The following is a 57,671-nucleotide window of genomic DNA, read 5'->3' as shown; positions in this document are numbered from 1 at the left end:
ATTTCGGTAGACGATCAAAAAATCACGCTTGCGGCAGAGCAATCACAAACGATTAAACTGGACGCGGGCCAGCATACGCTGACGCTTGAAAATGGCGACAAGGTGAAATTCAGCGTCTTTAGCGCGATGCCTCGCTCGGGCGTGAGCGGTCTTATCAACCCGACCCGTACCCGTTACATCTACGTGATCCAAAAATATCTGGCGGAAGGCGTAACGCCGTCCAGTGAAAACGGCGATGTTCACACCCTGACCATTGACGGGCAGACCGTGACCGGCCCGTTCGAAGATATGGGCAGCGGGCTGTTTATCGATAATTTTACGAAAGAGTGGGAGCTGAACCCGACAGAGCCTTTCCCGGAGTCGATGTCATCGACGTCTGCGGATAACTACAAAACGAAACTTTTCCGTCTCGAAGAGTTTAAGGATTATTACAACAATCAGTTTTCGCCTTCCGTGGAATACACTGAAAACATGCGTATCACGGAGTCGCGTTACCAGCCGCCTGAAATCACCGCGCAGTTTACTTCGCCTGAACTTCAGCAAAACCTGAATGAAGCCACCAAAATTTATAATGACTTTATTCATGCCGAATCGGCAGGTGACCAGAAAGATCTGCTTAAAGCGTTCGACAAACAGAACCGCGAGAAATGGCGTAACCCTAAAGCGGGCGGTGAAGAATTGACCCGTTATTATGAAATTATGACCAACCTGAATCACACCATGATGAGCTCCATTCTGGAGCTGAAGCAGTAATATCTGACCGCCGGGCATCGGCATTCAGGATGCCCGGCCTCAGAACCGTCTGTATTTCCATCTGTTATCAGTAAGTTAATCTAAAATAATAAAGTAAGTCATTAAAACACTCTGAAAGCAGGGGAGAACACCATGCGATCGAAACTACTGATTACGTCCATTTTTGCTGCCGCTACGCTGTTTACCGTGGCGGGCTGTTCATCCAACCAGGCCGTTAAGACGACCGACGGTAAAACCGTGGTCACCGACGGTAAGCCGGAAGTCGACAGCGATACCGGGCTGGTCTCTTATAAAAACGCCCAGACCGGCCAGACCGAGCAGATCAATCGCGACCAGGTAAAATCCATGAGCGAGCTGGATAACTAATTACGGCGTTTTTTATTCTCACGCCTGAAAAAACGGATGCTGATGCATCCGTTTTTGTTTTTACCGCAAGACGCGTTATGCCGACTGGTAAATCGCAGTAAACCCTTTCTGCTTCATCCCCGTCTAATACCCCTGCGGATTGCCCCTGTAAGCGCGCCCGTTAACTGGCTACACTCATTGCATTCCCACGGTGGGCAGGACACAGGCAAGATTATGATTTTAATTATTTATGCGCACCCCTATCCGCATCACTCCCACGCCAACCGGCGAATGCTGGAGCATGTGCAGGGGCTGGACGATATCGAGGTGCGCTCGCTTTATCAGCTTTATCCCGATTTCAACATCAACGTGCCCGCCGAGCAGGAGGCGCTGGCGCGCGCCGATCTCATCGTCTGGCAGCATCCGATGCAGTGGTACAGCGTGCCGCCGCTGTTCAAACTCTGGATAGACAAAGTGTTGTCGCACGGCTGGGCCTATGGCAAAGGCGGAACGGCGCTCAGGGGCAAAAGCGTACTGTGGGCCGTGACGACCGGCGGCGATAAACACCATTTTGATCTTGGCGACCATCCTGGCTTCGACGTGCTCGCGCAGCCGTTACAGGCCACCGCGCTCTATTGCGGCCTGAACTGGCTAACACCCTATGCGATGCACCGCACCTTTGTCTGCGACGACGAAACGCTCGAAGGCAAAGCGCGGGAATACCTGAAACGCTTAACCGACTGGCAGGAGCGCCATCATGGATAGTCATACGTTGATACAGGCGCTGATCTACCTCGGATCGGCCGCGCTGATTGTGCCCGTCGCGGTGCGCCTCGGGCTTGGCTCAGTGCTGGGATATCTGATTGCCGGCGGGCTGATTGGCCCGTGGGGATTACGACTGGTGACGGACGCGCAGGCGATTTTGCATTTCGCGGAAATCGGCGTGGTGCTGATGCTGTTTGTCATCGGGCTGGAGCTAGACCCACAGCGCCTGTGGAAGCTGCGCGCCTCGGTCTTTGGCGGCGGCGCGTTGCAGATGGGCGCGTGCGGCCTGCTGCTCGGCGGCTTTTGTGTGGCGCTCGGGCTGCGCTGGCAGGTGGCGCTGCTGATTGGCCTTACGCTTGCGCTTTCTTCAACGGCCATCGCCATGCAGGCGATGAACGAGCGCAACCTGACGGCATCACAAATGGGGCGCAGCGCCTTTGCCGTACTGCTGTTCCAGGATATCGCCGCGATCCCGCTGGTGGCGATGATCCCGCTGCTGGCCGCGAGCGGCGAGGCGACGACCGCCAGCGCGTTTTTCCTTTCGGCGCTGAAAGTGGTCGGCGCGCTGGCGCTGGTGGTGTTGCTCGGGCGTTTTGTCGCGCGACCGGCGCTGCGCTTTGTGGCGCGCTCCGGGCTTCGCGAGGTGTTCAGCGCCGTGGCGCTGTTTCTGGTGTTCGGCTTCGGGCTGCTGCTGGAAGAGGCCGGGCTGTCGATGGCGATGGGCGCGTTTCTCGCGGGCGTGTTGCTGGCAAGCTCGGAATACCGCCACGCGCTGGAGAGCGATATCGAGCCGTTCAAAGGGCTGCTACTGGGCCTCTTTTTTATCGGCGTCGGGATGTCGATTGATTTCGGCACGCTGGTGGCGCATCCGCTGCGCGTGCTTACACTGCTGTTCGGCTTCCTGATTATCAAAACCGTCACGCTGTGGCTTGTCGCGAAACCACTGAAGGTGCCAGGGCGTCAGCGGCGCTGGTTTGCCGTGCTGTTAGGGCAGGGAAGTGAGTTCGCGTTCGTGATTTTCGGCGCGGCGCGCAGCGCCGAAGTGCTGGATGCCGAATGGGCGAAGGCGCTGACGCTCGCGGTGGCGCTCTCCATGGCCGCGACGCCGCTGCTGCTGGTGCTGTTAACCCGCCTTGAAAAATCGGGGCAGCAGCAGGCGCGTGAAGCTGATGAGATTGATGAAGAGCAGCCGCGGGTGATTATCGCGGGCTTCGGGCGATTTGGTCAGATAGCCGGCCGTTTGTTGCTCTCCAGCGGCGTGAAGATGGTGGTTCTCGATCACGATCCGGACCATATCGAAACGCTGCGCAAATTTGGCATGAAAGTGTTTTATGGCGATGCCACCCGCGTCGACCTGCTGGAATCGGCGGGCGTGGCGAAAGCCGAAGTGCTGATTAACGCCATTGACGATCCGCAGGCGAATCTGCAACTGACGGAGCTGGTGCAGACTCACTTTCCGCAGGTGCGGATTATCGCCCGCGCCCGCGATGTCGATCATTACATTCGCCTGCGTCAGGCAGGGGTCGCGCAGCCGGAGCGTGAAACGTTCGAAGGCGCGCTGCGGGTAGGGCGCATGGCGCTGGAGGAGCTGGGCATCGGCAGTTACGAAGCGCGCGAGCGCGCCGATCTGTTTCGTTGTTATAACCAGCAAATGGTGGATGAAATGGCTGAAGGCGACAACGACACCTCGGCGCGCGCCGCCACCTTCAGGCGCACCAGCGCGATGCTGACGGAGATCATCAGCGAAGACCGCGCGCACTTGTCGTTGATTCAGCGCCACGGCTGGCAGGGGACACGGGAAGGCAAACACACCGGCAATGATGCCGACGAGCCGGAAGTGAAACCGCAGCCATAAAAAACGCCCCTGTCGGGGCGTTTTCTTTTGCGCGAAGGCAGAGCGCGGCGTTAGCTCAGCGCCACTTTAATGCCGAGCGCCAGCAGCATGCCGCCCAGCAGTTTGTCGATCACCTTCTGTGCTTTGGTCAGGCCGCGGCGCACCGGCTGGCTCTGAATCAACAGGACCAGCAGCGGCCACCAGACCAGCGTCAGCGCGACGATAATGCCCGCGTACCAGAGTTTTTCCATCAGGCCGGAGTTTACGTTCAGCACCTGAGTGAACATCGCCAGAAAGAACAGCGTGGCTTTGGGGTTCAGCAGGTTACAGAGGTAACCCTGAATAAACGCTTTTTTAAGCGAAGTGCTCTCCTGCGCCACGCCATCGAGCGCCAGACTGGTGGTGCCGCGCGCCAGCAGCGCATTCACGCCAAGCCAGACGAGATACGCTGCGCCGACATATTTCAGCGCGCCGAAAAGCCACGGCGTGGTGGTGATGACTACCGCGATGCCCGCGACACAGTAGGTCATATGCGTCACAACGCCTGCGATGACGCCTGCGGCCGTCATCATCGCGGCGCTGCGCGGATAGCGCGCGGCGTTTTTGATAACCAGAAAGAAATCGGGGCCCGGCGACAGCATGCCCAGCGCCGCAATAGTGGCAACAAAAAGGGTGGTTTCCAGCATGGTCTATCCTCACTTCAGCAAGCGCGCACTATAAAGCATTCAGTACATTTTGACATCTGCTGCCTTCAGGCAACAAAACGGGTTTACACGGGTGTAAAGTCGAAACGCGTTTGGTTTCATACGCATAACGAAGCGGCGAAAAACGCTGCATCGTGCCCTCCACAGCAGAACAAAAAAAATTCTTTATCTGGTTCGGGTCGCCAGTCGACTAAAGATTGCGCTTTCCGTATAGTGGCGGCAATTTTTTATACCTGGGAAATTATCAATGATCAGTCTGATTGCGGCTTTAGCGGTGGATCGCGTGATTGGTATGGAAAACGCCATGCCGTGGGACCTCCCGGCCGATCTCGCCTGGTTTAAACGTAACACGCTTAATAAACCGGTTATCATGGGGCGTCTGACCTGGGAATCGATCGGTCGCCCGCTGCCGGGCCGTAAAAATATTGTGCTCAGCAGCCGTCCGGGCGACGATGACCGTGTGGTGTGGGTGCGCTCCGTTGAGGAAGCGCTACAGGCCTGCGGTGATGCCGAAGAAGTGATGGTGATTGGCGGCGGTCGCGTTTACGAGCAGTTCCTGCCGCGCGCGCAGCGTCTTTATCTCACCCATATCGATGCGGAAGTGGAAGGCGATACCCATTTCCCGGATTACGAGCCGGACGAGTGGCAGTCGGTGTTCAGCGAATTCCATGACGCCGATGAGAAGAACTCACACAGCTATTGTTTCGAGATTCTGGAGCGCCGTTAAGCCGCGTCTGGGTTGACGGTTGTGTTGAAAAAGCGGATGCGCATGGCGCGTCCGCTTTTTTTATGGGGCTGCGGGTGCGGTTTACGGCGGGTGCGCGTGGCTTACCCGCCCTACGGGGAGCGGTGCATGGTTTGTAGGGTGGATAAGCGTAGCGCATCCACCTTTTGTTTTACGGCGGGTGCGCGTTGCTCACCCGCCCTACGGGGATGGTGGTGAGAAAAGGTAGGGTGGATAAGCGGAACGCATCCACCTTTTACAAAAAACGATCAGGATGCGATCGCGGCTTTGTCGTCGTCGCTGTCGGCCTGGCGATTGGAGTGCTGCGTGAACACCGCTTTATCTTCCCAGCGCAGACAGGTCAGGGTACCGCCCCAGCAGCAGCCGGTATCGAGCGCGTAGATATTCTCCGGCGTGCCTTTTCCTTCCAGCGACGCCCAGTGTCCAAAGACGATCGCGTACTCCTGCGCCACCGGCCCCGGAATGGCGAACCACGGTTTCAGCGGCGCGGGCGCGCTTTCCGGGCTCTCTTTGCAATACATATCGAGCTGGCCGTTCGGGAAGCAATAACGCATCCGCGTAAAGGCGTTGGAGATAAAGCGCAGGCGCGCAAGGCCCGTCAGCTCCGGCGACCAGTTGTTCGGCATATCGCCGTACATCGCGTCGAGGAACAGCGGATAGCTGTCGCTCGCCAGCACCGCCTCGACATCGCGCGCGCACGCCTGAGCGGTAGGGAGATCCCACTGTGGCGTAATACCCGCGTGGGCCATCACCAGCTTTTTATCTTCGTCCACCTGCAACAGCGGCTGGCGGCGCAGCCAGTTGATAAGCTCGTCGGCGTCCGGCGCTTCCAGCAACGGCGTCACGCGGTCTTTCGGTTTATTACGGCTGATACCCGCGAAAACCGCCAGCAGATGCAGATCGTGGTTGCCCAGCACCATGCGAACGGAATCGCCGAGTGAACGGACGTAGCGCAGCACCTCCAGCGAGCCGGGGCCACGGGCCACCAGATCGCCGGTCAGCCAGAGCGTATCCTGGCCTGGTGTAAATTCGACCTGCTGTAACAGCGCGACAAGTTCATCGTAGCAACCATGAACGTCGCCAATCAGATAAGTAGACATGGTATTAATGGATCAGTGTGGGAACGGCGAGGCGGAAAACCGGGATATCAAGGTGAAAACCGTTGCCCTGATCGTCCACCATTTCGTAGTGGCCCTGCATTGTGCCGAACGGCGTTTCAATGACCGCGCCGCTGGTGTACTGGTATTCGCCGCCGGGCTGGATATGGGGCTGAACCCCTACCACGCCTTCACCCTGGACTTCGGTCTCTTTACCGTTGCCGTTGGTGATAAGCCAGTAGCGGCCCAGCAGCTGAACAGGCGTTCGCCCCAGATTGCGGACGGTGACGGTATAGGCAAAGACGAAACGTTCATCCTCCGGTGAAGACTGGGCTTCGATATAAACGCTTTGTACCTGTACGCAAACGCGGGGTGAATCAGCCATGTTTAGCTCTCCTTCGAGGGCGGATTATCAGCTAAATAATTCGCCATCTGGCAATACTGCGCAACAGAAATATTCTCGGCGCGCATAGCCGGGTCGATGCCGAGCGACGTCAGAACCTCAGGGCTGAACACATTGCCAAGGCTGTTGCGAATCGTTTTACGGCGCTGGTTAAACGCTTCGGTGGTGAGACGGCTTAACAGACGCAGCTCTTTCACCGGATGCGGCGGCGTGGCGTGCGGCACAAGGCGCACCACGGCGGAATCCACTTTAGGCGGCGGCGTAAAGGCGGTGGGCGGCACTTCAAGCACAGGAATAACCTGGCAGAAATATTGCGCCATCACGCTTAAACGACCGTACGCCTTGCTGTTCGGCCCCGCCACCAGACGGTTGACCACCTCTTTTTGCAGCATGAAGTGCATGTCGGCAATCGCATCAGTATAGCTAAAGAGGTGGAACATCAGCGGGGTCGAGATATTGTACGGCAGGTTACCGAACACGCGCAGCGGCTGGCCCATCTTCTGCGACAGTTCGCCGAAATCCATGGTCATGGCGTCCTGCTGATAAATGGTCAGTTTCGGGCCAAGGAACGGATGCGTTTGCAGGCGCGCTGCCAGATCGCGGTCAAGCTCAATAACGGTAAGCTGGTCAAGGCGTTCGCCCACCGGCTCGGTTAACGCGGCAAGGCCCGGGCCGATTTCTACCATCGCCTGGCCTTTTTGTGGGTTAATTGCAGAGACGATGCTGTCTATAACGAACTGATCGTTAAGAAAGTTTTGCCCGAAGCGTTTGCGGGCTAAATGGCCCTGGTGGACTCGATTATTCATTGATTCTTACTGTTCACAATCATGCTGATGGCGAGATTAAGCGCCGTAATAAAACTGCCGACGCTGGCGTTTCCGGAACCTGCCAGTTCCAGCGCGGTGCCGTGATCGACCGATGTGCGGATAAAGGGCAGGCCGAGCGTAATGTTCACCGCGCGGCCAAATCCCTGGTATTTTAGCACGGGCAGGCCCTGATCGTGGTACATCGCCAGCACCGCATCGGCGTTTTCGAGGTATTTGGGCTGAAAAAGGGTATCAGCGGGCAGCGGGCCGGTGAGACGCATCCCTTTCGCGCGCATCGCTTCCAGCACAGGGATAATCGTATCGATCTCCTCGGTGCCCATATGACCGCCTTCGCCCGCGTGCGGGTTCAGGCCGCAGACCAGCACGTGCGGGTTCGCGATACCAAATTTGCTTTGCAGGTCGTGATGCAGCGTCGTGAGGATATGGCGCAGGAGATCCGGCGTAATGGCGTCCGCCACCGCTTTCAGCGGCAGATGTGTCGTGACCAGGGCGACGCGCAGCGCTTCGGTGGCGAGCATCATCACGACTTTTTCGCTATGACTGCGCGCTTCAAAGAACTCGGTATGGCCGGTAAACGGAATGCCCGCGTCGTTGATAATCCCTTTGTGCACCGGGCCGGTAACCAGCGCGTCGAATTCGCCGCTCAGGCAGCCATCGCAGGCGCGCGCCAGGGTTTCCACCACGTAACTGCCGTTCGCCGCATCGAGCGTACCGGGCACGACAGGCGCTTTTAGCGTAACGGGCAGGAGCGTGAGCGTACCTGCCGCCTGGGGAGCGGCGGGTTTATCAGACGAGAAGGGCAATAGCGTGAGCGGTAAACCGAGCTGCGCCGCCCGCGCGGTAAGGAGCGACGGGTCGGCGCAGACGACCAGTTGCGCAGGCCAGCTATTCTGGGCCAGCGCGACAACCAGGTCGGGGCCAATCCCGGCGGGTTCGCCGGGCGTAATGACCACGCGAGGGGTTTTTACCATCAGTTGCTCAGAATTTTCACGTAGGCGCTGGCGCGTTGTTCCTGCATCCAGGTCGCCGCTTCTTCGGAGAATTTGCGGTTAAAGAGCATGCGATAGGCGCGATCTTTCTGGGCCGCGTCGGTGCGGTCAGACTTGCGGGTATCCAGCAGTTCGATCAGATGCCAGCCGAAAGACGAGTGTACCGGCGTGCTCATCTGGCCTTTGCTGAGGCTCATCAGCGCATCGCGGAAAGCCGGATCGTAAACATCCGCTGCCGCCCAGCCGAGATCCCCGCCCTGGTTAGCAGAACCCGGATCCTGAGAGAATTCACGCGCGGCCTGAGCAAAGGTGGTTTTACCACTCTTGATATCAGCGGCGATCTCTTCAAGTTTCTGACGCGCCTGCTGATCGGTCATGATCGGCGACGGCTTGAGCAGAATGTGACGCGCATGGACTTCAGTGACCGACACGGTCTGAGACTGGCCACGCAGATCGTTCACTTTAATGATATGGAAGCCGACGCCTGAGCGGATCGGGCCAATCACGTCGCCTTTCTTCGCCGTGCTCAGCGCCTGGGCGAACACAGAAGGCAGCTCCTGAATACGGCCCCAGCCCATCTGGCCGCCTTTCAGCGCCTGCTGGTCTGCGGAATAGGTAATCGCAAGCTTACCGAAATCGCCGCCGTTACGCGCCTGATCGATAATCGAACGCGCCTGCGCTTCGGCTTCGCTCACCTGATCGGCGGTCGGGTTTTCCGGCAGCGGGATCAGAATGTGGCTCAGGTTCAGTTCGGTGCTGGCGTCGTTCTGGTTGCCGACCTGCTCGGCCAGGGTTTCCACTTCCTGCGGCAGGATAGTAACGCGACGACGCACTTCGTTATTACGCACTTCAGAGATGATCATCTCTTTGCGGATCTGGGCGCGATAGGTGTTGTAGTTCAGGCCGTCATAGGCCAGACGGCTACGCATCTGATCGAGCGTCATGTTGTTTTGTTTGGCGATATTAGCGATAGCCTGGTCAAGCTGTTCATCGCTGATTTTCACGCCCATTTTCTGGCCCATCTGCAACATAATCTGATCCATGATCAGACGTTCCAGAATCTGATGACGCAGCGTGCTGTCATCCGGGAGCTGCTGGCCTGCCTGGTTGGCGTTAAGCTTTACCGACTGCATGAGGCCATCAACGTCACTTTCCAGTACCACGCCGTTGTTCACGACGGCTGCAACTTTATCGACAACCTGCGGAGCAGCGAAGCTGGTATTCACCACCAGGGTGATACCGAGAAGCAGCGTTTTCCAGTTCTTCATACCTTTTCCATTTCGTTTAACCGCAAAGCGGAGGATGTTTCAAAATCTGAGCATTACATGGAGCGCTGATACGGCAGAATATTCGAGCGCAGCATCTGCTGAGTGCCGAGACCGTAGTTGGAGCTCAGGCCGCGCAGCTCAATGTTGAAGCCAATGACTTCATCGTATTTGCTCTTATCAATATCCCAGCCGTTGAGTTTCCGCTCATAACCGACGCGGATGGCATAACAGCAGGAGTTGTACTGCACGCCGAGCATCTGATCGGCCGCTTCGTTGGTATTGGTGTCGTAGTAATACGCGCCCACGACCGACCAGCGATCCACAACCGGCCAGCTCGCCGTCATGCCCACCTGATTAATACCGTCTTTATACTGTTCTGATCGCGCAAAAGTCGGCAGCGTCGCCTGGATATACTCCGGGCTTGCGTAACGGTAGTTCAGCTGCACCACGCGATCTTCATCACGACGGTACTCGATGACGCCGTTGCCAGTGGCAACGTTAGCAAGGCGCGCGTCATACTGCACGCCGCCGCGCAGGCCCCAGCGATCGCTGATGCGCCAGTAAGTATCACCTGCCCAGACCATCGAGCCCGTATCTTTATTCTTCTCCCAGTTGATGTTGTCATCGCCGGTACGGGACTGGGTGAAGTAGTAGATTTGACCTACAGAAACGTTAAAACGTTCAACCGCGGCGTCATCATAAATACGTGACGTCACGCCCGTTGTGACCTGATTTGCAGACGCGATACGGTCAAGGCCGCCGTAAGTACGGTCACGGAACAGGCCGGAGTAGTCGGACTGCAGCAGTGAGGAGTCGTAGTTGTTGATCGTGCTCTGATCGCGGTACGGCACGTAGAGATACTGCGCGCGCGGCTCCAGGGTCTGGGTAAAACCATCGCCGATAAGATTGGCGTCACGCTCGAAGACCACTTTACCGTCGAGCTTAAACTGCGGCAGAACGCGGTTAACGGAATCTTCAAGATTGTTAGCCGCTTCGTTATTGCCGCCAAGATAGTTCCGGTAACGTTCGAGATTGTCCTGCTGATAATGTGTCGCCAGCAGTTTTGCCTCGGCATTCAGGCTGCCCCAGTCGTTAGACATCGGCAGATTGATGGTCGGCTCAAGGTGCAGACGCGTCGCTTCCGGGTAATTCTCGTTCACGTTAGTGAAATGGACGGCCTGAGCGTAAAGATGCGTATCGAACGGCCCGACGTCGTTCTGGTAGAAATTGACGTCAAGCTGCGGCTCGGCACGATAGGAGCTCCCTCGGCTGGCATCGAACACCTGGAACTGGCGTGCGGAAACCGTCGCGTCGAAGTTCTGGACCGCATATCCCACGCTGAAGAACTGCGTCGCGTAGCCGTCGGTACTCGAGCCGTATTTCGAGTTGAAATCGTTAAAGTAATCGGTGTCGCTAACCTTGGTGTAGTTAACGTTAAAGCGCCACACCTGATCCATTACACCAACGTGCTGCCAGTAGTACAGCCAGCGGTGTTTAGAATCCATCTCCGGATGCTCATCCTGATAGACGTTATCCGACGGCAGATAGTCGAATTCCATCAGGCCCGCGCCTGCGTGCGTCAGATAGCGGAATTCATTCTGCCACTGCACGTTACCACGCTTATGCATGTAGTGCGGGGTAATGGTGGCATCGAAGTTCGGTGCGATATTCCAGTAATACGGTAAGGAGAACTCGAAATAGTTGTTCTTACTGTATTGCGCGTTCGGGATAAGGAAGCCGGAACGACGTTTATCGCCAACCGGCAGCTGCAAATAGGGGCTGTAGAACACCGGCACCGGGCCGAGTTTAAAACGGGCGTTCCAGATTTCAGCGACCTGCTCTTCGCGGTCGTGGATAACTTCACTACCGACCACGCTCCAGGTGTCGGAACCCGGCAGACAGGAAGTGAATGAACCGTTTTCCAGAATGGTATAGCGGTTTTCGCCGCGTTGTTTCATCAGATCCGCTTTACCGCGGCCCTGACGCCCTACCATCTGGTAATCGCCTTCCCAGACGTTGGTATCCTTAGTATTTAAATTTGCCCACGCTTTAGGACCTTTCAGGATGACCTGATTGTCATCATAGTGCACATTACCTAGGGCATCGACCGTGCGCACAGGCGTTGGCTGGCCTTCCACCTGCTTTTGATGAAGCTGTACTTCATCGGCCTGCAGGCGACCATTACCTTGCTGAATATCGACATTACCAGTAAATACCGCGTTGTCCGGGTAGTTACCTTTCGCATGATCGGCGTTAATGGTCACCGGCAACTGGTTAGGGTCGCCCTGTACCAGAGGACGATTATAGGTGGGTATGCCAAGCTTACATTGAGAAGCAAGATCGGCAGCCATGCCTTGTTGGCTGTAAAGGGCTGCGCCAATCATGGTGGCCAGCAAGGTGGGAATACGTTTTTTCATACGAGTTATTCGTGGTTCCATCATCAATGGCTTCGCGTCGGCAAACGGTCAGAGACTAACTTACTCATCACTACAGCGCCAGTGTTATCCTGTCTGCTTTTCTGCCTGCCGGTTAGGCACCGCTTTGAATGGCAGGTATGATAAAGGAATTTCTGGCTGACGGCATGACCATTTGGGGAGTATATGCAGTATTGGGGAAAACTGGTTGGAGGGCTCACCGGGCTGCTGGTCGGCGGTGGAGTCTGGGGCGTCATCTTAGGCCTCGTAATAGGCCATATGATAGACAAAGCGCGCAGCCGTCGTACCGTCTGGTTCACCAGCCAGCAGGAACGTCAGTCGCTCTTCTTCGCCACTACGTTTGAGGTGATGGGACACCTGACCAAATCGAAAGGTCGTGTCACGGAAGCCGATATTCAGGTGGCGACGCAGTTAATGGATCGCATGAACCTGCACGGCGCGTCGCGAGACGCGGCCCGCAACGCGTTTCGCGTGGGCAAGGAAAATGGCTATCCGTTGCGCGATAAAATGCGCCAGCTTCGCAGCGTCTGCTTTGGCCGCTTTGATCTGATTCGGATGTTTCTGGAAATTCAGATCCAGACCGCGTTTGCGGACGGCTCGCTGCACCCGAAAGAGCGCGACGTGCTGTATGTGATTGGCGAAGAGCTGGGGATTTCCCGCATGCAGTTCGATCAGTTCCTGCGCATGATGCAGGGCGGCGCGCAGTTTGGCTCCGGTCAGCAATCCTGGCACAACGGCGATGCGCAGCAGGCACCGCGCGGGCCGACGCTGGAAGACGCCTGCAACGTGCTGGGTGTCAAAACGACCGATGACGCCACGACCATCAAACGCGCGTACCGCAAGCTGATGAGCGAGCATCATCCTGACAAACTGGTCGCCAAAGGGCTGCCGCCGCAGATGATGCAAATGGCGCAGCAGAAGGCGCAGGAAATTCAGAAAGCCTACGACATGATTAAGACGGCGAAAGGGTTTCGTTAAGCAAAGCCTGAGCCAAACAAAAAGAGACGCGTCTGCGTCTCTTTTTGTTTATGGGTGACTAAGTACGGGTTAACGGGAGCGGCTCAGAAATCCGCAGGCGCCCGGAACGTCATCGGCGTGCCGTAGGCCGGATGCGTAATCGTGAGCTGCTCGGCGTGCAGCAGCAGACGCGGCGCGCGGGCGAACGCGTCGGGTGTCGCGTAAAACTTATCGCCCAGAATCGGGTGGCCAAGCGCCATCATATGCACGCGCAGCTGATGCGAACGCCCGGTAATCGGCCTGAGCAACACGCGGGCGGTGTTATCGTCCGCGTACTCCAGCACCTCATACTCGGTTTGCGCCGCTTTGCCCGTTTCATAGCAGACCTTCTGCTTTGGCCGGTTCGGCCAGTCGCAAATCAGCGGTAAATCCACCACCCCCTGCGCGTTTTCCGGGTGCCCCCAGACGCGCGCCACGTAATGCTTCTTCGGCTCGCGTTCGCGGAACTGCCGCTTAAGCTCGCGCTCCGCGGCTTTGGTGAGCGCCACCGCAATCACCCCGCTGGTGGCCATATCCAGCCGGTGCACCGATTCTGCCTTCGGGAAATCACGCTGAATGCGGGTCATCACGCTGTCTTTATGCTCCTCAAGCCGTCCAGGCACCGAGAGCAGACCGCTGGGTTTGTTGACCACCATAATATGCTCATCCTGATAAAGAATGAGCAGCCACGGGTCTTGCGGCGGGTTATAGGCATCCAGCATGTTTCGCTCCGGTTACTGATGAGTCACTACGATAAGACGCAGCGCATCCAGTCGCCAGCTCGCCTGGTTAAGATTCTCCAGCACCTGCTGACGGTTATGCTCAATCGCCGCCAGTTCGTCGTCGCGAATGTTCGGGTTCACGGCGCGCAGCGCTTCGAGACGCGACAGCTCGGCGGAGAGTTTGTCATCGGCTTCCTGACGCGCCGCGTCGATAAGCTCGCGCGCCGCTTTCTCCACCTGCGCTTCGCCGCCCTGCAGAATCGCATGCACTTCCTGCTGCACCGCGTTCACCAGCTTGCTGCCGGTATGACGGTTCACGGCGCTGAGCTGGCGGTTGAAGCTTTCAAATTCCACCTGGCCTGCCAGGTTATTGCCATTTTTATCGAGCAGCATGCGGACCGGCGTCGGCGGCAGGAAGCGGTTAAGCTGCAACTGCTTCGGCGCTTTGGCTTCGACCACGTAAATCAGTTCCAGCAGCAGCGTGCCGACCGGTAACGCTTTGTTTTTCAGCAGCGAAATGGTGCAGCTGCCGGTATCGCCGGAGAGGATCAAATCCAGACCGTTGCGGATAAGCGGGTGCTCCCAGGTGATGAACTGCGCGTCTTCGCGCGACAGCGCCACATCGCGGTTAAACGTAATGGTGCAGCCATCTTCCGGCAGGCCGGGGAAATCCGGCACCAGCATGTGATCGGATGGCGTCAGCACAATCATATGTTCGCCGCGATCGTCCTGATTGATGCCGACGATGTCGAACAGATTCATGGCGAAATTCACCAGGCCCGTATCGTCATCCTGTTCAGCGATGGCATCAGCCAGCTGCTGGGCTTTTTCGCCGCCGTTAGAGTGGATCTCCAGCAGGCGGTCGCGGCCCTGCTCAAGCTGCGCCTTCAGCTCATCGTGCTGTTTACGGCACGCCTGAATCAACGCGTCAAAGCCTTCGGTGTTCTCCGGGGCGGCCAGATAACCAATCAATTGCTCATAGACGCTGTCGTAAATCGCGCGTCCGGTAGGGCAGGTGTGCTCGAACGCGTCCAGGCCTTCGTGATACCAGCGCACCAGCACGGATTGCGCGGTTTTCTCAAGGTACGGCACATGGATCTGGATATCATGCGCCTGGCCGATACGGTCCAGACGGCCGATACGCTGTTCCAGCAGATCGGGGTTGAACGGCAGATCGAACATTACCAGCTGGCTGGCGAACTGGAAGTTGCGGCCTTCGGAGCCGATTTCCGAGCACAGCAGCACCTGCGCGCCGGTATCTTCTTCGGCAAACCAGGCTGCCGCGCGGTCGCGCTCGATAATCGACATGCCTTCATGGAACACGGCGGCGCGAATGCCTTCGCGCTCGCGCAGCACCTGCTCCAGTTGCAGCGCGGTGGCGGCTTTGGCACAAATCACCAGCACTTTCTGCGAGCGGTGGCTGGTCAGATAGCCCATCAGCCACTCCACGCGCGGGTCGAAGTTCCACCAGGTGCCACTGTCGCCTTCAAACTCCTGGTAAATCTGCTCCGGGTAGAGCATATCGCGCGCGCGCTCTTCGGCAGATTTACGCGCGCCCATGATGCCGGAGACTTTAATCGCGGTCTGGTACTGCGTCGGCAGCGGCAGCTTAATGGTGTGCAACTCGCGCTGCGGGAAGCCTTTCACGCCGTTGCGGGTATTACGGAACAGCACGCGGCTGGTGCCGTGGCGGTCCATCAGCATGGAGACCAGCTCCTGACGCGCGCTTTCGGCGCCGTCGCGGTCGCTGTTGGCGGTTTGCAGCAGCGGCTCGATATCCTGTTCGCCAATCAGTTCGCTTAAGGTGTTGAGCTGTTCATCGCTCAGATGCGTGCCCGCCAGCAGCAGCGCCACGGCGTCCGCCACCGGGCGATAATTCTGCTGTTCTTCGACAAACTGCGCGAAATCGTGGAAACGATTCGGGTCCAGCAGGCGCAGACGCGCGAAGTGGCTCTCCATACCGAGCTGTTCCGGCGTCGCGGTCAGCAGCAGTACGCCTGGCACGCGTTCGGCCAGCTGTTCAATCGCCTGATATTCACGGCTCGGGGCATCTTCGCTCCAGACCAGGTGATGGGCTTCATCCACCACCAGCAGATCCCACTCGGCGTCGCACAGATGCTCAAGGCGCTGCTTGTTGCGGCGCACGAAATCCAGCGAGCAGATCACCAGTTGTTCGGTGTCGAACGGGTTGTCGGATTCATGCTGGGCTTCGGCGTAACGCTCGTCATCAAACAGCGAGAAGCGCAGGTTGAAGCGGCGCAGCATCTCCACCAGCCACTGGTGTTGCAGCGTTTCCGGCACGACAATCAGCACGCGCTCGGCCGCGCCTGCAAGCAGCTGCTGATGAATGATCATCCCGGCCTCGATGGTTTTGCCGAGACCCACTTCATCGGCCAGCAGCACGCGCGGCGCGTGGCGGCGGCCCACGTCATTGGCGATATTGAGCTGGTGCGGGATAAGGTTCGTGCGCTGGCCGCGCAGGCCGCTCCACGGCATCCGGTACTGTTCGCTCTGGTACTTGCGGGCGCGATAGCGCAGGGCGAAGCGGTCCATTCTGTCAATCTGACCGGCGAACAGGCGGTCCTGCGGTTTGCTGAACACCAGTTTGCTGTCGAGGAACACTTCGCGCAGCGCGACATTTTCCTCAAGCGTATCCAGACGGGTGCCGATATAAATAAGTAAGCCGTTTTCTTCCTTTACTTCATCCACTTTCAACTGCCAGCCTTCGTGGCTGGTCACGGTATCGCCCGGGTTGAACATTACGCGGGTGACCGGGGAGTCATTTCGGGCATACAGACGATTTTCACCGGTAGCCGGGAAAAGCAGAGTCACCATGCGGGCATCAATCGCCACCACGGTGCCCAGTCCCAGTTCGCTTTCCGTATCGCTGATCCAGCGTTGACCAAGTGTAAAAGGCATATATATCGGCTCTATTCTCTTATCAGATTTGCAGGCAATAGTATGACTCCCGCCTGCGTGCAGGCGGGGGGTCGCAATCAGGGTGATGTGAAAAGGGCGCTATGGTACTGGATGGCAGGACGTTCGTCACGTGTCAAAAAAGCCCCATCTGCCCTGTCATGAGTGTAGCAAAGTCATCCTCCATAAAAGGCAGGATGCCGTCCGCGACGGGCTGTAACTGCTTCGTTAAATAGTGATCGTAGTCGGGCGCGCCCTGCTGATAATCCACCGGTTCCGGGCCGTTCATCGTCCAGACATATTTAATCGTGCCGCGGTTCTGGTACTGCGCCGGACGCCCGAGGCGCGCGTTATGCTCATCGGCAAGCCGTGCGGCGCGCACGTGCGGCGGCACGTTACGCTGGTATTCGCTGAGCGGGCGGCGCAGGCGTTTGCGGTAGACCAGTTGATCGTCCAGTTCGCCCGCCATCAGCCGCGCGATAGTGTCGCGAATGTAATCCTGGTACGGCTCGCGGCGAAAAATACGCAGGTAGAGATTTTGCTGGAACTGCTGCGCGAGCGGCGTCCAGTCGGTGCGCACCGTTTCCAGCCCTTTAAAGACCATGCGCTGGTGGTCGCCCTCCTGAATCAGCCCGGCGTAGCGCTTTTTGCTGCCCATCTCCGCGCCGCGAATGGTCGGCATCAGAAAACGGCTGAAGTGGGTTTCGTATTCCAGCTCCAGCGCGCTCTCAAGGCCCATACTCTCTTTAAGGTAACGCTGCCACCAGGCGTTAACGTGTGCAATCAGCCGCTGGCCTATCTCTGCGGCCTCGTCTTCTTTATGCGCCCGCTTAAGCCAGACGAACGTGGAGTCAGTATCGCCGTAAATCACCGTATAGCCCTGCGCTTCGATCAGCGCTTTGGTCTGACGCATGATCTCGTGGCCGCGCATGGTAATAGAGGAGGCGAGGCGCGGATCGTAGAACCGGCACGCGCTGGTGCCGAGCACGCCGTAAAACGCGTTCATAATGATCTTTAGCGCCTGGGAGAGCGGCTTGTTGCCGAGGCGTTTAGCCTCTTCGCGCCCCTGCCAGATCTGCGTGACGATCTCCGGCAGGCAGTGCGTCTCGCGCGAAAACCACGCGCCAATAAAGCCTTCCACGCTTGCCGCGGGTTCCGGCGCGCCCAGCCCTTCCACCAGTCCTACCGGATCGATTAAAAAGGTGCGGATGATCGACGGATAAAGGCTTTTGTAATCGAGCACCAGCACCGAATCATACAGGCCGGGCTGCGAATCCATCACATAGCCGCCGGGACTGGCCTGCGGCGGCACCGCGCCGAGATTGGGCGCGACAAAACCCGCGCGGTGCATGCGTGGAAAATAGAGGTGGCTGAACGCCGCGACCGAGCCGCCGTGGCGGTCCACCGGCAGGCCGTTCACCGTGGCGCGTTCCAGCAGAAACGGCATGATCTCCGTTTTATGGAAGATGCGCGTTACCAGCTCGCAGTCTTTCAGGTTGTAGGTGGCGAGCGCGGGTTTATCCTCCGCGAAGCGCCGGTCGATTTCATCCATGCGCTGCCACGGGTTGTCGATGGCTTTGCCTTCGCCGAGCAGCTCCTGAGACACCGCCTCCAGCGAAAACGATGAAAAATTCCAGAAGGCGGATTTCAGCGCTTCAATGCCGTCGATGATTAACCGCCCCGCGGCCTGCGCGAAAAAGACGCCGTTTTTAAAGCCGTGCTCACGCCACTCCAGCTCGCTGTTGCCGCGCCCAAGCCGTAAGGGCACGCCGTAGCGCTCAGCATGTTTTTGCAGCATCCGCAGATCGAACTGGATAACGTTCCAGCCGATCAGCACATCCGGGTCATGCCGTGCAAACCAGGCGTTGAGTTTTTCAATCAGCTGCGGGCGGCTTGCGACATATTCCAGTTCGAAATCAAGGCCGCGAGCGTCGCCGTTTTCCGGCCCGAGCATGTAGACCACGCGTGAGCCGCAGCCTTCAAGACCAATGCAGTACAGCTCGCCGTGGCGGTTGGTTTCGATATCCAGCGACACCCATTTGAGCGGCGGGCGATAGTGCGGGCTCGGCTTCAGGCGTGCGTTAATCAGCCGCTCGCCCTGACGCTCGCCGCTGACCCACACGGGTGCCGTGATAAACCGCTCCATCAGAAAGCGCTCCGGCGGGCGAATATCCGCCTCATAGACCGTGACGCCGTTTTCGCGCAGCAGCTTTTCAAGCCGCATCAGCTGGCGGTGCGAGCGGCAATAAAGGCCGCACACAGGCTGACGCTGAAAATCTTTCAGTGAAAGTGCCGCGAAGCGCGCGTCGTTCTCCTGCGCAAGCAGGCTTTCGGCGCGCGCGCGTTCGGCTTCGGGAATAAACGCGACGGACTCCTGCGGCGGCAGGCAGACGCGCAGCGGCCCGGCATCTGTCGCAAGCCAGAATTCGATCTCCGTTCCCTGCGGTGTATCCCGCCAGTGACGGCTTAAAATAAACCCCTGATGCGCTTCAGACACGCGGCGTACTCACATAAAAAACCAGGCGTGATTATAGCCTGGTTGCGTCTGTTTTGCTGGGGTTTTATACAGGTGTGCGATAGCAATGCACCTTGCCCGCAAGCCCGGTAAGCGTCGCGCCACCGGGCGCGGTTTACTGCCCGTAATACGCTTTCGCGCCGTGTTTGCGCAGATAATGTTTATCCAGCAGCGTCTGCTGCATTGGCGGCAGTTCCGGGGCGAGCTGGCGGCAGAAGATCCCCATATAGGCGATCTCTTCCAGCACGATCGCGTTATGCACCGCGTCGACCGCATCTTTACCCCAGGAGAACGGGCCGTGGGAGTGCACCAGCACGCCGGGCATCTGAGCCGGATCGATATCGCGCTGGCGGAAGGTTTCGGCGATCACCACGCCGGTTTCCCACTCATACGCGCCGTTGATCTCGTCATCCGTCATTTTACGGGTGCAGGGGATCTCCCCGTAGAAGTAATCGGCATGCGTGGTGCCGGTCGCCGGGATCGGCAGTCCCGCCTGCGCCCAGATCGTCGCGTGGCGCGAATGGGTATGCACAATGCCGCCGATCGTCGGAAACTGCTGATAGAGCAGGCGATGGGTGGGCGTATCGGACGACGGCTTTTTCGTGCCTTCGACGACTTCGCCGGTCTCGATGCTGACCACCACCATATCTTCTGCGGTCATCACGCTGTAATCGACGCCCGAGGGCTTGATAACAAACAGGCCGCGCTCGCGGTCAACGGCGCTCACGTTGCCCCACGTGAGCGTCACCAGATTATGCTTTGGCAGCGCCAGATTGGCTTCCAGCACCTGACGCTTGAGTTCTTCTAACATACCTCTCTCCACGCCGGATGACGTGTCGCGAGCGAGCCTGCGAAGTCACAGGCCCGGCGCACGACGCGTCACCGGGCACTGGGGGTTAACGTTTGAAGCCGTAATAGACTTCGTTCCAGCGCAGCGCGTCTTTAAACGCGGGCAGGCGGGTCTCGTTGTCGATCACGGCGAGTTCAAGGTCATGCATCTCCGCGAACAGGCGCATATCGTCGAGCGTCAGCGCCTGGCTGAAGACGGTGTGGTGCGCGCCACCGGCGAGGATCCAGGCTTCAGACGCGGTCGGCAGATCCGGCTGCGCTTTCCACAGCGCGTTGGCCACCGGCAACTTCGGCAGGTCGTGCGGGGTTTTTACCGCGTCGACGCAGTTCACCAGCAGGCGGAAACGATCGCCCAGATCGATAAGGCTGGCGTTGACGGCAGGACCGGTGGAGGTGGAGAAGATCAGGCGCGCCGGATCGGCTTTACCACCAATGCCGAGGTATTGCACGTCGAGGATCGGTTTTTCCGGCGTGGCGATGGTCGGGCAGACTTCCAGCATGTGGGAGCCGAGCACCATGTCGTTGCCGTTCTCGAAGTTATAGGTGTAGTCCTCCATAAAGGAGGTGCCGCCTTCAAGGCCAGTCGACATCACTTTCATGATGCGCAGCAGCGCGGCGGTTTTCCAGTCGCCTTCGCCCGCAAAGCCGTAGCCCTGCTGCATCAGACGCTGTACCGCGAGGCCCGGCAGCTGTTTCAGCCCGTGCAAGTCTTCAAACGTCGTGGTGAAGGCGTGGAAACCGCCGTCCTCCAGGAAGCGCTTCATGCCAAGCTCAATGCGCGCCGCATCAAGAACGTTCTGGCGTTTATCGCCGTTAATTTGCGCGGCAGGGGTCAGGCGGTAGCTGCTTTCATATTCATCCACCAGCGCGTTGATATCGCCTTCGCTGACGTCGTTAACCACGGCTACCAGATCGCCCACGCCCCAGGTGTTCACCGAGAAGCCGAACTTGATCTGCGCGGCGACTTTATCCCCTTCGGTCACGGCGACTTCACGCATGTTGTCGCCAAAGCGCGCCACTTTCAGGTGACGGGTATCCTGTTTCGATACCGCCTGGCGCATCCACGCGCCGAGACGCCCCTGAGACTGTTTGTCCTGCCAGTGGCCGGTTACTACGCTGTGTTGCAGACGCATGCGCGCGCCGATGAAGCCGAACTCGCGGCCGCCGTGTGCGGTCTGGTTCAGGTTCATAAAGTCCATGTCGATGCTGCCCCACGGGATCTGCGCATTGAACTGGGTATGGAATTGCAGCAGCGGTTTGTTAAGGATGGCAAGGCCGTTGATCCACATCTTCGCCGGCGAGAACGTATGCAGCCAGACCACCAGACCCGCGCATTTGTCGTCATAGTTGGCGTCGCGGCAAATGGCGGTGATCTCGTCCGGTGTGGTGCCGAGCGGCTTCAACACCAGTTTGCACGGCAGCTTCGCTTCAGCGTTCAGCGCGTTCACCACCTGTTCGGCGTGCTGGTTGACCTGACGCAGCGTTTCAGGGCCGTAAAGGTGCTGGCTGCCAATCACAAACCACACTTCATACTGATCGAAAATTGTCATCATCGTGTCCTTAATGTGTCAGGGCCGCCTGGCCTGCGCGCTCGGCAGACTGCGGGGTGGCGGCTGAAGGGAGATAGTGTTGTTCCGCGCTTTGCGACCATTGCTGGAAGCGGCGGTAGAGTTGTTCGAAGCGCGCGGCGCTCTCAGGCTGCGGCTGAAGCGTGCTTTCAATCTGGCTTGCCATCGCCTGCTGCGCCTGCAGGATATCGGCATGGGCGCCTGCGGCGACGGCGGCGAAAATGGCCGCGCCCAGCGCACAGCACTGATCGGAGGCGACGATTTGCAGCGGGCGGTTCAGCACGTCGCAACAGACCTGCATAATCACCGGGTTTTTACGGGCGATGCCGCCGAGCGCCATCACGTTATTCACCGCGATGCCCTGATCGACAAAGCACTCCTGAATGGCGCGCGCGCCAAAGGCGGTGGCGGCGATAAGCCCGCCGAAGAGCAGCGGCGCGTCGGTGGCGAGGTTAAGATCGGTAATGACGCCTTTCAGGCGCTGGTTGGCGAACGGCGTGCGGCGGCCGTTAAACCAGTCGAGGATCACCGGCAGATGATCGAGCGACGGATTTTTCGCCCAGGCTTCCGTAAGCGCAGGCAGCAACTGTTTTTTGCTGGCTTCAATCTGGGGTTTCAGTTCCGGGTGCTGCTTCGCGAGCGTATCCAGCGGCCAGCCGAGCAGACGACCAAACCAGGCGTAGATATCGCCGAAGGCGGATTGCCCGGCTTCGAGGCCGATGAAATCCGGCACCACGCTGCCATCCACCTGACCACAAATACCTTTCACGGCGCGCTCGCCGACGTCTGCTTTCTCCGCCACCAGGATGTCGCAGGTGGAGGTGCCGATCACTTTCACGAGCGTGTTCGGCTGTGCGCCCGCGCCGACCGCGCCCATATGGCAGTCAAACGCGCCGCCGGAAATCACCACGCTCTCCGGCAGGCCGAGGCGCTGCGCCCAGTCGGCGCACAGGTTGCCCACCGGAATGTCGGCGGTGAAGGTGTCGGTGAACATCGGGTAATCGAGATGCTGGTTAATCAGCGGATCAAGCTCATCGAAGAAGCTTGCCGGCGGCAGGCCGCCCCAGCTTTCGTGCCACAGCGATTTATGACCGGCGCTGCAACGGCCGCGGCGAATATCCGCCGGGCGGGTGGTGCCGGAGAGCAGGGCAGGCACCCAGTCGCACAGCTCAATCCATGAGGCGGCGGCCTGCGCGACGGCGTTGTCCTGGCGCGTCACATGCAGGATCTTGGCCCAGAACCATTCGCTGGAGTAAATCCCGCCGATGTAGCGCGAATAGTCCGTTTTACCGGGCGTATGGCACAGGCGGGTGATTGCTTCCGCTTCTTCCACCGAGGTGTGATCTTTCCACAGCACGAACATCGCGTTGGGGTTGTCGGCAAACTCCGGATTAAGCGCCAGCACGTTACCGTCGGCGTCAATCGGGGCGGGCGTGGAGCCGGTGCTGTCAACGCCGATGCCAACCACGGCGGCGCGCTGCTCTGGCGAGAGCTCCGCCAGCACGGTTTTTAACGCCGCTTCCATTGATTCAATGTAATCCCGCGGATGATGGCGGAACTGGTTACGGGCCGCGTCGCAATAGCGCCCTTCCTGCCAGCGTGGATACCACTCCACGCTGGTGGCAAGCTCGGCACCGGTGGTGCAGTCCACCGCCAAAGCCCGAACCGAATCGCTGCCAAAATCGAGTCCCAGCGCAATAGCCATCTTCATACTCCATGCGATAAACAAACATGGAGAGAACATTAGTTTTACCCCGCCAAAAGGGTCAGGGTGGATCCGCTGAACTTATGGACGAAAATGCTGTGAAGCGAGAATTTGTGACGCCACGCAAATATTCGATGTGGACATTTCTGCCGCGCTTATAGACACTTCGGTTATGGATTAAAAAGCCTGACAGCGAAGGCAATACAGGTTATTTTCTGTAATAAAGCGGGCTTAAGCCGCCGCCGCTGTTGTGCCAGGCGCTCAGGTGCCTGCCGCTGCTGGCGAAAATAACGATATGGACAAATGGTTTCTTCACTCTCGCTTCGGAGCGCCGTGAAAATGGCTGAAACGCAAAACGATCCTCTGCTGCCTGGTTACTCGTTTAACGCCCATCTCGTGGCCGGACTGACGCCGATTGAGGCCGACGGCTGGCTCGATTTTTTCATTGACCGGCCGCTCGGCATGAAAGGTTATATTCTCAACCTGACGGTGCGCGGCGAAGGGGTGGTGAAAAATCAGGGTAAAGAATATCTCTGCCGCCCCGGCGATATGCTGCTGTTTCCGCCGGGCGAAGTGCACCACTATGGCCGCAACCCGGAGGCGAAAGAGTGGTATCACCAGTGGGTCTATTTCCGCCCGCGCGCCTACTGGCACGAGTGGCTGAACTGGCCCGCCATTTTCGCCAATACCGGTTTTTACCGCCCGGACGAGGCGCATCACGAACAGTTTTCTTCGCTGTTTCAGGCGATTATCGACGCCGCGCAGGGGCCGGGGCGTTATGCCGAGCTGCTGGCGATAAACTTGCTGGAGCAGTTGCTGCTGCGCCGCGTCGAGGCTATCAGCGAATCGCTGAAAGCGCCGCTCGACAGCCGCGTGCGCGACGCCTGCCAGTACATCAGCGATCACCTGGCCGACAGCCATTTTGATATTGCAAGCGTCGCTCAGCATGTCTGCCTGTCACCGTCGCGCCTGTCGCATCTCTTCCGTCAGCAGTTGGGCGTCAGCGTGCTGAGCTGGCGCGAAGATCAGCGCATCAGCCAGGCGAAGCTTCTGCTCAGCACCACACGCATGCCGATAGCGAGCGTCGGGCGCAACGTGGGCTTTGAAGATCAGCTCTATTTCTCGCGTGTGTTTAAGAAATGCACCGGGGCGAGCCCGAGTGAATTCCGCGCCGGATGCGAATAACGCAACGTGGGTTTCGTGTCATGCCCGGTAAAGTAAAGTATGGTTAAAGAAGGATGGCTTGACGCAGGGCATAGCGCTCAGGAGAATCCTCTGTTCCACACTTTACCGGATGCGTTATGGAAGCCTTTCTGGAACACTTTATCACTCAGTCAGTCGCCTATTCGCTGATTGCTATTGCGCTGGTAGCGTTCCTCGAATCCCTGGCGCTGGTCGGGTTACTGCTGCCCGGCACCGTGCTGATGGCGGCGCTGGGCGCGCTCATCGGCAGCGGCGAGGTCAATTTCTATGAGGCCTGGGCCGTGGGGATTATTGGCTGCCTGCTTGGCGACTGGATCTCGTTCTGGCTCGGCTGGCGCTTTAAAAAGCCGCTGCACCGCTGGTCCTTCCTTAAAAAACACAAGGCGCTGCTCGATAAAACCGAACACGCGCTGCATCAGCACAGCATGTTTACCATTCTCGTCGGGCGCTTTGTCGGGCCAACGCGCCCGCTGGTGCCGATGGTGGCGGGAATGCTCGATCTGCCGGTGCGTAAATTCCTTCCGCCGAATATCGTCGGCTGCCTGCTCTGGCCGCCGTTTTACTTTCTGCCAGGCATTCTCGCGGGCGCCGCTATCGACATTCCGCCGGAGATGAAAAGCGGTGCGTTTAAATGGCTGCTCGGCGGCGTGGCGCTGCTGGTCTGGCTGGCGGCGTGGCTGCTCTGGCGCTGGTGGCGCAGCGGTAAAACGCAGGATCGCCTCACGCGCTATCTGCCGCGCGCGCGTCTGCACTGGCTGGCTCCCGGCGTGGCGGCCGCGGCGGCCGTGGCGCTGTTCGCCATTCAGAGCCACCCGCTGATGCCGGTGTATCGCAGCATTCTGTGGAAAGTGGTGACCGGCGCTCAGTGAGGCGTAATGCCGAGCAGCGCCGACGCGCTGGCCTCGCCGCTCAGCAACTGCGCGGTGGGGCCGTCCCAGACGATGCGTCCTTCAACGACCACCAGACTGCGCGCGGCGATGCGCGCCGCATCCTCGACGCTGTGCGACACCATAAGCAGCGTTGTGCCTTCCTCCTCGCACAGTTTTTCCAGCAGCGTCAGCATCTCCTGACGCAGCGCCGGATCGAGCGCGGAAAAGGGCTCATCCAGCAGCAGAACGGGGCGCTTTCGCACCAGACAGCGCGCCAGCGCCGCCCGCTGACGCTGGCCGCCGGAGAGCGCGCCCGGCAGCCGCTCCAGCAGATCGCCAATCGCCATGTTGTCGGCTATCGCCTCAACCTGACGCTTCTGCTGCGCGTTCAGCCGCAGGCCGGGCGACAGCCCGAGAGCAATGTTCTGGCGCACCGTCAGATGGTTAAAGAGATTATTTTCCTGAAACAGCATCGACACCGGGCGTTTTGACGGCGGCGTGCGGGTGTGATCCGCGCCGTTGATAGTGAGCGTGCCGCTGGCGGGCGCGAGAAATCCGGCAATCAGATTGAGCAGCGTGCTTTTACCCGCGCCGCTTGGCCCCAGCACCGCCACGCGTTCGCCCTCGCGCACGTCCAGCGTAAAGCGCATCGGCAGGTGGTGATACAGCCAGGTGAGATCAGTCAGTGTCAGCATGGCGCCCCGGAAGTTTTTCAATCAAGGTGAACAGCAGGAAACAGAGTAACAGCAGCAGCAGCGCCGTGACCGCGCCGGCGTCGCTGCGATACGCGCCGATCTGCTGGTAGAGATAAAAGGGCAGCGTGCGGAAATCCTCATTGCCAAACAGCGCCACGACGCCGAAGTCGCCAATCGACAATACGCAGGCGAACGCCATCGCCTGGGCGAGCGGCACCCGCAGCGCGCGAGTTTCCACCAGTCGAAGCCGGTTCAGGCCGCGTATGTCAAGCGACGCGCAGAGCGCGCCGTAACGCGCGGCGATATCGCGCATCGGGTTATCGAGCACTTTCAGCGCGTAAGGGATAGCCATCAGCGCATTGGTGAAAATCACAATCGCATCGGCGCGCTCTGGCAGACCGAGGGTGGCGTTCAGCAGCAGGAAAAACCCGGTCGCCAGCACGATGCCCGGCATCGCGAGGATCAGCACACCGCAGAGCTCAAGGCTTTGCCCGGCAAGACGACGCTGGCGCAGGTACAGCTCGCGTGTGCTCCAGAGCAGCATCATGGTCAGGATGACGCACAGCACTCCCGCGCAGAGCGCGATACGCAGCGACGTCCAGAGCGTGCCCCACAGCGCCGGGTCGGCCAGCGCATGGCTAATGTCGCCGCGCAGGCCATCCACCAGCACCGCCAGTAGCGGCGGCAGGAGAAGCATCAGCGCGGCACCAATCAGCAGTGAATCGATGAGTTTGCTGCGCCATGAATCCTCCGGGTTGCGCCAGCCGCGTGCCAGCGTCGCGCCGACCGGAATTGCTTTGCTGAGCCGCTGGCTAAGCAGGATAAGCGACAGGCAGCAGCCCATCTGGATAAGCGCCAGGAGCGCCGCGCGGCCCGGATCGTAGTCATAGCTCAGCGCCTGGTAGATGGCGAGCTCAATGGTTGTCGCCTGCGGCCCGCCGCCGAGCGCCAGCACCGTGGCGAAACTGGCGAAGCAGAGCATAAAAATGAGCGCCGCCACCGGCGGGATCTGGCGGCGCAGCCAGGGCCACTCCACCAGCCGGAAGAAGTCCCAGCCGCGCATACCGAGCTGCGCCGCGAGCTGGCGCTGTTCGCCGGGGATCTGCGTCAGCGTCTGGTACAGCAGGCGGGTCGCCATCGGCATATTAAAAAAGAGGTGTGCCAGCAGGATGCCCTGTAATCCATAAGGCGAAAACGTCCATTCAATACCGAGCGTCGCGCAGAGCGCGGCAAGCCAGCCGCTGCGCCCGTAGACGCTAAGCAGGCCGAAAATCGCCACCAGCACCGGCAGGATAAGCGTCATGGCGCACAGTCGCAGCAGCATTCGCCGCCCTGGAAAGCGGCGGCGGTAGAGCGCGCGGGCGAGTGGGATCGCAGGCACGACGGAAAGCAGCGCGGAGAGAAACGCCTGCCAGAACGAGAAGCGCACCACGTGCCACAGATAGCTGTCGTGCAGCAGCGCGCGTGCATCGGTGTGCGGCGCGTGTGTCCAGAGTGCTGCGAACGCCGCCAGCGCCACCGCCGCCATCAGCAGGGCAGCGGTGAGGCCGGGCCAGAGCCAGCCGGGGATCAGCGGCTCACGGCGCGTTGCCATTCACTCGTCCATTGCGCGCGCTGTGCGGCCACTTCCTGTGAGGTGAATTGCAGGGTGGTCTGCGGCCGGGTCAGCGCGTTAAAGCCTTCCGGCAGCGCGACGCTGGTCACCGGGTACATCCAGTTGCCGGCAGGAATTGCATTCTGGAACGCAGGCGAAACCATGAACTTCAGGAATTTCTCCGCCAGCGCGGGCTGTTTGCTGGCGGCGGTGCGTGCGGCGACTTCCACCTGCAGGTAGTGGCCTTCGCTGAAATTCGCCGCCGCGTAGTTCTCTTTTTTCTCTTCAATAATGTGGTAGGCGGGCGAGGTGGTGTAGCTCAGCACCAGATCGCCTTCGCCTTTCAGGAACAGGCCGTAGGCTTCGCTCCAGCCTTTGGTGACGGTAACGGTTTTTGCGGCGAGCTTCTGCCAGGCGTCCGGCGCGTTATCGCCATAGACTTTCTGCATCCACAGCAGCAGGCCGAGCCCCGGCGTGCTGGTGCGCGGATCTTCATAGATGACGCGCCATTTCTGATCGCTCTCAACCAGCTCTTTGAGGCTTTTCGGTGGGTTTTTCAGTTTGTTTTTGTCATAAACGAAGGCGAACCAGCCGTAGTCGAACGGCACAAAGGTGTCGTTGTTCCAGCCGCCCGGCACGTTAACCTCACCCGCCGGAACGCCGCTTTTGGCGAACAGCCCGGTTGCGGTCGCGGCCTGGAGCAGGTTGTTATCCAGGCCCAGCACCACATCGGCTTTGCTGTTTTTGCCTTCCATGCGCAGACGGTTAAGCAGCGAGACGCCATCCTCCAGCGCCACGAATTTCAGCTCGCAGCCGCAGTCGGCTTCAAAGGCGGTTTTAATTTTCGGGCCAGGGCCCCACTCCGAGGAGAAAGAGTCGTAGGTGTAGACGGTCAGAACGGGTTTGGCGAAAGCCGGAGCGGCGGCGAGCGCCAGCAGAGGAAGCAGTTTTTTTAACACTTTGCACCTTTATCAAATGGGGGCAAAGGATTTTGAGCGGTAGCCTCAAATCCCTTCGCCGGCGTTATCCGGATCAGGTTCGACGGGTATTATCTCAGCGCACCGGTCAGCCGGCAGCACCCCGTTGAGAACGGCCCATTGTAATGATTTGCGTAATGTTGCGAAAGGGTTACGGCTCCGGCGGCGCAAACCAGGCGGATTTAAAATCAAACCAGCCGAGCGTGTTCATGCGCACGCCGCGCATACTGCGCTGGCCCTGGAGCATCAGCCAGTGATGGATCAGCGGCAGAATGTCCTGACGCTCCAGCATCGTGCGGCACCACTGCGGCAGGTTCAGCGCGCCGGTGCGCCAGCGCTGGGCGTCGCCCTGCCAGTCGAGCGGGATGCAGCGCTGAATGAGCGGCACTTCGCACAGGTGCGCGAACAGCGAGAAATCGAGCGGCAACGTAAAGTTGGCGCTGTTAAGCCACAGATCGCTGGTGATATCGCCCTGATACCACTCCTCATAGCTCACTTCCCGCAGCTCCAGCTCCACCTGCTCCTGCGCCAGAATGTCGCGCAGCAACGCGCCGATAATGCGGTTTTCATTGTGGTCGCCATAAAAGGTGAGCGTCAGACGCTCCAGCCCGGCGGGTTTCTGCGCCTCAGGAATTTGCGGCGCGTGGTGCCAGCGCGGCAGCAGGCCGTAAGCCGGAAACCAGAGGCGCTGATAGTGCGGCGCGGCGCGGTGCAGCAGGCGGGCAGGCGTAAAGCGCGAGCTTATCCAGCGGCGCACCTCCGGCATCGCGCCGACGCGCGAGCGGGAATCAAATAAGAGATAGTAGCAGCCCTCTTCGAGGCGGCTCTCCACGGCTTTTTCGTCGGCGTCGCGCGTCGGGCCTTCAAGCTGAACGGCGCAGCTCAGCTCTTCGCCTATCTCCGGCAGCACCCAGAAATTCACTTCATCAATCAGCGCGCGATAGCCAAAGTAGTCATCAAAAGCGTGGATCTTAAGCTGGTTGCTGTTATTGCGTACCACCGCGTACGGGCCGGTGCCGACGGGCTGGCTCGCGAATTTCGGCAACTCCGGCCACTCTCGCGGCAGGATCATCGCCGGCACGCTACCCATCAGCCACGGCAGCCAGTCGTCGGGCTCGCTCAGATGAATATCCAGCGTCCAGGCGGTGGGAGAGACCACTTCACGGATATGCGCGTAGAGCGGCAGGGCGCAGATGCGCTGGAGCGAGCTGATGACATCGAGCATGTCCAGCTCGCGGCCATGATGAAAATGGATGCCGGGGCGTAAGAAAAAGCGCCAGTGGAAAGGGGAAATACGCTGCCAGTGGTGCGCGATATCGGCTTCCAGTTCCCCGTTTTCCTCGTTTATGCGCGTCAGGCCGTTGAAAATCTGCCGGGCGATGTGGGTTTCTGAACGGCGCAAGGCGCTGCCGGGCAGCAGATTTTGCAGCGGGCGGTAATAGAGCACGCGCAGAATATGGCGTCCCTGACGGAAACTGCGGCCCAGGTGTGAAAGTAACATCTGACGCACCGTGGATTTGTCGCCGACGATCTGCACCAGCTGATCGATTCTGTCCTGCTCCAGCAGATCTTCCGCCCGCTGCTGTTGCAGCGCGAGCCCGGTATAGAGGAACTGGAGCCTGGAGCGTTTGCCGCGTCCGGCCTCGGCTTCCCATGTCAGCCAGCCGCGCGCCTGCATGGCGTTCAGCAGTGTGCGCATGTGGCGGCGCGAGCAACTCAGCAGCTCGGCCAGTTCGTTGAGCGTCGTTTCCTGCGGCTTGCCATCACAGCATTGCCACAAACGGATGAACTGCTGTTGCAGACGACCTGAAGGCATAAAAGGGGAACTCCCGCTCGAAACTCATCAATTTAATATTCCCTATATTACGGCAATACTTCTCTTCGATGAAAGCAGAGGGGCTTATGAAAACGTCGTCAACATGCAGGTTTTATCAGCAGTATTTCAGCGCAACGCAACGTCTTTCCGGCTCATGGCTGGCCCGCCTGAACGGTAAAACGCCGCAACGAATGCTGGATGAGATCATGCAGTGGGATGTGACATTCCCGGTGACGTTTAAGCGCCGCTAAGCGGACATCACGTGTAACTGAGTATTGGTGCTTTTCACCTGCCAGCAGTGTGCTACTGCTGGCTTTTTTCGTCTATCATGAGCACGATTTCGCCCGCCTCAACTGAAAGGATGCGCCCGATGCTGTGGTTTCTTACGTTTGTCCGACGGCTTAATGTCGTCTATCTCGCTTTTATGGTCGTCGCGTTCATGATGGGCGTAGCGGGCGCGCTGCAGGCGCCGACGCTGAGCCTGTTTTTAAGCCGCGAAGTCGGCGCGCCGCCGTTCTGGGTCGGGCTGTTTTATACGGTGAACGCGATTGCCGGGATTGCCGTCAGCCTGCTACTGGCGAAGCGCTCCGACAGCCGGGGCGACCGACGCAAGCTGATCCTTTTTTGCTGCCTGATGGCGGTCGGCAACTGTGTGTTATTTGCCTTTAACCGTCACTACCTGACGCTGATTACCGCAGGCGTGCTGCTGGCGTCGCTCGCGAATACCGCCATGCCGCAGCTTTTCGCGCTGGCGCGTGAGTATGCCGATAACTCTGCCCGCGAGGCGGTGATGTTCAGCTCGGTCATGCGCGCGCAGCTCTCGCTCGCGTGGGTTATCGGGCCGCCGCTGTCGTTTATGCTGGCGCTGAGTTTCGGCTTTACCACCATGTTTTTAATCGCCGCCGGGATTTTTATCCTGAGTCTGGTGATTATCTTTTTCGCGCTGCCCTCGGTGGCGCGTATTGAACAGCCCGCCGATGTGGCCATCACGCAGGTGAGCGGCTGGAAGGACAAGAACGTACGGATGCTGTTTATCGCCTCCGTGCTGATGTGGACCTGCAATACGATGTATATCATCGATATGCCGCTGTGGGTGAGCCAGGAGTTGGCGCTGCCGGAGAGTCTCGCGGGCGTGCTGATGGGCACCGCGGCGGGGCTTGAGATCCCGGCGATGCTGCTGGCCGGGTTTTACGTGAAGCGGTTCGGTAAAAAGCCAATGATGCTGCTGGCGGTGGCTGCGGGCGTGCTGTTCTACGCCGGGCTTAATCTCTTTCACAGTCGCGAGGCGCTGCTTGGGTTGCAGCTCTTTAACGCGCTGTTTATCGGGATTGTCGCCGGGCTTGGGATGATCTGGTTTCAGGATCTGATGCCGGGGCGCGCGGGTTCCGCTACCACGCTTTTCAGCAACAGTATTTCGACGGGTGTGATCCTGGCGGGTGTGGTGCAAGGGGCGCTGGTGGAGAGTTTCGGGCATTACGCGGTATACCCGGTGATGACCGGGGTTGCGCTGGTGGCGCTGTGGCTGACGAGTCGGGTTAAAGACGTGTAAGTCATTGTCTGATGGCGGGTGCGCTGCGCTTACCCGCCCTACGGTTAAACGGGTGAGGGAAGGGGGTGGCGGGTGCGATGCGCTTGCCCGCCCTACAAACTCTTAAACGTATTTTCGTAGGGCGGGTAAGCCACGCGCACCCGCCGTAAACACCAGGTAAACCGCAAAAACTCACCCCATAAACGCGGGCTGTTTTTTCTCATACGCCGCGATGGCGTCCTCGTGCTGCAACGTCAGGCCGATACTGTCCAGTCCGTTCAGCATGCAGTGGCGACGAAACGCGTCGATGCTGAAGCTGTAAGACTTGTCGCCCGCTTTCACCACTTGCGCTTCTAAATCCACTTCAAAGCGAATGCCGGGGTTGGCCTTCACCAGCGCAAACATCTCATCCACTTCTTCATCGCTGAGCGTCACCGGCAGCAGCTGGTTGTTAAAGCTGTTGCCGTAGAAGATATCGGCGAAACTCGGCGCAATCACCACTTTGAAACCGTAATCGGTCAGCGCCCACGGCGCGTGCTCGCGCGACGAGCCGCAGCCGAAGTTTTCACGCGCCAGCAGGATAGACGCGCCCTGATACTCCGGGAAATTCAGCACAAATTCCGGGTTCGGCTGCTCGCCTTTGTCATCCAGAAAGCGCCAGTCGTTAAACAGATGCGCGCCAAAGCCGGTACGCGTCACCTTTTGCAGGAATTGCTTCGGGATAATCGCGTCGGTATCCACGTTCGCCGCATCCAGCGGAACCACCAGACCGGTGTGTTGGGTAAATTTCTCTGCCATGGTGTTCCCCTTATTTCAGACTACGGATATCGGCGAAACGGCCGGTTACAGCGGCGGCGGCGGCCATCGCCGGGCTGACCAGGTGCGTGCGCCCGCCGCGGCCCTGACGGCCTTCAAAGTTACGGTTGCTGGTGGACGCACAGCGCTCGCCCGGGTTCAGGCGGTCGTTATTCATCGCAAGACACATCGAGCAGCCAGGCAGACGCCATTCAAAACCAGCCTCAATGAAAATCTTATCCAGCCCTTCGGCTTCCGCCTGCGCTTTCACCGGGCCTGAGCCTGGCACCACCAGCGCCTGAACGCCGGGTGCCACTTTACGACCACGGGCAATTTCAGCCGCGGCGCGCAGATCTTCAATGCGCGAGTTGGTGCAGGAGCCGATAAACACTTTATCGATAGCCACATCGGTCAGCGGCACGCCGGGCTTGAGGCCCATATAGGCCAGCGCTTTCTCGGCGGAGGCGCGCTCAACCGGATCGGCGAACGAGGCCGGATCGGGAATGGCGTCGCTTACGGCGATCACCTGGCCTGGGTTGGTGCCCCAGGTGACTTGCGGGGCGATCTCTTCGGCATTGAGCGTGACAACCGCGTCAAACTGCGCGCCGTCGTCGGTTTTCAGGGTTTTCCAGTACGCCACGGCCTCGTCGAAATCCTGGCCTTTCGGCGCATGCAGACGGCCTTTAACATAATTAAATGTGGTTTCATCCGGTGCCACCAGGCCCGCTTTGGCACCCATTTCGATCGCCATGTTGCACAGCGTCATGCGGCCTTCCATGCTGAGCGCGCGGATAGCGTCGCCGCAGAATTCCACCACATAGCCGGTGCCGCCGGCGCTGCCAGTTTTACCGATAATCGCCAGCACGATATCTTTCGCGGTGATACCCGGTGCGGCGCGGCCGTTGACCTCAATTTTCATGGTCTTTGCACGGCCCTGTTTGAGCGTCTGGGTTGCCAGCACATGCTCCACTTCCGAAGTGCCGATGCCGAACGCCAGCGCGCCAAACGCGCCGTGGGTCGCGGTGTGGGAATCGCCGCAGACGATGGTCATGCCCGGCAGGGTGATGCCCTGTTCCGGGCCCATCACGTGCACGATGCCCTGATACGGATGGTTCAAATCGTACAGCTCAACGCCGAACTCGTTGCAGTTCTTAATCAGCTCCTGCATCTGAATGCGGGCCATTTCGCCGGACGCGTTGATGTCTTTGGTCTGGGTGGAGACGTTGTGATCCATGGTGGCGAAGGTTTTACGCGGCTGGCGCACCGGGCGACCATGGGCGCGCAGGCCGTCAAACGCCTGCGGCGAGGTGACTTCATGCACCAGATGACGGTCGATGTAGAGCAGCGGCGTTTCGTTCGGGGCCTCATGAACCACGTGAGCGTCAAACAGCTTCTGATATAAGGTCTTTGCCATGGTTACACCCCTTCGGCCACATAGCGGGCAATGATATCGCCCATTTCATCGGTGCTGACAGCCTGGCCGCCGCGGGCCAGATCGCCGGTACGCACGCCTTCTGCGAGCGCGCGGTTAATCGCGTTTTCAACCGCCGTCGCCGCGTCGTCGGCTTCCAGGCTGTAGCGCAGTAGCAGCGACAGCGAGAGGATCTGAGCTATCGGGTTGGCGATGTTTTTCCCGGCGATATCCGGTGCGGAGCCGCCTGCCGGCTCGTACAGGCCGAAGCCCTGCTCGTTGAGGCTCGCGGAAGGCAGCATCCCCATAGAGCCGGTAATCATCGCGCATTCGTCAGAGAGAATATCGCCGAACAGGTTGGAGCAGAGCAGCACGTCGAACTGCGACGGATCTTTAATCAGCTGCATGGTGGCGTTGTCGATATACATGTGCGCCAGCTCGACATCCGGATACTCTTTGCCGATTTCATTGACGATTTCGCGCCACAACAGCGAGGTTTGCAGCACGTTCGCTTTATCAATCGAGGTGACTTTATTACGGCGTTTACGCGCCGACTCAAACGCGATGCGGGCGATACGTTCGATTTCAAAACGGTGGTAGACCTCGGTGTCGAACGCTTTTTCATGCATGCCGCTGCCTTCGCGGCCTTTCGGCTGGCCGAAGTAAATACCGCCGGTCAGCTCGCGCACGCAGAGGATGTCAAAACCGTTGGCGGCGATATCGGCGCGCAGCGGGCAAAATTCTTCCAGACCTGGATAGAGCTTCGCCGGGCGCAGGTTGCTGAACAGTTTAAAGTGTTTACGCAGCGGCAGCAGTGCGCCGCGCTCCGGCTGCTGCGCTGGCGGCAAGTTTTCCCACTTAGGGCCGCCGACCGAGCCAAACAGGATGGCATCGGCCTGCTCGCAGCCTTCTACGGTTGCCTGCGGCAACGGGTTGCCGTGGCGATCGATGGCGATGCCGCCAACGTCGTAATGGCTGGTGGTAATACGCATATCAAAACGACCACGAACGGCATCCAGTACTTTCAGGGCTTGCGCCATTACTTCCGGGCCAATACCGTCGCCCGGCAAAACTGCAATATGATAATTTTTAGACATCACACGGTTTCCTGATTGTGTTCTTTATTCTGTGCTTTGCGTTGCAACTCTTTCTCGACTTCGCCGGCGCGCCAGATGTTATTCAGCACGTTGATCATCGCGCGGGCGGAGGATTCGACAATATCGGTCGTCAGCCCCACGCCGTGGAAGTGACGGCCGTTGTAGCTGACCACGATATCCACCTGGCCCAGCGCGTTTTTGCCGTGGCCTTTTGCGCCTAACTGATATTTCACCAGCTCAATGTCGTAATCGGTAATGCGGTTGATGGCCTGATAGACGGCATCGACCGGGCCGTTGCCGTTGGCGGCTTCGGCTTTGATCTCCTCGCCGCAGGCGAGCTTCACAGAGGCGGTCGCCATGGCGTTTGAGCCGGACTGCACACTGAAATATTCCAGACGGAAATGCTCCGGCTCTTCCTGCTGTTTATTGATAAAGGCCAGCGCTTCCAGATCGTAATCAAACACCTGACCTTTTTTGTCGGCCAGTTTCAGGAAGGCATCGTACAGGTCATCCAGGTTGTAGTCGTTTTCGTGGTAGCCCATCTCTTCCATGCGGTGCTTCACGGCGGCGCGGCCGGAGCGTGAAGTCAGGTTCAGCTGCACCTGATTCAGGCCGATGGATTCCGGCGTCATGATTTCGTAGTTTTCGCGGTTTTTCAGGACGCCGTCCTGGTGGATGCCGGACGAGTGGGCGAAGGCGCCAGAGCCGACCACCGCTTTGTTCGCCGGGATCGGCATGTTGCAGATCTGGCTCACCGTCTGGCTGGTGCGCCAGATCTCCTGGTGATTAATGCGGGTGTGGACGTTCATCAGGTTCTGGCGCAGCTTGATAGCCATAATGACTTCTTCCAGCGCGCAGTTGCCCGCGCGTTCGCCGATACCATTTAACGTACCTTCCACCTGACGCGCGCCCGCCTGCACGGCGGCCAGGGCGTTGCCGACGGCCATGCCCAGATCGTCATGGGTATGAACGGAGATAACCGCTTTATCGATGTTCGGTACGCGCTCGTACAGGCCGCTGATGATATTGCTGAATTCGAAAGGCAGGGTGTAGCCGACGGTGTCCGGGATATTAATGGTGGTGGCACCCGCGTTGATGGCGGCTTCCACCACGCGTGCCAGATCGGCAATCGGCGTGCGGCCTGCGTCTTCGCAGGAGAATTCGACGTCATCGGTATAGTTGCGGGCGCGCTTTACCATATAAACGGCGCGCTCAATCACTTCATCCAGGGTGCTGCGCAGTTTGGTCGCGATGTGCATCGGCGAGGTGGCGATGAAAGTGTGAATACGAAACGCCTCGGCAACTTTCAGGGATTCGGCGGCCACATCGATATCTTTTTCCACGCAGCGCGCCAGGGCGCAGACGCGGCTGTTTTTTACCTGACGGGCAATGGTCTGGACCGACTCGAAATCGCCCGGCGAAGAGACCGGAAAACCGACCTCCATGACATCGACACCCATGCGCTCAAGCGCCAGCGCGATTTGCAGTTTTTCCTTTACGCTCAGGCTCGCCTGGAGCGCCTGCTCACCGTCACGCAATGTGGTATCAAAAATAATGACTTGCTGGCTCATGGTTGGTGTCCTTTTTTATCCTGGGGCGCCTTGCGTGAGCATAAAAAAACCCGCGCAGCGGCGCGGGTTTTTTATTTCTGATGACCTGACTCAAGCGTTACCGCTGAACGTCGCGCACCAGTCTACCGCGCACTGAGGATGCGTTTAGTAGTAGTAGACCAGCGAAACGAACGATGCGAATCATGAATCATGTCCCGAATAAATGCGTTAACAGGCTTTTAGTGGTACTTGATACCACAGACCATGTCAACCCCCTGTCCGTAATTCTACAGTTAACCCAAACGGGCGACGCCAGATGCGGATTTAGTGGATTATGCTGAGTAATCGCAGTTATATAAAATATATGTATACGTTAAGCGAGGCGTAAGTGTTGAAGCCCTTCGGATGCGCATTTTTAGTTCCTTTTTATCGGCTTAATTGCGTTAGATTATTTATCATATCAATGAATTAAAAGCGCGAGTGAGGATGTGATGACATTTGAGCGTGAATAATTCAAAGCACGCCGTCGCATTTATTAAAAAAGTGAAGTATTTACGAAAACTTAATTGATAATTCATTAAGTGAATTGTTGTTTATTCGTCTTTTTTATGATTTGATCGGGCTGTAAGAAAAGTACCATGATAAACAAAGTCCTAAAATATCAGGAGATTTATTTTTATTGTCTATTAATGAACTTTTAATTCAAAACAGCAACTTTTTATGAGTTTTTGAACCTCCTCTTTTGCCTGAAATTGCTACATGATAAACGGAATGTTCTGGGTAATGCATGCAAAGGGAATAATGTATCAGTGGAGTAGATTATGTCTGGTGAGCATATTGAACACTTGCCCGCGTCTGAAGGGCTGAAACCGCAATTACGCACGGTCGATCTGAATTTATTGACGGTTTTTGATGCGGTCATGCAGGAGCAAAACATCACCCGCGCCGCGCATATGCTGGGAATGTCTCAACCCGCTGTCAGTAATGCGGTCGCGCGCCTTAAAGTGATGTTTAATGACGAACTCTTTGTACGCTACGGGCGCGGTATTCAGCCCACGGTCAGGGCGTGTCAGCTGTTCGGATCGATTCGTCAGGCGCTTCAGCTGGTGCAAAATGAGCTGCCTGGCTCTGGTTTTGAACCGCTCAGCAGCGAAAGACTGTTTAATCTTTGCGTGTGCAGTCCGCTGGATAATCTTCTGACGTCTATTATTTACAACAGCGTAATGAATATCGCGCCCAATATTCATTTAGTCTTTAAATCTTCTTTAAATCAGAATATCGAACATCAACTGCGATACCAGGAGACAGAATTTGTCATTGGTTACGATGAATTCCGTCGCCCGGAGTTTACCTGCGTACCGCTATTTAAAGATGAAATGGTGCTGGTAAGCAGTAAGAGCCATCCGCGTAAAGATAATTTGTTACGTGAAAGTGAAGTATTTAAAGAGCAGCATGCGGTGGTGGCGTTAGATCGTTTTAGCTCTTTTAGTTTGCCGTGGTATGACACCGCAGAAAAACAGGCCGCCATCGCTTATCAGGGTATGGCACTGACCAGCGTATTAAATGTCGTATCGCGCACGAATCTTATTACCATCGCGCCGCGCTGGCTGGCGCAGGATTATGAGCAGTCGCTGCAACTGCAAATTATGCCGCTGCCGTTTAAATTAAACAGCCGTACCTGTTATCTCTCCTGGCATGAAGCGGCCGGGCGCGATAAGGGCCATCAGTGGATGGAAGAGCTGTTATCAAACGTCTGTCGGCGATAACCGACGCTGAAAAAAAACGGGTGGCAGTAGCCGCCCGTTTTTCTGTAGATGCTCTCTTTCGTGATATTTTATTCTGTTATTAATCCCTGCTTCGTGGCGCATTCCCTTCCCGCCGTTTTTTTTGATTTATCACTGTCAGAAATGGGCGTTGCGAAATTAACGGTCATAAGCGCCGCTTATATTCAGCATATCTCTCCGTTTAATCGCTTTTCTTCAGCGTCGCGCCGCCATTTGGCGCGCCCGGCGACGCCTGATTGTTAATTGCCTGCCTCATTTTCAGCGGTTATGTTAGGGGAAACTCATAACGATAATTAACGACAGGGCATCACACCTGTACCAGTGACCGTGCGGAAAATGACTTCTGCCGTCAGTCCGTAAACAAAAGCCTGGAGGCAAACCATGGAGATGTTGTCTGGAGCCGAGATGGTCGTCCGATCGCTTATCGATCAGGGCGTAAAGCAAGTATTCGGTTACCCCGGTGGCGCGGTGCTTGATATTTATGACGCGCTACATACCGTTGGCGGTATTGATCATGTGCTGGTGCGCCATGAGCAAGCCGCGGTGCATATGGCGGATGGTCTGGCGCGCGCGACCGGTGAGGTGGGCGTGGTGCTGGTGACTTCCGGCCCTGGCGCCACCAACGCGATTACCGGTATCGCTACGGCTTATATGGACTCCATTCCGCTGGTGGTGCTGTCAGGCCAGGTCGCAACCTCGCTGATTGGCTACGATGCATTTCAGGAGTGCGACATGGTGGGGATCTCCCGCCCGGTGGTTAAACACAGTTTCCTGGTGAAGCAAACCGAAGATATCCCGACGGTGCTGAAAAAGGCGTTCTGGCTCGCCGCCAGCGGCAGACCAGGCCCGGTGGTGGTCGATTTGCCGAAAGATATCCTCAACCCGGCGAAAAAGCTGCCGTATGTCTGGCCGGAAACCGTCAGCATGCGCTCTTACAACCCGACAACGCAGGGCCATAAAGGGCAGATCAAACGCGCCCTGCAAACGCTTATCGCCGCGAAAAAGCCGGTCATGTACGTGGGCGGCGGCGCGATTACCGCCGCCTGTGAAAATGAACTGCGCGCCGTGGCGGAAAAACTCAACGTGCCGGTGGTCTCTTCATTAATGGGGCTGGGTGCGTTTCCGGGCACGCACCGTCAGGCGCTGGGGATGCTCGGAATGCACGGCACCTTTGAAGCGAACATGACGATGCATAATGCGGACGTTATTTTCGCAGTCGGCGTGCGCTTTGACGATCGCACGACCAATAACCTCGCGAAGTACTGCCCGAACGCCACCGTGCTGCATATCGATATCGACCCGACGTCTATCTCTAAAACCGTGGCGGCGGATGTGCCGATTGTCGGCGACGCGCGCCAGGTGCTGAGTCAGATGCTGGAACTGCTGGGCCAGGAAGAGAGCCAGCAGCCGCTGGACGATATTCGCGACTGGTGGCAGCAGATTGAACAGTGGCGCGCCCGTCAGTGCCTGAATTACGACCGCGAAAGCGGCAGCATTAAACCGCAGGCGGCTATCGAAACGCTGTATCGTCTGACCAAAGGCGATGCCTACGTGACGTCCGATGTAGGCCAGCATCAGATGTTTGCGGCGCTCCATTACACCTTTGATAAACCGCGCCGCTGGATAAACTCCGGCGGGCTTGGGACGATGGGCTTCGGCTTGCCGGCGGCGCTCGGCGTGAAGCTCGCGTTACCGGAAGAGACCGTCGTGTGTGTGACCGGCGACGGCAGTATCCAGATGAATATTCAGGAGCTTTCCACCGCGCTGCAATATGAGTTGCCGGTACTGGTGCTTAACCTCAACAACCGCTATCTGGGCATGGTGAAGCAGTGGCAGGACATGATTTACTCTGGACGCCACTCGCAGTCCTATATGGAATCGCTGCCGGATTTCGTCAAACTGGCGGAGGCTTACGGCCATATCGGGATTTCCATCACTCGCCCGGAAGAGCTGGAAAGCAAACTCAGCGAGGCGCTGGAACATGTGCGCAATAACCGGCTGGTGTTTGTCGATGTCACCGTGGACGGCACCGAGCACGTTTATCCGATGCAGGTTCGCGGCGGTGGAATGGATGAAATGTGGTTAAGCAAAACGGAGAGAACCTGATTATGCGCCGGATATTATCAGTATTGCTGGAAAACGAATCGGGCTCGTTGTCTCGTGTGATTGGGCTTTTCGCACAGCGCGGCTATAACATCGAAAGCCTGACCGTAGCACCGACCGACGATCCGACACTCTCCAGGATGACCATCCAGACAGTCGGTGACGAAAAAGTCCTTGAGCAGATCGAAAAGCAGCTGCATAAGCTGGTGGACGTGCTGCGCGTCAGCGAGCTGGGGCAGGGCGCGCATGTCGAGCGCGAAATCATGCTGGTGAAAATTCAGGCGAGCGGTTACGGGCGTGAAGAAGTGAAACGCAGCGCGGAGATTTTCCGCGGGCAGATTATCGACGTCACGCCGTCGCTTTATACCGTGCAGCTGGCGGGTACCAGCGAAAAGCTCGACGCGTTTCTCGCAAGCATTCGCGATGTGGCGAAAATTGTGGAAGTGGCGCGCTCTGGCGTAGTGGGCCTCTCCCGCGGCGAAAAGATCATGCGTTAGTCTTGTTATTGCCTTGTTATGCATCCGCCCGGCACCTGCCGGGCTTTTTTTTGCAGCAGGCGCGACAGGCGCGCGCAAAAGCAGTTGCTCAGGGTACTATTCTGCGCTTAGATGTTAAGGATTTTAACTTATAACCCTTGAAAGGTTATGGAGTAACACTCTTGTTAAGGGGTAAACGTGAAACTGGATGAAATCGCGCGGCTGGCTGGCGTGTCGCGCACCACGGCGAGCTACGTCATTAATGGAAAAGCCCGGCAGTACCGTGTGAGTGATAAAACCGTTGAGAAAGTGATGGCGGTGGTGCGTGAGCATAATTACCACCCGAACGCCGTCGCCGCAGGCCTGCGCGCAGGAAGAACACGCTCGATTGGCCTTGTTATCCCCGATCTTGAAAACACCAGCTATACCCGCATCGCCAACTATCTTGAGCGCCAGGCGCGCCAGCGCGGATATCAGCTGCTTATCGCCTGTTCTGAAGATCAGCCCGATAACGAAATGCGCTGCATTGAGCATCTGCTGCAACGCCAGGTTGACGCTATCATCGTTTCTACTTCTTTACCGCCTGAACATCCGTTTTACCAGCGCTGGGCGAACGACGCATTTCCGATCGTGGCGCTGGACCGGGCGCTGGATCGCGAACACTTCACCAGCGTCGTCGGTGCCGATCAGGACGATGCGGAAATGCTGGCAAGCGAGCTGCGCACGTTCCCGGCTGAAACCGTCCTCTATCTGGGCGCGCTGCCGGAGCTCTCGGTAAGTTTTCTGCGCGAGCAAGGCTTCCGCACCGCGTGGAAAGATGACCCGCGCGAAGTGCATTTCCTTTATGCCAACAGCTACGAGCGTGAAGCCGCCGCCGCGCTGTTTGAAAAATGGCTGGAAACGCACCCGATGCCACAGGCGCTGTTCACCACCTCTTTCGCTTTATTGCAGGGCGTAATGGACGTGACGCTGAAGCGCGAAGGGCGCTTGCCGTCAGAGCTCGCTATCGCGACGTTTGGCGATAACGAACTGCTCGATTTCCTGCAATGCCCGGTTCTTGCCGTGGCGCAGCGCCATCGCGATGTCGCGGAGCGCGTGCTGGAGCTGGTGCTGGCAAGCCTCGATGAGCCACGCAAACCTCGGCCTGGTCTCACCCGTATTCGCCGTAATCTATACCGGCGTGGCAGTTTAAGCCGTCGTTAAAGCTAAGTACAAAAAGACAAAAAGGCAGCTTCGGCTGCCTTTTCTTTGGATTCAGATAATTCCGGCACCTTTTTACACATTCTGACACTCCCTCTCCTGACGATGAAGAAACGGTGCGAGCTACCGTATAAGTGGTAACCAATCATTTCTTGTGTGTAAATTTGTAACCGGGCAGATGTCTTAAGCCGCAGGCGTATGGTTTTTGTTTTCAGGCGTTTCCCGAACGGTTGAGAAAAGCGCGCTAAACCACAGCAGACGCTGTTAACTCCAGGGCTTTTCCCTTAAAATGCCGCTCGCGTCGCAAACTCAACACTTAGTCCTCTTCACCGATCGTATTAAGTGGTTTTTAACGGTCCTGTGTGTATTCGTCTTTTTTCTTACAAATATTCATAGCGTTAATTTTGCCTCGTTAGCATGGCAGGGATTTTATTTGCCGCTTTCTCTTTGTCAGCGCCGAATCTTTTGTTGAAGGCTGCCCCGGTGCTGGCTTGACAAGCTTTTCCTCCGCTCCGTAAACTCCGGTGGGTGGGATTTTGTGGGATAAAGTGGTGAAAAAGGGCAGAGCTCAGTGAGGCTTTAATGTTTCGTGGCGCAACGTTGGTGAATCTCGACAGCAAAGGGCGGTTATCCGTTCCGACGCGCTATCGCGATTTATTGAACGACGCCTCGTCCGGCCAGATGGTTTGCACCATTGATATTCACCATCCCTGCCTGTTGCTTTATACCCTGCCCGAATGGGTCATTATTGAACAAAAATTGTCGCGTCTGTCGAGCATGAACCCCGCAGAACGTCGCGTGCAGCGCCTGCTGCTGGGCCATGCCAGCGAATGCCAGATGGACAGTGCGGGCCGTCTTTTATTAGCACCCGTTTTACGGCAACACGCCGGATTGACCAAACAAGTGATGCTGGTCGGGCAGTTCAATAAGTTTGAGCTGTGGGACGAAGCGACCTGGCATCAACAGGTCAGGGAAGATATCGACGCTGAGCAGTCATCTTCTGAAGTGTTGTCGGAACGGCTGCAGGATTTGTCTTTATAAAATATGATGGAAAATTATAAACATACGACGGTGCTCCTGGACGAGGCCGTCAATGGCCTGAATATACGTCCGGACGGCATTTACATTGACGGCACTTTTGGCCGCGGCGGACACTCGCGCCTTATCCTTTCACAGCTGGGCGAACAGGGCCGATTACTGGCGATCGATCGCGATCCGCAGGCGATCGCGGCGGCCGCTGCCATTGACGATCCGCGTTTCTCCATCATTCATGGCCCTTTCTCGGCGCTCGGCGATTACGTTCGCGAACGCGAGTTACAGGGCAAAATCGACGGCATCCTTCTCGATCTCGGCGTTTCATCGCCGCAACTTGACGACCCTGAGCGCGGCTTCTCCTTTATGCGCGATGGCCCGCTCGATATGCGCATGGATCCTACCCGTGGGCAATCTGCCGCCGAATGGCTGCGCAACGCGGAAGAAGCGGATATCGCCTGGGTGCTGAAAACCTTCGGCGAAGAGCGCTTTGCTAAACGTATCGCGCGCGCCATTGTCGAGCGCAACCGCGAACTGCCCATGACCCGCACCAAAGAGCTGGCAGAAGTCGTGGCAGCCGCGACGCCGGTGAAAGATAAGTTCAAACACCCCGCCACCCGCACCTTCCAGGCGGTGCGCATCTGGGTGAACAGCGAACTTGAAGAGATTGAGCAGGCGCTGAAAGGCGCGGTCGAGGTGCTGGCGCCGGGCGGACGGCTTTCGGTTATCAGCTTCCACTCGCTGGAAGATCGCCTGGTGAAACGCTTTATGCGCGAGCAGAGCCGCGGCCCGCAGGTGCCGGCCGGTTTGCCGATGACCGAAGCGCAGCTGCAAAAGCTCGGTGGTCGCGAACTGCGCGCGCTTGGCAAGCTGATGCCGGGCGAGGCGGAAGTGGCTGAGAACCCGCGCGCGCGCAGCTCCGTACTGCGCGTCGCCGAGAGGACGGGCGCATGATAAGCCGGGTGACAGAGACCTTAAGCAAAGTAACCGGATCGCTTAGCAGCACGGAACGTCATGCGCTGCCTGCCGTGATCGGCGGCGATCTTCTGCGCTACGGGAAACTGCCGCTCTTTCTGTTTATTGCCATTATCGTGACCGCGATTTTCGTGGTCACCACCGCGCACCACACTCGCCTGCTGACCGCGCAGCGCGAGCAACTGGTGCTGGAACGCGATGCGCTGGATATCGAATGGCGCAACCTGATCCTTGAAGAAAACGCGCTCGGCGATCACAGCCGGGTAGAACGGATCGCAACGGAAAAGCTGCAAATGCAGCATGTCGATCCCTCGCAGGAAAATATTGTGGTGCAGAAATAAGGACTGACCAGGCGAATGAAAGCAGCAGCAAAGACGCTTAAACCAAAACGTCAGGAAGAACAGGCCAACTTTATCAGTTGGCGTTTTGCGTTGCTTTGCGGCTGCATTTTGCTGGCTCTGGCGTTTCTGCTGGCGCGCGTCGCCTGGTTGCAGATTATTGACCCGGATATGCTGGTGCGTCAGGGGGATATGCGCTCGCTGCGCGTGCAGGAGGTTTCTACCGCGCGAGGCATGATAACCGACCGCTCCGGCCGACCGCTCGCGGTCAGCGTGCCGGTAAAAGCTATCTGGGCTGACCCGAAAGAGCTGCACGACGCAGGCGGTATTACGCTCGACAACCGCTGGAAGGCGCTCTCCGACGCGCTGAAAATTCCGCTCGATCAACTGGCCGCGCGCGTCAATGCCAACCCGAAAGGCCGCTTTATCTATCTCGCGCGCCAGGTCAACCCGGACATTGGCGATTACATCAAAAAGCTTAAGCTCCCTGGTATTCACCTGCGCGAAGAGTCGCGCCGTTACTATCCTTCCGGCGCAGTGACCGCTCACCTCATCGGCTTTACCAACGTCGACAGCCAGGGGATTGAGGGTGTCGAAAAAAGCTTTGATAAATGGCTCACCGGCCAGCCCGGCGAGCGTATCGTGCGTAAAGACCGCTATGGCCGCGTCATTGAGGATATCTCCTCGACCGACAGCCAGGCGGCGCACAACCTGGCGCTCAGCATTGACGAACGCCTCCAGGCGCTGGTTTACCGTGAGCTTAACAACGCCGTCGCGTTCAACAAGGCGGAATCCGGCAGCGCCGTGCTGGTGGATGTGAATACCGGCGAAGTGCTGGCGATGGCCAATAGCCCCTCTTATAACCCGAACAACATCACCGGCACGCCGAAAGACGTAATGCGTAACCGCACCATTACGGACGTTTTCGAGCCAGGTTCTACGGTGAAACCGATGGTGGTCATGACGGCGCTGCAACGCGGCGTGGTTCAGGAAAATACGGTGCTCAACACCGTTCCGTACCGCATTAACGGTCACGAGATTAAAGACGTCGCCCGCTACAGCGAGCTGACCCTTACCGGGGTGTTACAGAAGTCGAGTAACGTCGGGGTTTCTAAACTGGCGTTAGCGATGCCCTCCTCAGCGTTAGTAGATACTTACTCACGCTTTGGACTTGGAAAGTCGACCAATCTGGGGCTGGTCGGAGAGCGCAGTGGCTTATTCCCACAAAAACAACGGTGGTCTGACATAGAGAGGGCCACCTTCTCATTCGGCTACGGGCTAATGGTAACGCCGTTACAGTTAGCGCGAGTCTACGCAACCATCGGCAGCTACGGCGTCTACCGCCCGCTGTCGATTACCAAAGTCGATCCGCCCGTGCCGGGCGAGCGCATTTTCCCGGAATCTATCGTGCGCACCGTGGTGCATATGATGGAAAGTGTGGCGCTGCCTGGCGGCGGCGGCGTGAAGGCGGCGATCAAAGGCTACCGCATTGCGATTAAAACCGGTACGGCGAAAAAAGTCGGGCCGGACGGGCGTTATATCAACAAATACATTGCTTACACCGCAGGCGTTGCACCTGCCAGCAATCCGCGTTTCGCGCTGGTGGTGGTGATTAACGATCCGCAGGCGGGCAAATACTACGGCGGCGCCGTTTCCGCGCCGGTCTTCGGTGCCATCATGGGCGGCGTGCTGCGCACCATGAACATCGAGCCGGATGCGCTGACAACGGGCGAAAAAAGTGAATTCGTAATTAATCGAGAAGAGGGAACAGGTGGCAGATCGTAATTTGCGCGACCTTCTCGCTCCGTGGGTAGCTGGTCTGCCTGCGCGAGCTCTGCGGGAGATGACCCTGGACAGCCGCGTGGCGGCGGCGGGGGATCTCTTTGTGGCGGTGGTCGGTCATCAGGCGGACGGGCGTCGGTATATCCCGCAGGCGATAGCGCAAGGTGTAGCTGCCATCGTCGCCGAAGCGAAAGGCGAGGCGACGGACGGCGAAGTCCGTGAGATCCACGGCGTGCCGGTTATCTATTTAAGCCAACTGAACGAGCGTCTCTCGGCGCTGGCGGGGCGTTTTTATGATGAGCCATCCGAGCGTCTGCGCCTGATTGGCGTGACGGGCACCAACGGTAAAACCACCACCACGCAGCTTATCGCGCAGTGGTGCCAGCGGCTGGGCGAAACCAGCGCCGTGATGGGCACGGTAGGCAACGGGTTACTTGGCAAAGTGATGCCGACGGAAAACACCACCGGCTCTGCGGTGGATGTTCAGCATGTGCTGTCAGGTCTTGCGGCACAGGGCGCGACCGTGGCCGCGATGGAAGTCTCTTCCCACGGTCTGGTACAGCATCGCGTGGCGGCACTGAAATTCGCCGCCACGGTATTTACCAATTTAAGCCGCGATCATCTCGACTATCACGGCGATATGGAACATTACGAAGCGGCAAAATGGCTACTGTTTTCCGCACACCATTACGGACAGGCGGTGATCAACGCCGATGATGAAGTGGGCCGCCGGTGGCTGGCGAAGCTGCCGGATGCCGTCGCGGTGTCGATGGAAAACAACATTAATCCGGGCTGTCACGGCCGCTGGCTGCGCGCGGATGCGGTGGAGTATCACGACCGCGGCGCGACGCTGCGCTTCAGCTCCTCATGGGGCGATGGCGAAATCGAAAGCCGCCTGATGGGCGCGTTTAACGTCAGCAATCTATTGCTGGCGCTCGGCACGCTGCTGGCGCTCGGTTACCCGCTCGCCGCGCTGCTCGAAAGCGCGCCGCGCCTCCAGCCGGTTAACGGGCGCATGGAAGTCTTCAGCGCGCCGGGCAAACCGACCGTGGTGGTTGATTACGCCCACACGCCGGATGCGCTCGAAAAAGCGTTGCAGGCCGCGCGTCTGCACTGTGCGGGCAAGCTGTGGTGCGTATTCGGTTGCGGCGGCGATCGCGATAAAGGCAAACGCCCGCTGATGGGCGCGATTGCCGAGCAATTCGCCGATGTCGTGGTGGTCACAGATGACAACCCGCGCACCGAAGATCCGAAGGCGATCATCGCCGATATCCTGACCGGCATGCTGGATGCGGGCCGCGCGCGGGTCGTTGAAGGCCGCGCCGAAGCCGTGACCAACGCCATTATGCAGGCGGCGGAAAACGACGTCGTGCTGCTGGCGGGCAAAGGCCATGAGGATTACCAGATTGTCGGCACCCGCCGACTTGATTATTCCGATCGCGTCACTGCGGCGCGTCTGCTGGGAGCAGTGGCATGATTCGCGTATCTCTGAGCCAGCTTGCCGCCATTCTGAATGGCGAGCTGCACGGCGCCGATGCTGATATCGACGCGGTTACGACCGACACCCGCAAACTGACGCCAGGCTGCTTGTTTGTGGCGCTGAAAGGCGAGCGTTTCGACGCGCACGATTTTGCAGGCCAGGCGCAGGCGGGCGGCGCGGGCGCGCTGCTGGTGAGCCGCAAGCTGGATATCGACCTGCCGCAGCTGGTGGTCGCCGACACGCGTCTGGCGTTTGGCGAACTGGCGGCGTGGGTCAGACAACAGGTGCCCGCGCGGGTGGTCGCGCTGACGGGTTCTTCCGGCAAAACCTCGGTGAAAGAGATGACCGCCGCCATTCTTGGCGAGTGCGGCAACACGCTCTACACCGCAGGCAACCTGAATAATGACATCGGCGTACCGATGACGCTGCTGCGTCTCACGCCAGAGCACGAGTACGCGGTAATTGAGCTTGGCGCGAACCATCAGGGCGAAATCGCCTGGACCGTGAGCCTGACGCGCCCGGAAGCCGCGCTGGTCAATAACCTGGCGGCGGCGCATCTGGAAGGCTTCGGCTCGCTCGCGGGCGTGGCAAAAGCTAAAGGTGAAATCTTCACTGGCTTGCCGGCAAACGGCATCGCGATTCTGAACGCTGATAATAACGACTGGCTGAACTGGCAGAGCGTCATTGGCGATCGCAAGGTCTGGCGCTTCTCGCCGAACCTCGATACCAGCGATTTCAGCGCCACCAATATTCATATCACCAGCCACGGCACCGAATTTACGCTGCGTACGCCAACGGGCGACGTGGACGTTCTGCTGCCGCTGCCAGGGCGTCACAACATTGCTAACGCGCTCGCCGCCTCGGCGCTGGCGATGGCCGTCGGCGCGCCGCTTCAGGCGATTAAAGCCGGTCTTGCGAAGCTCAAAGCAGTGCCAGGGCGTCTGTTCCCGGTGCATCTCGGTGAAAACCAGCTGTTGCTGGATGACAGCTACAACGCCAACGTTGGCTCTATGACCGCTGCCGCGCAGGTGCTCTCTGAAATGCCCGGCTATCGCGTGATGGTGGTGGGCGACATGGCGGAGCTTGGCGATGAAGCCGAAGCCTGCCATCAGCAGGTGGGCGAAGCGGCGAAAGCCGCAGGCATCGATAAAGTCCTGAGCGTCGGCACCCTCAGCGAAGGCATCAGCCGCGCCAGCGGCGTAGGCGAACATTTCCGCGATAAGCAGGCCGTGATTGCACGCCTGAAGACGCTTATCAACGAGCATTCCATTATTACCCTTTTAGTGAAAGGTTCACGTAGTGCTGCCATGGAAGAGGTGGTGCGCGCATTACAGGAGAACAGGACATGTTAGTGTGGCTGGCCGAGCATCTGGTCAAATATTATTCCGGCTTTAACGTCTTTTCGTATCTGACGTTTCGCGCCATCGTCAGCCTGCTGACCGCGCTGTTTATTTCGTTATGGATGGGACCGCGCCTGATCGCGCATTTACAGAAGCTTTCCTTCGGGCAGGTTGTGCGTAACGACGGCCCGGAGTCGCATTTCAGCAAACGCGGCACGCCGACCATGGGCGGCATCATGATCCTCACCTCTATTGTGGTGTCGGTGCTGCTGTGGGCTTACCCTTCCAACCCGTATGTCTGGTGCGTGCTGTTTGTGCTGGTCGGTTACGGCGCGGTGGGCTTCGTTGATGATTACCGCAAGGTGGTGCGTAAAGACACCAAGGGCCTGATCGCCCGCTGGAAATATTTCTGGATGTCGCTGATTGCCCTGACGGTGGCGTTTGCGCTTTACATCACCGGTAAAGGCACGCCTGCAACAGAACTGGTGGTGCCGTTCTTTAAAGACGTGATGCCGCAGCTCGGCATTTTCTATGTGCTGCTCGCTTATTTCGTTATTGTCGGCACCGGCAACGCGGTAAACCTGACCGACGGTCTGGACGGCCTCGCCATTATGCCTACCGTACTGGTGGCAGGCGGTTTCGCGCTGGTGGCGTGGGCGACCGGTAACATGAATTTCGCAAGCTACCTGCATATTCCGTATCTGCGTCACGCGGGTGAGCTGGTGATTGTCTGCACCGCGATTGTCGGCGCGGGTCTGGGCTTTCTGTGGTTTAACACCTATCCGGCGCAGGTCTTTATGGGCGATGTCGGCTCGCTGGCCTTGGGCGGCGCGCTCGGCATTATCGCCGTGCTGCTGCGTCAGGAGTTCCTGCTGGTGATTATGGGCGGCGTTTTCGTGGTGGAAACCCTGTCGGTCATCCTGCAGGTAGGCTCCTTTAAGCTGCGCGGACAGCGCATTTTTCGCATGGCGCCGATTCATCACCACTATGAACTGAAAGGCTGGCCGGAGCCGCGCGTGATCGTGCGCTTCTGGGTGATTTCGCTGATGCTGGTGCTGATTGGCCTGGCTACGCTTAAGGTACGTTAAACATGGCAGATTATCAGGGTAAAAAAGTCGTCATCATCGGGCTTGGGTTAACCGGCCTTTCCTGCGTGGACTTTTTCCTGGCGCGCGGCGTGACGCCGCGCGTGATGGATACCCGAATCTCCCCGCCGGGGCTGGATAAGCTGCCGGAAGAGGTGGAGCGCCATCTCGGCTCGCTCAATGAAAACTGGCTGATGAACGCCGATCTGATCGTCGCAAGCCCTGGCATCGCTCTCGCGCATCCGGCGCTGAGCGCGGCGGCAGAAGCAGGCGTTGAGATTGTTGGCGATATCGAACTGTTTTGTCGCGAAGCGCAGGCACCTGTCATCGCCATTACCGGCTCGAACGGCAAAAGCACCGTAACGACGCTGGTGGGCGAAATGGCGAAAGCGGCGGGTGTTAACGTGGGCGTGGGTGGCAATATTGGCCTGCCCGCGCTGATGCTGCTGGAAGAGGGCCGCGAGCTGTATGTACTTGAGCTTTCCAGCTTCCAGCTCGAAACCACCTTTAGCCTGAAGGCCGCCGCCGCGACCATTCTTAACGTCACCGAAGATCATATGGATCGTTATCCGCTCGGGTTGCAGCAGTATCGTGCGGCGAAGTTACGGATATATGAAAACGCGACGGTGTGCGTGGTAAACGCCGACGACGCGCTGACCATGCCGGTACGCGGCGCGGACGAGCGCTGCGTGAGCTTCGGCATTGATGTCGGGGATTATCACCTTAACCGTCAGCAGGGCGAAATCTGGCTGCGCGTGCGGGGCGAGAAAGTCCTTAACGTGAAAGAGATGAAGCTCGTTGGCCAGCACAACTACACCAACGCCCTGGCGGCGCTGGCGCTGGCGGATGCCGCAGGCCTGCCGCGTGCCAGTAGTCTGAAAGCGCTGACGACGTTTGGCGGGCTGGCGCACCGTTTCCAGCTCGCTTATGAGCATAACGGCGTGCGCTGGATTAACGATTCCAAAGCCACCAATGTCGGCAGCACCGAGGCGGCGCTCAACGGCCTGCATCTCGACGGCACGCTGCATTTACTGTTGGGTGGCGACGGCAAATCCGCCGATTTCTCACCGCTTGCGCATTACCTGACGGGCGATCGCGTGCGTCTCTACTGCTTTGGCCGTGACGGCGACGCGCTGGCGGCGCTGCGCCCTGAAATCTCCGAGCGCATGGACACCATGGAAGAGGCGATGAAAGTCATCGCCGGACGCGTTCAGCCAGGCGACATGGTCTTGCTCTCGCCCGCCTGCGCGAGCCTCGATCAGTTTAAAAACTTCGAACAGCGCGGCGACGTGTTTACGCGTCTTGCGAAGGAGCTTGGCTGATGCGCTTATCGCTCCCACGCCTTCGCCTGCCGCGGTTCCCCGGAATGGGCATTCTTGCCTGGATTTTCCGGGCGCTTCGCGGCTGGGTGATGGGCTCTCGCGAGAAAGACACCACCAGCCTTGTGATGTACGACCGTACGCTGCTCTGGCTGACGCTGGGGCTGGCGGCGATTGGCTTCATCATGGTGACGTCAGCGTCAATGCCGGTTGGTCAGCGTCTGGCGAACGATCCGTTCCTGTTCGCCAAGCGTGACGGTATCTATCTGCTGCTGGCGTTTGGCCTGGCGCTGATTACGCTGCGCCTGCCGATGGAGTTCTGGCAGCGCCACAGCGCGGCGATGCTTATCGCCTCAATTGTGATGCTGCTTATCGTGCTCGTGGTGGGCAGTTCGGTGAACGGTGCGTCGCGCTGGATTGCGCTCGGCCCGCTGCGTATTCAGCCAGCGGAATTCTCTAAGCTGTCGCTCTTTTGTTATCTGTCGAACTACCTGGTGCGTAAGGTCGATGAAGTGCGCAACAACCTGCGCGGCTTCTTAAAACCGATGGGCGTCATTCTGGTGATGGCGGTACTGCTGCTGGCGCAGCCTGACCTCGGTACGGTGGTGGTGCTGTTCGTGACAACACTTGCGATGCTCTTTCTCGCAGGCGCCAAGCTCTGGCAGTTCATCGCGATTATCGGCATGGGCATTTCGGCGGTCGTGCTGCTGATCCTCGCCGAACCTTACCGTATTCGCCGCGTCACCTCGTTCTGGAACCCGTGGGAAGATCCCTTCGGCAGCGGCTACCAGCTGACCCAGTCGCTGATGGCGTTTGGCCGCGGCGAGTTGTGGGGGCAGGGGCTTGGGAATTCGGTGCAGAAACTGGAGTATTTACCCGAAGCGCATACCGACTTCATCTTCTCCATTATTGGGGAAGAACTGGGATATATCGGTGTGGTACTGGCGCTTTTGATGGTATTCTTCGTGGCTTTTCGCGCCATGTCGATAGGGCGTCGCGCGCTGGAAACCGATCAGCGTTTCGCGGGCTTTTTGGCCTGTTCTATCGGTATCTGGTTTAGTTTCCAGGCGCTAGTTAACGTCGGCGCGGCGGCGGGTATGCTGCCGACCAAAGGCCTGACGCTGCCGCTTATCAGTTACGGCGGTTCGAGCCTGCTGATTATGTCGACGGCGATTATGTTGTTGTTACGCATAGATTATGAAACGCGTCTGGAGAAAGCGCAGGCGTTTACACGAGGTTCACGATGAGTGGTCAACCAAAGCGGCTGATGGTGATGGCGGGCGGAACGGGCGGACACGTCTTTCCAGGACTTGCCGTAGCGCACCATCTGATGGCGCAGGGATGGCAGGTTCGCTGGCTGGGGACCGCCGATCGCATGGAAGCAGACCTGGTGCCGAAACACGGCATTGAGATCGATTTTATCCGGATCTCCGGCCTGCGTGGAAAAGGCGTGAAAGCGCTGCTGCTGGCCCCGGTGCGTATTTTTAACGCCTGGCGGCAGGCGCGGGCGATCATGAAACGTTTTAAGCCCGATGTGGTGCTGGGCATGGGCGGCTATGTATCCGGCCCTGGCGGGCTGGCGGCGTGGTCGCTCGGTATTCCTGTCGTCCTGCATGAGCAGAACGGCATCGCGGGACTGACCAACAAATGGCTCGCGAAAATCGCGAGCCGCGTGATGCAGGCGTTCCCCGGCGCGTTCCCGAAGGCGGAAGTGGTGGGCAACCCGGTGCGCACCGACGTGTTGGCGCTGCCGCTGCCGCAGGCGCGTCTCGCGGGCCGTGAAGGCCCGGTGCGCGTGCTGGTGGTTGGCGGCTCGCAGGGCGCGCGCATCCTGAACCAGACGATGCCGCAGGTCGCGGCGCGTCTGGGCGATGCCGTGACTATCTGGCATCAGAGCGGTAAAGGCGCGCAGGCGGAGGTTCAGCAGGCGTATGCCGCTGCGAGCCAGCCGCAGCATAAAGTGACCGAATTTATCGATGATATGGCGGCAGCCTACGCGTGGGCGGATGTGGTGGTATGCCGCTCCGGCGCGCTGACGGTGAGCGAAATCGCTGCTGCGGGTCTGCCGGCCCTGTTTGTGCCGTTCCAGCATAAAGACCGGCAGCAATACTGGAACGCGCTGCCGCTTGAGAAAGCGGGTGCGGCGAAGATTCTGGAGCAGCCGCAGTTTACCGTCGACGCGGTAAGCGAGACGCTGAAAGGGTGGGATCGCGCTACGCTGCTTGAAATGGCTGAGCGGGCAAGAGCGGCCGCCATTCCCGACGCGACCGAAAGGGTCGCAGATGAAGTACGCGCGGTCGCCCGCGCGTGACGATTGCGGATAATGTTTGTTCCGCGTGATTGATGATGTTATGGCGTTTGCCAAAGGCTTTTAAAGAATGAATACACAACAACTGGCGAAACTGCGTTCTATCGTGCCCGAGATGCGTCGCGTCCGGCACATTCACTTCGTTGGCATCGGCGGCGCCGGTATGGGCGGTATTGCGGAAGTGCTGGCGAATGAAGGCTACCAGATCAGCGGGTCCGATCTGGCGCCGAACGCTGTCACGCAGCAGTTGACGGCGCTGGGCGCCACCATTTATTTCAACCATCGCCCGGAAAACGTGCTCGACGCGAGCGTGGTGGTGGTGTCGAGCGCTATCTCTGCGGATAACCCCGAGATCGTGGCGGCGCATGAGGCGCGTATTCCGGTTATCCGCCGCGCCGAGATGCTGGCGGAGCTGATGCGTTTTCGTCACGGTATCGCGGTTGCCGGCACTCATGGCAAAACGACGACCACTGCGATGGTATCGAGTATTTATGCCGAAGCGGGCCTCGACCCGACGTTCGTTAACGGCGGTCTGGTGAAAGCGGCGGGGACGCACGCGCGCCTCGGCAACAGCCGTTATCTGATTGCCGAAGCCGACGAGAGCGACGCGTCGTTCCTGCATTTGCAGCCGATGGTCGCGATTGTGACCAATATCGAAGCCGACCATATGGACACCTATCATGGCGACTTCGAGAACCTGAAGCAGACGTTTATTAACTTCCTGCATAACCTGCCGTTTTATGGCCGTGCGGTGATGTGTGTTGATGACCCGGTGATCCGCGAGCTGCTGCCGCGCGTCGGGCGTCAAATTACCACTTATGGTTTCAGCGAAGATGCCGATGTACGTGTGGAAAATTATCGCCAGACCGGCGCGCAGGGGCACTTCACGCTGGTGCGTCAGGACAAGCCGGAACTGCACGTAACGCTGAACGCGCCAGGCCGCCATAACGCGCTGAACGCGGCGGCGGCGGTGTCCGTAGCGACGGAAGAGGGAATTGAAGACGATGCCATTCTGCGCGCGCTGGAAAGCTTCCAGGGCACCGGACGTCGTTTTGACTTCCTGGGCGAGTTCCCGCTGGCAAACGTCAACGGTAAATCCGGCACGGCGATGCTGGTCGATGACTACGGCCATCATCCGACAGAAGTGGATGCGACCGTGCGCGCCGCCCGTGCAGGCTGGCCGGAGAAAAATCTGGTGATGATTTTCCAGCCGCACCGTTATACCCGCACGCGCGATCTCTATGACGATTTCGCTAACGTGCTGTCGCAGGTCGATGTGCTGCTGATGCTGGATGTCTATCCGGCGGGCGAAGCGCCGATTCCGGGGGCCGACAGCCGTTCGCTGTGCCGTACTATCCGCGCGCGCGGCAAAGTGGACCCGATTCTGGTCTCCGATCCGGCGCAGGTCGCCGCCATGCTGGCACCTGTGCTGTCGGGCAACGATTTGATTCTGGTTCAGGGCGCGGGCAATATCGGTAAAATCGCGCGCCAGCTGGCGGAAGCGAAGCTGCAACCCGAGGAGAACGCGCATGGCTGAAAAAATCGCTGTACTGCTGGGCGGTCACTCGGCGGAACGTGACGTCTCCCTGCAATCCGGCAGCGCGGTGCTTGCGGGCCTGAAAGAGGCGGGCGTTGACGCGTACGCTGTCGATCCGCGCGATGTGTGCGTGACGACGCTGAAAGAAGAAGGTTTCGATAAAGTCTTTATCGCGCTGCATGGTCGCGGCGGTGAAGACGGCACGCTGCAGGGGATGCTGGAGTATCTCGGCCTGCCTTATACCGGCAGCGGCGTGATGGCGTCGGCCATCACCATGGATAAATTGCGCACCAAACTGCTCTGGCAGGGCGCGGGTTTACCGGTAGCGCAGTGGGTGGCGCTGGAGCGTCAGGACATCACCGGCGGCCTTAGCGAGGCATTAAGCGCGCGTATCGCGGCGCTGGGCCTGCCGGTTATCGTGAAGCCGAGCCGCGAAGGGTCAAGCGTTGGCATGTCGAAAGTCGACAGCGCAGAAGCGTTACTGCCCGCGCTCGAACTGGCGTTTGAACACGACAGCGAAGTGCTGGTGGAGAAATGGCTGAGCGGCCCGGAATTTACGGTCGCCATCCTCGGCGATGAAATTCTGCCTTCGATCCGCATTCAGCCTGCTGGCGTGTTTTACGACTACGAGGCGAAGTATCTCTCGGACGAGACGCAATATTTTTGTCCGGCGGGCATTGATGCCGGGCGCGAGCAGGCGTTACAGGCGCTGGTGATGGACGCCTGGCGTGTGCTGGGCTGCCGGGGCTGGGGCCGCGTGGACGTGATGCAGGACAGCGACGGTGAGTTTTATCTGCTTGAGGTAAACACCGCGCCTGGCATGACCAGCCATAGTCTGGTGCCAATGGCGGCGCGTCAGGCGGGCATGAGCTTCTCGCAACTGGTGGTGCGTATTCTGGAGCTGGCGAACTGATATGTCGCAGGCTGCGCTGAACACGAAAAATCGTCCTGAAGAAAATACGGTTTCGCGCCGTAATAATGGGACCCGTCTCGCAGGTATCGTCTTTCTGCTGGCGGTCGTGTTAACCGTGATATTCGGCGGCTGGATGGTGCTGGGGTGGATGGAAGACGCCCAGCGCCTGCCGCTTTCAAAGCTGGTGGTAACGGGCGAGCGCCATTACACCCGCAATGATGATATTCGCCAGTCCATCCTGGCGCTGGGCGCGCCAGGCACGTTTATGACGCAGGACGTGAATATCATCCAGAATCAGATAGAACGTTTGCCGTGGATCAAGCAGGCAAGTGTAAGAAAGCAATGGCCGGACGAATTGAAGATTCATCTGGTTGAATATGTGCCGATAGCACGCTGGAATGACCAGCACATGATCGACACCGACGGTACGTCCTTCAGCGTGCCGTCCGATCGCGCCAGTAAGCAGACCTTACCTCTGCTCTATGGCCCTGAAGGTAGTGAGAACGAAGTGCTGCAAGGTTTTCGCGCGATGGGGCAGGTGCTGGCGAAAGATAAATTTACACTGAAGGAGGCGGCGATGACCGCGCGTCGCTCCTGGCAGGTGACGTTGAGCAATAATATCAAGCTCAATCTTGGCCGGGATGACACAATGAAACGCCTGGAACGCTTTGTAGAGCTGTACCCGGTTCTGCAACAGCAAGCGCAAACTGACCATAAGCAGATAAGCTATGTCGATTTACGCTACGACTCCGGCGCGGCGGTCGGCTGGGAGCCGGCCCCCACTGAGGAAACTAATCAGCAACAGAATCAGGCACAGGCAGAGCAACAATGATTAAGGCGACGGACAGAAAACTGGTAGTTGGACTGGAGATTGGCACTGCGAAGGTCGCCGCTTTGGTAGGGGAAGTTCTGCCCGACGGTATGATCAATATCATTGGCGTGGGAAGCTGTCCGTCCCGCGGGATGGACAAAGGCGGCGTTAACGATCTGGAATCGGTGGTGAAGTGCGTTCAGCGCGCGATAGACCA

At 58.5% G+C, this 57,671-nt stretch carries 50 protein-coding genes and 1 riboswitch (2 of these 51 cut by a window edge); of the genes, 28 read left to right on the top strand and 22 right to left on the bottom strand.

Annotated features, from left to right (window positions below):
* The 4 genes from G6041_RS14835 to kefC form a co-directional block, all read left to right on the top strand.
* Positions 1 to 753: the 3' portion of a hypothetical protein gene (locus G6041_RS14835; protein ID WP_084999173.1), read on the top strand. It extends 111 nt beyond the left edge of the window; the window shows 753 of its 864 coding nt (coding positions 112-864); the start codon falls outside the window, past its left edge; its stop codon occupies positions 751 to 753.
* 132 nt (positions 754 to 885) lie between these two features.
* Positions 886 to 1,119 (top strand): YgdI/YgdR family lipoprotein, encoded by a 234-nt coding sequence (locus tag G6041_RS14830; RefSeq protein ID WP_007701022.1) that lies wholly within the window; start codon positions 886 to 888, stop codon positions 1,117 to 1,119.
* A gap of 213 nt (positions 1,120 to 1,332) precedes the next feature.
* Positions 1,333 to 1,863 (top strand): glutathione-regulated potassium-efflux system oxidoreductase KefF, encoded by a 531-nt coding sequence (gene kefF / locus G6041_RS14825; protein WP_004386241.1) that lies wholly within the window; start codon positions 1,333 to 1,335, stop codon positions 1,861 to 1,863.
* Positions 1,856 to 3,718, top strand: a complete 1,863-nt coding sequence (gene kefC / locus G6041_RS14820) for a glutathione-regulated potassium-efflux system protein KefC (protein ID WP_012125788.1) — start codon at positions 1,856 to 1,858, stop codon at positions 3,716 to 3,718. The genes kefF and kefC overlap by 8 nt, the downstream gene beginning before the upstream one ends.
* Positions 3,719 to 3,768: 50 nt before the next feature.
* On the opposite strand, the gene G6041_RS14815 is transcribed toward kefC, so the two are convergent.
* Positions 3,769 to 4,383, bottom strand: coding sequence for a LysE family transporter (locus G6041_RS14815; protein WP_004386240.1), 615 nt, complete (start codon positions 4,381 to 4,383; stop codon positions 3,769 to 3,771).
* 265 nt (positions 4,384 to 4,648) lie between these two features.
* Between G6041_RS14815 and folA the strand changes: the two genes are divergently transcribed.
* Positions 4,649 to 5,128: a type 3 dihydrofolate reductase gene (gene folA, locus G6041_RS14810; RefSeq protein ID WP_004386239.1), complete on the top strand. Its 480-nt coding sequence runs from the start codon at positions 4,649 to 4,651 to the stop codon at positions 5,126 to 5,128.
* A gap of 266 nt (positions 5,129 to 5,394) precedes the next feature.
* Here folA and apaH read toward each other — a convergent pair whose 3' ends face one another.
* Genes apaH through lptD form a run of 6 tightly spaced genes read right to left on the bottom strand, consistent with a single transcriptional unit; the run spans position 5,395 to position 12,147 of the window.
* A complete protein-coding gene (apaH, locus tag G6041_RS14805; RefSeq protein WP_012125786.1) occupies positions 5,395 to 6,246 on the bottom strand; it encodes a bis(5'-nucleosyl)-tetraphosphatase (symmetrical) ApaH in 852 nt (283 codons plus the stop codon).
* 4 nt (positions 6,247 to 6,250) lie between these two features.
* Entirely contained in the window at positions 6,251 to 6,628 is a 378-nt protein-coding gene (apaG, locus tag G6041_RS14800; protein WP_004385583.1) for a Co2+/Mg2+ efflux protein ApaG, read from the bottom strand.
* Between the two features lie 2 nt (positions 6,629 to 6,630).
* Positions 6,631 to 7,452, bottom strand: a complete 822-nt coding sequence (gene rsmA, locus G6041_RS14795) for a 16S rRNA (adenine(1518)-N(6)/adenine(1519)-N(6))-dimethyltransferase RsmA (protein WP_004385580.1) — start codon at positions 7,450 to 7,452, stop codon at positions 6,631 to 6,633.
* On the bottom strand, positions 7,449 to 8,444 hold the full coding sequence (pdxA, locus tag G6041_RS14790; protein WP_004385578.1) for a 4-hydroxythreonine-4-phosphate dehydrogenase PdxA: 996 nt from the start codon (positions 8,442 to 8,444) through the stop codon (positions 7,449 to 7,451). Before pdxA ends, rsmA begins: the two co-directional genes overlap by 4 nt.
* A complete protein-coding gene (gene surA / locus G6041_RS14785; protein WP_004385577.1) occupies positions 8,444 to 9,730 on the bottom strand; it encodes a peptidylprolyl isomerase SurA in 1,287 nt (428 codons plus the stop codon). Before surA ends, pdxA begins: the two co-directional genes overlap by 1 nt.
* Positions 9,731 to 9,783: 53 nt before the next feature.
* Positions 9,784 to 12,147, bottom strand: a complete 2,364-nt coding sequence (lptD, locus tag G6041_RS14780; RefSeq protein WP_012125785.1) for an LPS assembly protein LptD — start codon at positions 12,145 to 12,147, stop codon at positions 9,784 to 9,786.
* Between the two features lie 183 nt (positions 12,148 to 12,330).
* Here lptD and djlA point away from each other — a divergent pair, with 183 nt between their 5' ends.
* Positions 12,331 to 13,143 (top strand): co-chaperone DjlA, encoded by an 813-nt coding sequence (gene djlA, locus G6041_RS14775; RefSeq protein WP_012125784.1) that lies wholly within the window; start codon positions 12,331 to 12,333, stop codon positions 13,141 to 13,143.
* A gap of 83 nt (positions 13,144 to 13,226) precedes the next feature.
* On the opposite strand, the gene rluA is transcribed toward djlA, so the two are convergent.
* From rluA to araB, 6 genes are all read right to left on the bottom strand, one after another.
* Positions 13,227 to 13,883, bottom strand: coding sequence for a bifunctional tRNA pseudouridine(32) synthase/23S rRNA pseudouridine(746) synthase RluA (gene rluA / locus G6041_RS14770; protein ID WP_012125783.1), 657 nt, complete (start codon positions 13,881 to 13,883; stop codon positions 13,227 to 13,229).
* A 12-nt stretch (positions 13,884 to 13,895) separates the two neighbouring features.
* A complete protein-coding gene (rapA, locus tag G6041_RS14765) occupies positions 13,896 to 16,802 on the bottom strand; it encodes an RNA polymerase-associated protein RapA (protein ID WP_012125782.1) in 2,907 nt (968 codons plus the stop codon).
* A 133-nt stretch (positions 16,803 to 16,935) separates the two neighbouring features.
* Positions 16,936 to 19,296 carry a DNA polymerase II gene (gene polB, locus G6041_RS14760; RefSeq protein WP_054628576.1) on the bottom strand — a complete coding sequence of 787 codons (2,361 nt, stop codon included), beginning with the start codon at positions 19,294 to 19,296 and terminating at the stop codon, positions 16,936 to 16,938.
* A 133-nt stretch (positions 19,297 to 19,429) separates the two neighbouring features.
* Positions 19,430 to 20,125 (bottom strand): L-ribulose-5-phosphate 4-epimerase, encoded by a 696-nt coding sequence (gene araD / locus G6041_RS14755; RefSeq protein ID WP_012125779.1) that lies wholly within the window; start codon positions 20,123 to 20,125, stop codon positions 19,430 to 19,432.
* 85 nt (positions 20,126 to 20,210) lie between these two features.
* Positions 20,211 to 21,713 (bottom strand): L-arabinose isomerase, encoded by a 1,503-nt coding sequence (gene araA / locus G6041_RS14750; RefSeq protein ID WP_041460614.1) that lies wholly within the window; start codon positions 21,711 to 21,713, stop codon positions 20,211 to 20,213.
* 10 nt (positions 21,714 to 21,723) lie between these two features.
* A complete protein-coding gene (araB, locus tag G6041_RS14745) occupies positions 21,724 to 23,436 on the bottom strand; it encodes a ribulokinase (protein WP_041460613.1) in 1,713 nt (570 codons plus the stop codon).
* Between the two features lie 339 nt (positions 23,437 to 23,775).
* On the opposite strand from araB, the gene araC reads away from it, so the two are divergent.
* Both araC and G6041_RS14735 read left to right on the top strand, forming a co-directional pair.
* A complete protein-coding gene (araC, locus tag G6041_RS14740) occupies positions 23,776 to 24,621 on the top strand; it encodes an arabinose operon transcriptional regulator AraC (protein ID WP_004386427.1) in 846 nt (281 codons plus the stop codon).
* Between the two features lie 116 nt (positions 24,622 to 24,737).
* Complete coding sequence (locus G6041_RS14735; RefSeq protein WP_012125776.1) at positions 24,738 to 25,508, top strand: DedA family protein; 771 nt, start codon at positions 24,738 to 24,740, stop codon at positions 25,506 to 25,508.
* On the opposite strand, the gene thiQ is transcribed toward G6041_RS14735, so the two are convergent.
* The 4 genes from thiQ to sgrR form a co-directional block, all read right to left on the bottom strand.
* On the bottom strand, positions 25,502 to 26,203 hold the full coding sequence (gene thiQ, locus G6041_RS14730) for a thiamine ABC transporter ATP-binding protein ThiQ (protein WP_054628577.1): 702 nt from the start codon (positions 26,201 to 26,203) through the stop codon (positions 25,502 to 25,504). The two genes, G6041_RS14735 and thiQ, sit on opposite strands and share 7 nt — an antisense overlap.
* Positions 26,187 to 27,797 (bottom strand): thiamine/thiamine pyrophosphate ABC transporter permease ThiP, encoded by a 1,611-nt coding sequence (gene thiP, locus G6041_RS14725; protein ID WP_012125774.1) that lies wholly within the window; start codon positions 27,795 to 27,797, stop codon positions 26,187 to 26,189. Before thiP ends, thiQ begins: the two co-directional genes overlap by 17 nt.
* On the bottom strand, positions 27,773 to 28,756 hold the full coding sequence (gene thiB / locus G6041_RS14720; protein ID WP_012125773.1) for a thiamine ABC transporter substrate binding subunit: 984 nt from the start codon (positions 28,754 to 28,756) through the stop codon (positions 27,773 to 27,775). Before thiB ends, thiP begins: the two co-directional genes overlap by 25 nt.
* 32 nt (positions 28,757 to 28,788) lie before the next feature.
* A riboswitch (TPP riboswitch) is annotated at positions 28,789 to 28,890 on the bottom strand.
* A gap of 35 nt (positions 28,891 to 28,925) precedes the next feature.
* Positions 28,926 to 30,590 (bottom strand): HTH-type transcriptional regulator SgrR, encoded by a 1,665-nt coding sequence (gene sgrR / locus G6041_RS14715; RefSeq protein ID WP_012125772.1) that lies wholly within the window; start codon positions 30,588 to 30,590, stop codon positions 28,926 to 28,928.
* 86 nt (positions 30,591 to 30,676) lie between these two features.
* Between sgrR and sgrT the strand changes: the two genes are divergently transcribed.
* Together sgrT and G6041_RS14705 are read left to right on the top strand one after the other, a co-directional pair.
* Positions 30,677 to 30,841, top strand: a complete 165-nt coding sequence (gene sgrT / locus G6041_RS14710) for a glucose uptake inhibitor SgrT (RefSeq protein ID WP_007847224.1) — start codon at positions 30,677 to 30,679, stop codon at positions 30,839 to 30,841.
* 119 nt (positions 30,842 to 30,960) lie between these two features.
* Complete coding sequence (locus G6041_RS14705) at positions 30,961 to 32,139, top strand: sugar efflux transporter (protein WP_007895931.1); 1,179 nt, start codon at positions 30,961 to 30,963, stop codon at positions 32,137 to 32,139.
* A 171-nt stretch (positions 32,140 to 32,310) separates the two neighbouring features.
* On the opposite strand, the gene leuD is transcribed toward G6041_RS14705, so the two are convergent.
* The 5 genes from leuD to leuL all read right to left on the bottom strand — a co-directional run bounded on the left by leuD (position 32,311) and on the right by leuL (position 37,176).
* Complete coding sequence (gene leuD, locus G6041_RS14700; RefSeq protein WP_012125770.1) at positions 32,311 to 32,916, bottom strand: 3-isopropylmalate dehydratase small subunit; 606 nt, start codon at positions 32,914 to 32,916, stop codon at positions 32,311 to 32,313.
* 10 nt (positions 32,917 to 32,926) lie between these two features.
* Positions 32,927 to 34,327, bottom strand: a complete 1,401-nt coding sequence (gene leuC, locus G6041_RS14695) for a 3-isopropylmalate dehydratase large subunit (protein ID WP_007783795.1) — start codon at positions 34,325 to 34,327, stop codon at positions 32,927 to 32,929.
* Between the two features lie 2 nt (positions 34,328 to 34,329).
* Positions 34,330 to 35,421 (bottom strand): 3-isopropylmalate dehydrogenase, encoded by a 1,092-nt coding sequence (leuB, locus tag G6041_RS14690; RefSeq protein WP_012125769.1) that lies wholly within the window; start codon positions 35,419 to 35,421, stop codon positions 34,330 to 34,332.
* Complete coding sequence (gene leuA / locus G6041_RS14685; protein WP_007847237.1) at positions 35,421 to 36,992, bottom strand: 2-isopropylmalate synthase; 1,572 nt, start codon at positions 36,990 to 36,992, stop codon at positions 35,421 to 35,423. The genes leuB and leuA overlap by 1 nt, the downstream gene beginning before the upstream one ends.
* Before the next feature lie 97 nt (positions 36,993 to 37,089).
* Complete coding sequence (leuL, locus tag G6041_RS21680; RefSeq protein WP_100207198.1) at positions 37,090 to 37,176, bottom strand: leu operon leader peptide; 87 nt, start codon at positions 37,174 to 37,176, stop codon at positions 37,090 to 37,092.
* A gap of 616 nt (positions 37,177 to 37,792) precedes the next feature.
* Between leuL and leuO the strand changes: the two genes are divergently transcribed.
* The 18 genes from leuO to ftsA form a co-directional block, all read left to right on the top strand.
* Complete coding sequence (gene leuO / locus G6041_RS14675; RefSeq protein ID WP_007864271.1) at positions 37,793 to 38,737, top strand: transcriptional regulator LeuO; 945 nt, start codon at positions 37,793 to 37,795, stop codon at positions 38,735 to 38,737.
* A 399-nt stretch (positions 38,738 to 39,136) separates the two neighbouring features.
* Entirely contained in the window at positions 39,137 to 40,861 is a 1,725-nt protein-coding gene (ilvI, locus tag G6041_RS14670; RefSeq protein WP_004386412.1) for an acetolactate synthase 3 large subunit, read from the top strand.
* 2 nt (positions 40,862 to 40,863) lie between these two features.
* Positions 40,864 to 41,355: an acetolactate synthase small subunit gene (gene ilvN, locus G6041_RS14665; RefSeq protein WP_004386411.1), complete on the top strand. Its 492-nt coding sequence runs from the start codon at positions 40,864 to 40,866 to the stop codon at positions 41,353 to 41,355.
* A gap of 177 nt (positions 41,356 to 41,532) precedes the next feature.
* Positions 41,533 to 42,537: a catabolite repressor/activator gene (cra, locus tag G6041_RS14660; protein WP_004386410.1), complete on the top strand. Its 1,005-nt coding sequence runs from the start codon at positions 41,533 to 41,535 to the stop codon at positions 42,535 to 42,537.
* A gap of 579 nt (positions 42,538 to 43,116) precedes the next feature.
* Positions 43,117 to 43,575, top strand: a complete 459-nt coding sequence (gene mraZ, locus G6041_RS14655) for a division/cell wall cluster transcriptional repressor MraZ (RefSeq protein ID WP_004386409.1) — start codon at positions 43,117 to 43,119, stop codon at positions 43,573 to 43,575.
* Between the two features lie 3 nt (positions 43,576 to 43,578).
* Positions 43,579 to 44,520 carry a 16S rRNA (cytosine(1402)-N(4))-methyltransferase RsmH gene (gene rsmH, locus G6041_RS14650; protein ID WP_007847244.1) on the top strand — a complete coding sequence of 314 codons (942 nt, stop codon included), beginning with the start codon at positions 43,579 to 43,581 and terminating at the stop codon, positions 44,518 to 44,520.
* Positions 44,517 to 44,882: a cell division protein FtsL gene (ftsL, locus tag G6041_RS14645; RefSeq protein ID WP_004386407.1), complete on the top strand. Its 366-nt coding sequence runs from the start codon at positions 44,517 to 44,519 to the stop codon at positions 44,880 to 44,882. The genes rsmH and ftsL overlap by 4 nt, the downstream gene beginning before the upstream one ends.
* 15 nt (positions 44,883 to 44,897) lie before the next feature.
* Positions 44,898 to 46,664 carry a peptidoglycan glycosyltransferase FtsI gene (locus G6041_RS14640; RefSeq protein WP_007783870.1) on the top strand — a complete coding sequence of 589 codons (1,767 nt, stop codon included), beginning with the start codon at positions 44,898 to 44,900 and terminating at the stop codon, positions 46,662 to 46,664.
* Entirely contained in the window at positions 46,651 to 48,138 is a 1,488-nt protein-coding gene (gene murE, locus G6041_RS14635; RefSeq protein WP_041460612.1) for a UDP-N-acetylmuramoyl-L-alanyl-D-glutamate--2,6-diaminopimelate ligase, read from the top strand. Before G6041_RS14640 ends, murE begins: the two co-directional genes overlap by 14 nt.
* Entirely contained in the window at positions 48,135 to 49,493 is a 1,359-nt protein-coding gene (gene murF, locus G6041_RS14630; RefSeq protein ID WP_012125765.1) for a UDP-N-acetylmuramoyl-tripeptide--D-alanyl-D-alanine ligase, read from the top strand. Before murE ends, murF begins: the two co-directional genes overlap by 4 nt.
* The gene (gene mraY / locus G6041_RS14625) at positions 49,487 to 50,569 is read left to right on the top strand and encodes a phospho-N-acetylmuramoyl-pentapeptide-transferase (RefSeq protein ID WP_004386403.1); all 1,083 of its coding nucleotides are present in this window, start codon (positions 49,487 to 49,489) and stop codon (positions 50,567 to 50,569) included. Before murF ends, mraY begins: the two co-directional genes overlap by 7 nt.
* 2 nt (positions 50,570 to 50,571) lie before the next feature.
* Entirely contained in the window at positions 50,572 to 51,888 is a 1,317-nt protein-coding gene (murD, locus tag G6041_RS14620; protein ID WP_004386401.1) for a UDP-N-acetylmuramoyl-L-alanine--D-glutamate ligase, read from the top strand.
* Entirely contained in the window at positions 51,888 to 53,132 is a 1,245-nt protein-coding gene (ftsW, locus tag G6041_RS14615; protein ID WP_004386400.1) for a cell division protein FtsW, read from the top strand. Before murD ends, ftsW begins: the two co-directional genes overlap by 1 nt.
* Positions 53,129 to 54,196: an undecaprenyldiphospho-muramoylpentapeptide beta-N-acetylglucosaminyltransferase gene (gene murG / locus G6041_RS14610; protein WP_012125764.1), complete on the top strand. Its 1,068-nt coding sequence runs from the start codon at positions 53,129 to 53,131 to the stop codon at positions 54,194 to 54,196. Before ftsW ends, murG begins: the two co-directional genes overlap by 4 nt.
* A gap of 67 nt (positions 54,197 to 54,263) precedes the next feature.
* Complete coding sequence (gene murC, locus G6041_RS14605) at positions 54,264 to 55,730, top strand: UDP-N-acetylmuramate--L-alanine ligase (RefSeq protein WP_007892894.1); 1,467 nt, start codon at positions 54,264 to 54,266, stop codon at positions 55,728 to 55,730.
* Entirely contained in the window at positions 55,723 to 56,643 is a 921-nt protein-coding gene (locus G6041_RS14600) for a D-alanine--D-alanine ligase (protein WP_012125763.1), read from the top strand. Before murC ends, G6041_RS14600 begins: the two co-directional genes overlap by 8 nt.
* A gap of 1 nt (position 56,644) precedes the next feature.
* On the top strand, positions 56,645 to 57,475 hold the full coding sequence (gene ftsQ, locus G6041_RS14595; protein WP_004388395.1) for a cell division protein FtsQ: 831 nt from the start codon (positions 56,645 to 56,647) through the stop codon (positions 57,473 to 57,475).
* Positions 57,472 to 57,671, top strand: the start of a protein-coding gene (gene ftsA / locus G6041_RS14590; protein WP_004388394.1) for a cell division protein FtsA. It continues 1,057 nt past the right edge of the window; the window shows 200 of its 1,257 coding nt (coding positions 1-200); the start codon lies at positions 57,472 to 57,474; its stop codon lies off the right edge, out of view. Before ftsQ ends, ftsA begins: the two co-directional genes overlap by 4 nt.

This window comes from Cronobacter sp. HA18003, assembly GCF_011605905.1.
Classification (GTDB): Bacteria; Pseudomonadota; Gammaproteobacteria; order Enterobacterales; family Enterobacteriaceae; genus Cronobacter; species Cronobacter sakazakii.
The sequence above is the reverse complement of the archived record's forward strand: the minus strand, read 5'-3'. Positions and strand labels throughout refer to the sequence as shown.

Excerpts from the sequence above, each read along its gene's own strand:
- ftsL (WP_004386407.1), top strand. The coding sequence starts at position 44,517 with ATGATAAGCCGGGTGACAGAGACCTTAAGCAAAGTAACCGGATCGCTT.
- kefC (WP_012125788.1), top strand. The coding sequence starts at position 1,856 with ATGGATAGTCATACGTTGATACAGGCGCTGATCTACCTCGGATCGGCC.
- mraY (WP_004386403.1), top strand. The coding sequence starts at position 49,487 with ATGTTAGTGTGGCTGGCCGAGCATCTGGTCAAATATTATTCCGGCTTT.
- leuB (WP_012125769.1), bottom strand. The coding sequence starts at position 35,421 with ATGTCTAAAAATTATCATATTGCAGTTTTGCCGGGCGACGGTATTGGC.
- ilvI (WP_004386412.1), top strand. The coding sequence starts at position 39,137 with ATGGAGATGTTGTCTGGAGCCGAGATGGTCGTCCGATCGCTTATCGAT.
- G6041_RS14640 (WP_007783870.1), top strand. The coding sequence starts at position 44,898 with ATGAAAGCAGCAGCAAAGACGCTTAAACCAAAACGTCAGGAAGAACAG.
- sgrR (WP_012125772.1), bottom strand. The coding sequence starts at position 30,590 with ATGCCTTCAGGTCGTCTGCAACAGCAGTTCATCCGTTTGTGGCAATGC.
- thiQ (WP_054628577.1), bottom strand. The coding sequence starts at position 26,203 with ATGCTGACACTGACTGATCTCACCTGGCTGTATCACCACCTGCCGATG.
- folA (WP_004386239.1), top strand. The coding sequence starts at position 4,649 with ATGATCAGTCTGATTGCGGCTTTAGCGGTGGATCGCGTGATTGGTATG.
- leuL (WP_100207198.1), bottom strand. The coding sequence starts at position 37,176 with ATGATTCGCATCGTTCGTTTCGCTGGTCTACTACTACTAAACGCATCC.
- G6041_RS14830 (WP_007701022.1), top strand. The coding sequence starts at position 886 with ATGCGATCGAAACTACTGATTACGTCCATTTTTGCTGCCGCTACGCTG.
- G6041_RS14600 (WP_012125763.1), top strand. The coding sequence starts at position 55,723 with ATGGCTGAAAAAATCGCTGTACTGCTGGGCGGTCACTCGGCGGAACGT.
- araB (WP_041460613.1), bottom strand. The coding sequence starts at position 23,436 with ATGGCTATTGCGCTGGGACTCGATTTTGGCAGCGATTCGGTTCGGGCT.
- murD (WP_004386401.1), top strand. The coding sequence starts at position 50,572 with ATGGCAGATTATCAGGGTAAAAAAGTCGTCATCATCGGGCTTGGGTTA.
- ftsQ (WP_004388395.1), top strand. The coding sequence starts at position 56,645 with ATGTCGCAGGCTGCGCTGAACACGAAAAATCGTCCTGAAGAAAATACG.
- sgrT (WP_007847224.1), top strand. The coding sequence starts at position 30,677 with ATGAAAACGTCGTCAACATGCAGGTTTTATCAGCAGTATTTCAGCGCA.
- djlA (WP_012125784.1), top strand. The coding sequence starts at position 12,331 with ATGCAGTATTGGGGAAAACTGGTTGGAGGGCTCACCGGGCTGCTGGTC.
- leuC (WP_007783795.1), bottom strand. The coding sequence starts at position 34,327 with ATGGCAAAGACCTTATATCAGAAGCTGTTTGACGCTCACGTGGTTCAT.
- surA (WP_004385577.1), bottom strand. The coding sequence starts at position 9,730 with ATGAAGAACTGGAAAACGCTGCTTCTCGGTATCACCCTGGTGGTGAAT.
- apaH (WP_012125786.1), bottom strand. The coding sequence starts at position 6,246 with ATGTCTACTTATCTGATTGGCGACGTTCATGGTTGCTACGATGAACTT.
- thiP (WP_012125774.1), bottom strand. The coding sequence starts at position 27,797 with ATGGCAACGCGCCGTGAGCCGCTGATCCCCGGCTGGCTCTGGCCCGGC.
- araD (WP_012125779.1), bottom strand. The coding sequence starts at position 20,125 with ATGTTAGAAGAACTCAAGCGTCAGGTGCTGGAAGCCAATCTGGCGCTG.
- leuO (WP_007864271.1), top strand. The coding sequence starts at position 37,793 with ATGTCTGGTGAGCATATTGAACACTTGCCCGCGTCTGAAGGGCTGAAA.
- murC (WP_007892894.1), top strand. The coding sequence starts at position 54,264 with ATGAATACACAACAACTGGCGAAACTGCGTTCTATCGTGCCCGAGATG.
- pdxA (WP_004385578.1), bottom strand. The coding sequence starts at position 8,444 with ATGGTAAAAACCCCTCGCGTGGTCATTACGCCCGGCGAACCCGCCGGG.
- G6041_RS14735 (WP_012125776.1), top strand. The coding sequence starts at position 24,738 with ATGGAAGCCTTTCTGGAACACTTTATCACTCAGTCAGTCGCCTATTCG.
- murF (WP_012125765.1), top strand. The coding sequence starts at position 48,135 with ATGATTCGCGTATCTCTGAGCCAGCTTGCCGCCATTCTGAATGGCGAG.
- G6041_RS14705 (WP_007895931.1), top strand. The coding sequence starts at position 30,961 with ATGCTGTGGTTTCTTACGTTTGTCCGACGGCTTAATGTCGTCTATCTC.
- leuD (WP_012125770.1), bottom strand. The coding sequence starts at position 32,916 with ATGGCAGAGAAATTTACCCAACACACCGGTCTGGTGGTTCCGCTGGAT.
- rluA (WP_012125783.1), bottom strand. The coding sequence starts at position 13,883 with ATGCTGGATGCCTATAACCCGCCGCAAGACCCGTGGCTGCTCATTCTT.
- lptD (WP_012125785.1), bottom strand. The coding sequence starts at position 12,147 with ATGAAAAAACGTATTCCCACCTTGCTGGCCACCATGATTGGCGCAGCC.
- apaG (WP_004385583.1), bottom strand. The coding sequence starts at position 6,628 with ATGGCTGATTCACCCCGCGTTTGCGTACAGGTACAAAGCGTTTATATC.
- leuA (WP_007847237.1), bottom strand. The coding sequence starts at position 36,992 with ATGAGCCAGCAAGTCATTATTTTTGATACCACATTGCGTGACGGTGAG.
- ftsW (WP_004386400.1), top strand. The coding sequence starts at position 51,888 with ATGCGCTTATCGCTCCCACGCCTTCGCCTGCCGCGGTTCCCCGGAATG.
- araA (WP_041460614.1), bottom strand. The coding sequence starts at position 21,713 with ATGACAATTTTCGATCAGTATGAAGTGTGGTTTGTGATTGGCAGCCAG.
- kefF (WP_004386241.1), top strand. The coding sequence starts at position 1,333 with ATGATTTTAATTATTTATGCGCACCCCTATCCGCATCACTCCCACGCC.
- G6041_RS14815 (WP_004386240.1), bottom strand. The coding sequence starts at position 4,383 with ATGCTGGAAACCACCCTTTTTGTTGCCACTATTGCGGCGCTGGGCATG.
- araC (WP_004386427.1), top strand. The coding sequence starts at position 23,776 with ATGGCTGAAACGCAAAACGATCCTCTGCTGCCTGGTTACTCGTTTAAC.
- rsmA (WP_004385580.1), bottom strand. The coding sequence starts at position 7,452 with ATGAATAATCGAGTCCACCAGGGCCATTTAGCCCGCAAACGCTTCGGG.
- ilvN (WP_004386411.1), top strand. The coding sequence starts at position 40,864 with ATGCGCCGGATATTATCAGTATTGCTGGAAAACGAATCGGGCTCGTTG.
- rapA (WP_012125782.1), bottom strand. The coding sequence starts at position 16,802 with ATGCCTTTTACACTTGGTCAACGCTGGATCAGCGATACGGAAAGCGAA.
- rsmH (WP_007847244.1), top strand. The coding sequence starts at position 43,579 with ATGATGGAAAATTATAAACATACGACGGTGCTCCTGGACGAGGCCGTC.
- mraZ (WP_004386409.1), top strand. The coding sequence starts at position 43,117 with ATGTTTCGTGGCGCAACGTTGGTGAATCTCGACAGCAAAGGGCGGTTA.
- murG (WP_012125764.1), top strand. The coding sequence starts at position 53,129 with ATGAGTGGTCAACCAAAGCGGCTGATGGTGATGGCGGGCGGAACGGGC.